Origin of the sequence: Caproiciproducens puteiluti, assembly GCF_052442865.1 — a bacterium.
Taxonomy (GTDB): Bacteria; Bacillota; Clostridia; order Oscillospirales; family Acutalibacteraceae; genus Caproiciproducens.
This window is the reverse complement of sequence record NZ_CP194790.1, coordinates 3,848,912-3,906,077: the sequence shown is the minus strand read 5'-3', so window position 1 is coordinate 3,906,077 and position 57,166 is coordinate 3,848,912. Positions and strand designations below refer to the sequence as shown.

At 52.7% G+C, this 57,166-nt stretch carries 60 protein-coding genes (2 of these 60 cut by a window edge); 48 read left to right on the top strand and 12 right to left on the bottom strand.

From position 1 onward, the window contains the following. Both rplM and rpsI read left to right on the top strand, forming a co-directional pair. Positions 1-269, top strand: the 3' portion of a protein-coding gene (rplM, locus tag ACRQU7_RS18910; RefSeq protein WP_141826708.1) for a 50S ribosomal protein L13. Its footprint begins 160 nt before the window's first position; the window shows 269 of its 429 coding nt (coding positions 161-429); its start codon lies off the left edge, out of view; its stop codon occupies positions 267-269. A 15-nt stretch (positions 270-284) separates the two neighbouring features. Continuing rightward, positions 285-686 (top strand): 30S ribosomal protein S9, encoded by a 402-nt coding sequence (rpsI, locus tag ACRQU7_RS18905; protein WP_038326224.1) that lies wholly within the window; start codon positions 285-287, stop codon positions 684-686. A 158-nt stretch (positions 687-844) separates the two neighbouring features. On the opposite strand, the gene ACRQU7_RS18900 is transcribed toward rpsI, so the two are convergent. Continuing rightward, positions 845-1,240, bottom strand: coding sequence for a pyridoxamine 5'-phosphate oxidase family protein (locus ACRQU7_RS18900; RefSeq protein ID WP_141826707.1), 396 nt, complete (start codon positions 1,238-1,240; stop codon positions 845-847). 94 nt (positions 1,241-1,334) lie between these two features. Here ACRQU7_RS18900 and ACRQU7_RS18895 point away from each other — a divergent pair, with 94 nt between their 5' ends. From ACRQU7_RS18895 to ACRQU7_RS18850, 10 genes are all read left to right on the top strand, one after another. Further along, entirely contained in the window at positions 1,335-1,703 is a 369-nt protein-coding gene (locus tag ACRQU7_RS18895) for a winged helix-turn-helix transcriptional regulator (protein ID WP_444642673.1), read from the top strand. 10 nt (positions 1,704-1,713) lie between these two features. Next, positions 1,714-2,361, top strand: a complete 648-nt coding sequence (locus ACRQU7_RS18890) for a pentapeptide repeat-containing protein (protein ID WP_444642671.1) — start codon at positions 1,714-1,716, stop codon at positions 2,359-2,361. A gap of 638 nt (positions 2,362-2,999) precedes the next feature. Beyond that, positions 3,000-4,220 carry a ubiquitin-like domain-containing protein gene (locus ACRQU7_RS18885; protein WP_444642669.1) on the top strand — a complete coding sequence of 407 codons (1,221 nt, stop codon included), beginning with the start codon at positions 3,000-3,002 and terminating at the stop codon, positions 4,218-4,220. A 156-nt stretch (positions 4,221-4,376) separates the two neighbouring features. After that, positions 4,377-4,682, top strand: a complete 306-nt coding sequence (locus tag ACRQU7_RS18880) for a hypothetical protein (protein WP_444642667.1) — start codon at positions 4,377-4,379, stop codon at positions 4,680-4,682. A 62-nt stretch (positions 4,683-4,744) separates the two neighbouring features. Beyond that, on the top strand, positions 4,745-5,038 hold the full coding sequence (locus ACRQU7_RS18875) for a hypothetical protein (RefSeq protein ID WP_444642665.1): 294 nt from the start codon (positions 4,745-4,747) through the stop codon (positions 5,036-5,038). Between the two features lie 220 nt (positions 5,039-5,258). Then, entirely contained in the window at positions 5,259-5,903 is a 645-nt protein-coding gene (gene rpe, locus ACRQU7_RS18870) for a ribulose-phosphate 3-epimerase (RefSeq protein WP_444642663.1), read from the top strand. Positions 5,904-5,919: 16 nt separating this feature from the next. Beyond that, complete coding sequence (locus ACRQU7_RS18865) at positions 5,920-6,948, top strand: 4Fe-4S dicluster domain-containing protein (protein WP_444642661.1); 1,029 nt, start codon at positions 5,920-5,922, stop codon at positions 6,946-6,948. Continuing rightward, positions 6,945-7,922 (top strand): RnfABCDGE type electron transport complex subunit D, encoded by a 978-nt coding sequence (locus ACRQU7_RS18860; RefSeq protein WP_444642659.1) that lies wholly within the window; start codon positions 6,945-6,947, stop codon positions 7,920-7,922. Before ACRQU7_RS18865 ends, ACRQU7_RS18860 begins: the two co-directional genes overlap by 4 nt. After that, positions 7,912-8,559: an Rnf-Nqr domain containing protein gene (locus ACRQU7_RS18855; RefSeq protein ID WP_185741192.1), complete on the top strand. Its 648-nt coding sequence runs from the start codon at positions 7,912-7,914 to the stop codon at positions 8,557-8,559. The genes ACRQU7_RS18860 and ACRQU7_RS18855 overlap by 11 nt, the downstream gene beginning before the upstream one ends. Next, positions 8,556-9,146, top strand: coding sequence for an Rnf-Nqr domain containing protein (locus ACRQU7_RS18850; protein ID WP_444642657.1), 591 nt, complete (start codon positions 8,556-8,558; stop codon positions 9,144-9,146). The genes ACRQU7_RS18855 and ACRQU7_RS18850 overlap by 4 nt, the downstream gene beginning before the upstream one ends. A gap of 82 nt (positions 9,147-9,228) precedes the next feature. Here the strand turns inward: ACRQU7_RS18850 and ACRQU7_RS18845 are convergent, their stop codons facing one another. Beyond that, positions 9,229-9,681, bottom strand: coding sequence for a hypothetical protein (locus ACRQU7_RS18845; protein ID WP_141826696.1), 453 nt, complete (start codon positions 9,679-9,681; stop codon positions 9,229-9,231). 289 nt (positions 9,682-9,970) lie between these two features. Here ACRQU7_RS18845 and ACRQU7_RS18840 point away from each other — a divergent pair, with 289 nt between their 5' ends. The 16 genes from ACRQU7_RS18840 (at position 9,971) to ACRQU7_RS18765 (ending at position 25,914) form a co-directional block, all read left to right on the top strand. Beyond that, positions 9,971-10,507 carry a stage V sporulation T C-terminal domain-containing protein gene (locus tag ACRQU7_RS18840; RefSeq protein ID WP_038326215.1) on the top strand — a complete coding sequence of 179 codons (537 nt, stop codon included), beginning with the start codon at positions 9,971-9,973 and terminating at the stop codon, positions 10,505-10,507. Between the two features lie 124 nt (positions 10,508-10,631). Further along, on the top strand, positions 10,632-11,132 hold the full coding sequence (rimP, locus tag ACRQU7_RS18835; protein ID WP_141826695.1) for a ribosome maturation factor RimP: 501 nt from the start codon (positions 10,632-10,634) through the stop codon (positions 11,130-11,132). After that, entirely contained in the window at positions 11,129-12,187 is a 1,059-nt protein-coding gene (gene nusA / locus ACRQU7_RS18830; protein ID WP_038326213.1) for a transcription termination factor NusA, read from the top strand. Before rimP ends, nusA begins: the two co-directional genes overlap by 4 nt. 27 nt (positions 12,188-12,214) lie before the next feature. After that, positions 12,215-12,484 (top strand): RNase P modulator RnpM, encoded by a 270-nt coding sequence (rnpM, locus tag ACRQU7_RS18825; protein ID WP_444642653.1) that lies wholly within the window; start codon positions 12,215-12,217, stop codon positions 12,482-12,484. Beyond that, positions 12,477-12,797: a L7Ae/L30e/S12e/Gadd45 family ribosomal protein gene (locus ACRQU7_RS18820; RefSeq protein ID WP_444642651.1), complete on the top strand. Its 321-nt coding sequence runs from the start codon at positions 12,477-12,479 to the stop codon at positions 12,795-12,797. Before rnpM ends, ACRQU7_RS18820 begins: the two co-directional genes overlap by 8 nt. An 18-nt stretch (positions 12,798-12,815) precedes the next feature. After that, the gene (gene infB, locus ACRQU7_RS18815; RefSeq protein ID WP_444642650.1) at positions 12,816-15,323 is read left to right on the top strand and encodes a translation initiation factor IF-2; all 2,508 of its coding nucleotides are present in this window, start codon (positions 12,816-12,818) and stop codon (positions 15,321-15,323) included. 30 nt (positions 15,324-15,353) lie between these two features. Beyond that, a complete protein-coding gene (gene rbfA / locus ACRQU7_RS18810) occupies positions 15,354-15,704 on the top strand; it encodes a 30S ribosome-binding factor RbfA (RefSeq protein ID WP_444642649.1) in 351 nt (116 codons plus the stop codon). After that, complete coding sequence (locus ACRQU7_RS18805) at positions 15,701-16,645, top strand: DHH family phosphoesterase (protein ID WP_038326206.1); 945 nt, start codon at positions 15,701-15,703, stop codon at positions 16,643-16,645. Before rbfA ends, ACRQU7_RS18805 begins: the two co-directional genes overlap by 4 nt. A gap of 20 nt (positions 16,646-16,665) precedes the next feature. Next, the gene (gene truB / locus ACRQU7_RS18800; RefSeq protein WP_444642647.1) at positions 16,666-17,580 is read left to right on the top strand and encodes a tRNA pseudouridine(55) synthase TruB; all 915 of its coding nucleotides are present in this window, start codon (positions 16,666-16,668) and stop codon (positions 17,578-17,580) included. 53 nt (positions 17,581-17,633) lie between these two features. Then, complete coding sequence (ribF, locus tag ACRQU7_RS18795) at positions 17,634-18,575, top strand: riboflavin biosynthesis protein RibF (RefSeq protein ID WP_444642645.1); 942 nt, start codon at positions 17,634-17,636, stop codon at positions 18,573-18,575. A gap of 141 nt (positions 18,576-18,716) precedes the next feature. Then, positions 18,717-18,980, top strand: a complete 264-nt coding sequence (rpsO, locus tag ACRQU7_RS18790) for a 30S ribosomal protein S15 (protein ID WP_444642643.1) — start codon at positions 18,717-18,719, stop codon at positions 18,978-18,980. A 176-nt stretch (positions 18,981-19,156) separates the two neighbouring features. After that, a complete protein-coding gene (locus tag ACRQU7_RS18785) occupies positions 19,157-21,415 on the top strand; it encodes a polyribonucleotide nucleotidyltransferase (protein ID WP_444642641.1) in 2,259 nt (752 codons plus the stop codon). Between the two features lie 600 nt (positions 21,416-22,015). Beyond that, positions 22,016-22,159 carry a hypothetical protein gene (locus ACRQU7_RS18780; protein WP_444642639.1) on the top strand — a complete coding sequence of 48 codons (144 nt, stop codon included), beginning with the start codon at positions 22,016-22,018 and terminating at the stop codon, positions 22,157-22,159. Positions 22,160-22,931: 772 nt separating this feature from the next. After that, positions 22,932-23,732 (top strand): glutamate 5-kinase, encoded by an 801-nt coding sequence (proB, locus tag ACRQU7_RS18775; RefSeq protein WP_444642637.1) that lies wholly within the window; start codon positions 22,932-22,934, stop codon positions 23,730-23,732. A 1-nt stretch (position 23,733) separates the two neighbouring features. Then, the gene (locus tag ACRQU7_RS18770) at positions 23,734-24,996 is read left to right on the top strand and encodes a glutamate-5-semialdehyde dehydrogenase (RefSeq protein WP_444645634.1); all 1,263 of its coding nucleotides are present in this window, start codon (positions 23,734-23,736) and stop codon (positions 24,994-24,996) included. 18 nt (positions 24,997-25,014) lie between these two features. After that, positions 25,015-25,914, top strand: coding sequence for a hypothetical protein (locus ACRQU7_RS18765; RefSeq protein ID WP_444642635.1), 900 nt, complete (start codon positions 25,015-25,017; stop codon positions 25,912-25,914). A gap of 3 nt (positions 25,915-25,917) precedes the next feature. On the opposite strand, the gene ACRQU7_RS18760 is transcribed toward ACRQU7_RS18765, so the two are convergent. From ACRQU7_RS18760 to ACRQU7_RS18750, 3 genes are read right to left on the bottom strand one after another with little or no spacing between them, the layout of a single operon-like run. Continuing rightward, positions 25,918-26,301 (bottom strand): hypothetical protein, encoded by a 384-nt coding sequence (locus tag ACRQU7_RS18760; RefSeq protein ID WP_444642633.1) that lies wholly within the window; start codon positions 26,299-26,301, stop codon positions 25,918-25,920. Between the two features lie 10 nt (positions 26,302-26,311). After that, positions 26,312-26,677 carry a hypothetical protein gene (locus tag ACRQU7_RS18755; RefSeq protein WP_444642631.1) on the bottom strand — a complete coding sequence of 122 codons (366 nt, stop codon included), beginning with the start codon at positions 26,675-26,677 and terminating at the stop codon, positions 26,312-26,314. Further along, positions 26,678-26,848, bottom strand: coding sequence for a hypothetical protein (locus ACRQU7_RS18750; RefSeq protein ID WP_185741191.1), 171 nt, complete (start codon positions 26,846-26,848; stop codon positions 26,678-26,680). A gap of 82 nt (positions 26,849-26,930) precedes the next feature. Between ACRQU7_RS18750 and ACRQU7_RS18745 the strand changes: the two genes are divergently transcribed. Further along, positions 26,931-27,395, top strand: a complete 465-nt coding sequence (locus ACRQU7_RS18745) for a metallophosphoesterase family protein (protein ID WP_038326200.1) — start codon at positions 26,931-26,933, stop codon at positions 27,393-27,395. 204 nt (positions 27,396-27,599) lie between these two features. Further along, a complete protein-coding gene (locus ACRQU7_RS18740; RefSeq protein WP_444642628.1) occupies positions 27,600-29,297 on the top strand; it encodes a phospho-sugar mutase in 1,698 nt (565 codons plus the stop codon). A 998-nt stretch (positions 29,298-30,295) separates the two neighbouring features. Here ACRQU7_RS18740 and ACRQU7_RS18735 read toward each other — a convergent pair. The 4 genes from ACRQU7_RS18735 to ACRQU7_RS18720 form a co-directional block, all read right to left on the bottom strand. Further along, the gene (locus ACRQU7_RS18735; protein WP_444642626.1) at positions 30,296-31,468 is read right to left on the bottom strand and encodes an NAD(P)-dependent malic enzyme; all 1,173 of its coding nucleotides are present in this window, start codon (positions 31,466-31,468) and stop codon (positions 30,296-30,298) included. Between the two features lie 19 nt (positions 31,469-31,487). Then, positions 31,488-32,441, bottom strand: a complete 954-nt coding sequence (locus tag ACRQU7_RS18730) for an L-lactate dehydrogenase (RefSeq protein WP_444642624.1) — start codon at positions 32,439-32,441, stop codon at positions 31,488-31,490. Positions 32,442-32,625: 184 nt separating this feature from the next. Next, entirely contained in the window at positions 32,626-33,330 is a 705-nt protein-coding gene (locus tag ACRQU7_RS18725) for a response regulator (RefSeq protein WP_141826684.1), read from the bottom strand. Next, complete coding sequence (locus ACRQU7_RS18720; RefSeq protein ID WP_444642622.1) at positions 33,323-34,843, bottom strand: sensor histidine kinase; 1,521 nt, start codon at positions 34,841-34,843, stop codon at positions 33,323-33,325. Before ACRQU7_RS18720 ends, ACRQU7_RS18725 begins: the two co-directional genes overlap by 8 nt. Before the next feature lie 265 nt (positions 34,844-35,108). Here ACRQU7_RS18720 and ACRQU7_RS18715 point away from each other — a divergent pair, with 265 nt between their 5' ends. Further along, positions 35,109-35,939, top strand: a complete 831-nt coding sequence (locus tag ACRQU7_RS18715) for a Cof-type HAD-IIB family hydrolase (RefSeq protein ID WP_038326191.1) — start codon at positions 35,109-35,111, stop codon at positions 35,937-35,939. 53 nt (positions 35,940-35,992) lie between these two features. On the opposite strand, the gene ACRQU7_RS18710 is transcribed toward ACRQU7_RS18715, so the two are convergent. The 3 genes from ACRQU7_RS18710 to ACRQU7_RS18700 all read right to left on the bottom strand — a co-directional run bounded on the left by ACRQU7_RS18710 (position 35,993) and on the right by ACRQU7_RS18700 (position 40,090). Further along, positions 35,993-36,751 carry an SDR family NAD(P)-dependent oxidoreductase gene (locus tag ACRQU7_RS18710; protein ID WP_444642619.1) on the bottom strand — a complete coding sequence of 253 codons (759 nt, stop codon included), beginning with the start codon at positions 36,749-36,751 and terminating at the stop codon, positions 35,993-35,995. Positions 36,752-37,076: 325 nt separating this feature from the next. Next, complete coding sequence (gene mutY, locus ACRQU7_RS18705; protein WP_444642617.1) at positions 37,077-38,132, bottom strand: A/G-specific adenine glycosylase; 1,056 nt, start codon at positions 38,130-38,132, stop codon at positions 37,077-37,079. Between the two features lie 26 nt (positions 38,133-38,158). Beyond that, complete coding sequence (locus tag ACRQU7_RS18700; RefSeq protein ID WP_444642615.1) at positions 38,159-40,090, bottom strand: fructose-1,6-bisphosphatase; 1,932 nt, start codon at positions 40,088-40,090, stop codon at positions 38,159-38,161. Positions 40,091-40,344: 254 nt separating this feature from the next. Between ACRQU7_RS18700 and ACRQU7_RS18695 the strand changes: the two genes are divergently transcribed. The 17 genes from ACRQU7_RS18695 to ACRQU7_RS18615 form a co-directional block, all read left to right on the top strand. Then, complete coding sequence (locus ACRQU7_RS18695) at positions 40,345-41,742, top strand: uracil-xanthine permease family protein (protein ID WP_444642613.1); 1,398 nt, start codon at positions 40,345-40,347, stop codon at positions 41,740-41,742. 582 nt (positions 41,743-42,324) lie between these two features. Continuing rightward, positions 42,325-42,855, top strand: a complete 531-nt coding sequence (locus tag ACRQU7_RS18690) for a hypothetical protein (RefSeq protein WP_444642611.1) — start codon at positions 42,325-42,327, stop codon at positions 42,853-42,855. Between the two features lie 1,174 nt (positions 42,856-44,029). Continuing rightward, positions 44,030-44,569: a hypothetical protein gene (locus ACRQU7_RS18685; RefSeq protein WP_444642609.1), complete on the top strand. Its 540-nt coding sequence runs from the start codon at positions 44,030-44,032 to the stop codon at positions 44,567-44,569. 162 nt (positions 44,570-44,731) lie between these two features. Beyond that, the gene (locus ACRQU7_RS18680; protein ID WP_444642607.1) at positions 44,732-45,892 is read left to right on the top strand and encodes an FtsW/RodA/SpoVE family cell cycle protein; all 1,161 of its coding nucleotides are present in this window, start codon (positions 44,732-44,734) and stop codon (positions 45,890-45,892) included. Positions 45,893-46,382: 490 nt separating this feature from the next. After that, positions 46,383-46,988: a hypothetical protein gene (locus ACRQU7_RS18675; protein WP_444642605.1), complete on the top strand. Its 606-nt coding sequence runs from the start codon at positions 46,383-46,385 to the stop codon at positions 46,986-46,988. A gap of 100 nt (positions 46,989-47,088) precedes the next feature. Continuing rightward, the gene (locus tag ACRQU7_RS18670; RefSeq protein WP_444642603.1) at positions 47,089-47,589 is read left to right on the top strand and encodes a hypothetical protein; all 501 of its coding nucleotides are present in this window, start codon (positions 47,089-47,091) and stop codon (positions 47,587-47,589) included. A gap of 72 nt (positions 47,590-47,661) precedes the next feature. After that, positions 47,662-48,105 carry a hypothetical protein gene (locus ACRQU7_RS18665; RefSeq protein WP_444642601.1) on the top strand — a complete coding sequence of 148 codons (444 nt, stop codon included), beginning with the start codon at positions 47,662-47,664 and terminating at the stop codon, positions 48,103-48,105. Positions 48,106-48,109: 4 nt separating this feature from the next. Continuing rightward, positions 48,110-48,328, top strand: a complete 219-nt coding sequence (locus tag ACRQU7_RS18660; protein WP_444642599.1) for a hypothetical protein — start codon at positions 48,110-48,112, stop codon at positions 48,326-48,328. A gap of 188 nt (positions 48,329-48,516) precedes the next feature. Next, positions 48,517-49,074 carry an RNA polymerase sigma factor gene (locus ACRQU7_RS18655; RefSeq protein ID WP_243122533.1) on the top strand — a complete coding sequence of 186 codons (558 nt, stop codon included), beginning with the start codon at positions 48,517-48,519 and terminating at the stop codon, positions 49,072-49,074. After that, complete coding sequence (locus ACRQU7_RS18650) at positions 49,067-49,801, top strand: DUF4367 domain-containing protein (protein ID WP_444642597.1); 735 nt, start codon at positions 49,067-49,069, stop codon at positions 49,799-49,801. The genes ACRQU7_RS18655 and ACRQU7_RS18650 overlap by 8 nt, the downstream gene beginning before the upstream one ends. Before the next feature lie 24 nt (positions 49,802-49,825). After that, positions 49,826-50,269 carry a DUF3888 domain-containing protein gene (locus tag ACRQU7_RS18645; RefSeq protein ID WP_444642595.1) on the top strand — a complete coding sequence of 148 codons (444 nt, stop codon included), beginning with the start codon at positions 49,826-49,828 and terminating at the stop codon, positions 50,267-50,269. Between the two features lie 353 nt (positions 50,270-50,622). Continuing rightward, the gene (locus ACRQU7_RS18640) at positions 50,623-51,252 is read left to right on the top strand and encodes a hypothetical protein (protein ID WP_444642593.1); all 630 of its coding nucleotides are present in this window, start codon (positions 50,623-50,625) and stop codon (positions 51,250-51,252) included. A gap of 391 nt (positions 51,253-51,643) precedes the next feature. Continuing rightward, positions 51,644-52,057 (top strand): hypothetical protein, encoded by a 414-nt coding sequence (locus ACRQU7_RS18635; protein ID WP_444642591.1) that lies wholly within the window; start codon positions 51,644-51,646, stop codon positions 52,055-52,057. A gap of 87 nt (positions 52,058-52,144) precedes the next feature. Beyond that, positions 52,145-52,342 (top strand): hypothetical protein, encoded by a 198-nt coding sequence (locus ACRQU7_RS18630; protein ID WP_141826665.1) that lies wholly within the window; start codon positions 52,145-52,147, stop codon positions 52,340-52,342. 223 nt (positions 52,343-52,565) lie between these two features. After that, positions 52,566-52,991, top strand: a complete 426-nt coding sequence (locus ACRQU7_RS18625; RefSeq protein WP_444642588.1) for a hypothetical protein — start codon at positions 52,566-52,568, stop codon at positions 52,989-52,991. Positions 52,992-53,402: 411 nt separating this feature from the next. Further along, complete coding sequence (locus ACRQU7_RS18620; protein ID WP_444642586.1) at positions 53,403-55,463, top strand: diguanylate cyclase; 2,061 nt, start codon at positions 53,403-53,405, stop codon at positions 55,461-55,463. Positions 55,464-55,710: 247 nt separating this feature from the next. Beyond that, on the top strand, positions 55,711-57,166 hold the 5' portion of the coding sequence (locus tag ACRQU7_RS18615; RefSeq protein WP_444642584.1) for a methyl-accepting chemotaxis protein. It continues 638 nt past the right edge of the window; only the first 1,456 of its 2,094 coding nucleotides appear in the window; its start codon is at positions 55,711-55,713; its stop codon lies beyond the right edge, outside the window.

Here is a 57,166-nt window from a genome sequence, read left to right as displayed (position 1 = left end):
TGATCATCATCAACTGCAAAGACGCCGTGCTGACCGGAAAGAAACTGGAAAAGAAATTCTACTATCACCACACCGGTTACATCGGACATTTAAAGGCTGTCAGATACGACACCCTTATGAGTGAAAAGCCCTGCAAGGCGATGGAGCTTGCCGTAAAAGGCATGATCCCCAGCACCACGATCGGCCGTGCCGCCATGACCAGACTTCGTCTGTTTGAAGGCGCGGAACACGTTCACGCCGCTCAAAAGCCGCAGGCTTGGGAACTGTAAGGGAGGAGGATTAATATGTACGAGAAAGCACCATATTTCTATGGAACCGGCAGAAGAAAAAGCTCCGTTGCCCGCGTAAGAGTTTACCAGGGCACCGGTAAAGTGACCATCAACGACAGAAGCATCGACGATTATTTCGGACTTGACACCCTCAAGCTGATCGTCCGTCAGCCGTTGGTTCTTACCAATACAAATGAGAAATTCGACGTTGTTTGCCGCGTAGCCGGCGGCGGCGTAACCGGCCAGGCCGGCGCAATCCGCCACGGCATTGCCAGAGCGCTGCTCCAGTATGATTCCGAGAATCTGCGTTCTGCTCTGAAGAAGGCCGGGTTCCTGACCCGTGACCCGAGAATGAAGGAGCGCAAGAAGTACGGCTTGAAAGCAGCCCGTCGCGCACCCCAGTTCTCCAAGAGATAATTTCTTCAATTTTACCCGCACGGTGCTTGTATCCGTGCGGGTTTTCTCTGTTTCAAGGCGTTTCGGTTCCGTCACATCAAAAGGTCTCCGCAGCTTGTCTGCGGGGACCTTCCTAATCATTACTGCATTTCGGCTTTAATAGGCCTGTCGGGGTACTGTTAAAAGCGAACGGTTCTGGATTCGCCCTTCATATTGCTGAAAGTGGCTTCCGCTTCGTCAATGGAAAAAACCTCAAAAATACCGTCGTCTACCCGGTACATACTGGAAAGGTAGGGAGCTGCCGCCAGCGCGGCCTGCTTGCTTTCTTTGCTGGTGCAGAAAACTGCTTTTCCCTTCAGGCGCAGCCATTCGCTGGTCTTGCTGGTCGTACAGATCTCAATATTGGGGTTTTCCTTCATCTGCTTATACACATTTTTTCCGTTGTTGGTGCAGAAGCAGAGTTTTCCGTCGTATTTCATGATGAACCCAAAAGGACGGACTTTGGGAACGTTGCCTTCCACCGTGGCGAGGTAAAAGGTGGGATTTTCGGTTAAAAATTGAAGAACTTCGTCCATAATCATTGCTCCTTCGTATTTGTTTATGATATTATTATAAAATAAGGAATGAAAAATACAAGTATGCAGATTTTTATGACTAAGGAAGGATTTTATGAGTATAGGGGAAAATACAGCGGAACGGGAAGAAGAAATCGGGAAATGTCCGGTCACGTATGCCCTGAGGCTGATCGGCGGAAAATGGAAGCTTCCGATTCTGTGGGCGCTTAGCTGCAAGGGCGTTTTAAGGTACAATGAACTGAAACGGTGCGTCTGCGGAATCACCAACATGATGCTGTCGCAGTCCCTGAAGGAGCTGGAAGAAAACGGGCTGGTACGACGGGTCCAGTACATGGAAATACCGCCGCACGTGGAATATTCCCTGAGCCGGTCGGGAGAGAGCCTGATGCCGGCGCTGAACGAGCTGGCCGCCTGGGGAACGGAGCAAATGAATATTGCCGGGACAAAAAATTCACAGGAGTGATGGAAACGAAATGATAAAAATGGAAGAACCAAAGCTCTCTGAGCAGTTAACGGAAATGGAAACCCTGGAAGAAGCCCTTCGGCAGGCACAGGAGGAAGAACGGGACGTGAAAGGTTACCGCTTTCGGAACGCGGTGCAAAACGGCATGGAGGCCTGCGGCACCGACATTCGGGAATGTTTTTTCGAGAACTGCCGCCTGGCGGAAAGCAGGTTTGGAAGCCTGTATTTTGCGGATGCCGTTTTCAGCGGCTGCGATCTTTCCAATGCCGATTTCTCCAAATGCCTGCTGCGCAGGGTGCGGTTTGAAAACTGCAAGATGCTGGGCGTCAATTTTTCAGAGTCTTCTTTTGAAAGCGTCACCATAGAAAAATGCATCTGCACCTATGGGAATTTATCCTCGGTGAAAATGAAGGGCTGCCGCTTTGCAGAAAGCGACTTTTCAAACGCGAGTTTTCAGCTGTGTGCCTTCAAGTCAGCCGGGTTTCAGAAATGCGATCTGACCCGGTCGGAATTTCTTCACGCACCGCTCAAAGGGATGGATTTTACAACCTGTGAAATCGCGGGAATCCTGCTTTCCGGACCGGAGCTGCAGGGGGCGGTCGTCACTGCGGTACAGGCTTGCGACCTGTCGAGATACTTAGGATTGATTGTACGGTAAAAGGGACTCCGGATGACCGGAGTCCCTTTTCATTATATATAGCATTTTTCCGGCAGAGTTCGCGCTCTTTTTGGACGGCCTTCATATACTATATATAGTGTGGTTGCGTTGTGCCTTTCGGCGCCGGATTCAGGCAGCGAAAATGAACGAAAACCGGTTTTTCAGGAGCGTACCGCCCTTCGGCGGAAAGGCGGAATTGTATCAAAAACGACAGGTTTTGAAACACTGTTCATAATGGCCAAAAACTCAGGCGCAGAGCCGCTGATTTTAACCGATCGTTCAGAAAAACGGTGGAAAAGCGGCCGAAAAACCCAATTCTTTACAGTGTAAACAATGCTGTAATATTTGTAACAAGTTTGTAACTTTGATTTTCTTGCATTTTGCACAGAAAAGGCTTTCTTTGAAAGCGCAAGAAAAGGAGTATTTGTGCCGACACGGAAAATTAAGGCGGAAATTCCGAATATTTGCTGGAAAGGCTTTGTGCAATATCTACAAATTTGCGACCGATGCTAATTTGACAATTATGCATTAGGTGAATATAATTACGCCATTGGATAGATGCTCTAAAAACTGACGCTCGGCAAGGTGGTGGGCAAGGCCCATATTTACCCCGCCGAAGCAGGGAAAAGGGTGAACAAATGCAATTTTTTACACGAAATACGGCCTGTCTGCAAAACTCGATGAAAAGAGTGCTTGCTCTGGCTATGATGATTGTGATTACAGTCAGTTCCGTCATCACGGTGGCGGCAGTAACGCGTAACGCAGTGGTCGATTATAACGGAGAAAAGAGATCCGTACAGCTGTTCAATGATGGGACGGATGAAATTCTTGTCGCGGCAAATGTTAAGCACGGCGAAAACGATATTGTTGAGCGCAGCCCCGAACTGACCCCGGACGGGAAAATCCTTATCACTGTGAGAACTGCATTTCAGGCGGATATCAGCGCGGACGGCGATGTAAAAACCGTTACGCTGCACCACGGCGATACGGTGGCGCAGGCGCTGTCTGCGGCGGCGGTAACGCTGAAAGCAAACGATGTGGTTACTCCGAAGCCGGCTGAAAAGGTTACACAGGAAACGGACATCCAGGTAAAAAGAAAATTTACCGTCAGCATTACGGCGGACGGGCAGACGAAATCCGTGGTCGCCGGCGAAGGCACAGTCGCCCAGGCGCTTGAGGAAGCCGGGACTTCCCTCGGCGCGGAGGACCTTGTCAGTGTGGAGAAGAACGCCCCTGTCAGCGAGGGAATGCAAATTTCCGTCTCAAGGGTGACCTATAAGGAAGTGACCAGCATTCAGCCGGTCGCGTTCAAAAATAAAAACGAGAACAGCGCCAGCCTTTATAAAGGGCAGATCAAGGTCAAGACTTCCGGCAAAGCCGGCAGCCAGTCCGTGGTTACCCGCCAGAAGCTGGTGGAAGGAAAGGTTGCCGCCAGCGAGGTCGTCAGCACCACCGTGGTGGAGCAGCCGGTCGATCAGGTGACCGTGGTCGGAACAAAGAAAAAAGCGGCGGGCGCCGCCGTGATCAACGGTGACGGAACGATTACCGACCAAAACGGAAAGACCATTTCCTATAAAAAATACGTTACCGGAAAGTGCACCGGCTACACCGGCGGGGGAAGAACCTCAACCGGGCGGGCGGCGGCGTTCGGACTGGTCGCGGTCAATCCGAAGATCATCCCCTACGGCAGCAGGCTTTATATCTGCTCCCCGGACGGCAAGGTCGTTTACGGTTACGCCATTGCGGCGGATACCGGCGGCGGGGTAATGGACGGGCGCATTGTCGCCGACCTGTATTTCAACACGGTCGGGCAGTGCCGGCAGTTCGGAAACCGTAAAATGAATATTTATGTTCTGTAATACAGGGAGCGGGGGAAACCCCGCTCTTTTTTGCTGTCCCGTGGATGTCCCCGCGAAATTTTTTTGAAAAAGAAGGCTTGCATTCAATAGAACATATGTGTTATTATAAGGACAACAAATAGAACATATGAACGGTTTTGGGGCCGGGGGGATAAAATGATGAATCTTTTTACGGGAACGATCATGCTGCTGGCGGCGGGCATCATGGCCAAAAAATTCAGGCCGCGGACGGAGTCCGGCCGCGCGCTGCTGGGGATGACCGCGGCGATGGGGGTGCTCTCTCTTCTCTCCGGCGAGGGGAACTGGCTGTTCCAGACCGTCCAGTTTGTTCTGCAGGCCGTCGTGGCCTTCTGCTGCTTTTTACAGCTCAGGCGGGAAGTCGTCGTGCGCCGCCGCCGGATGCACAGGCATCCCCAGCGTGCACAGGGCAGGCTGCGCAGAGTCGAGAAAACCTGCGCGTAGCGATTGACAGAAATCCCGATTCATATTATGATAAAATATCATAACAGCGGGGAGCGGTTGATTTGCCTTACGTATATGCGGCGATGTGGGTTGCCGTCGGTTTGATCCTGATTTTCCGGATGAGCCGGGAAAACCGTGTTTTTTACGCGCTGGGCGCGTTCTTTATCCTTCTGGGCGGATGGTGGTTTGCGGATGCCGCCCTCGCGGTCAACCCGTTTGCCGGGGCCTGGGGCTGGGTGCTGCGCGGGCTTACCGCGGCGGCGCTGGTGCTTGCCTGTGTGGTCTATTACAGGGAAAGCAGGAAAAGCAAGGGAGACGCCCCCGGGGACGATCTCTCCGGCCACGATGAGAAATAGCGGAAAAAGCTTCGCGGATGCGGAGCTTTTTTACTGCCAAAATGGGAATTCATGCATACAATAGAGTGCGGGGCAAATATTTAAACCGCTTCATTATAGATCGTCTGCCGGGAATCCGTTCCCGGCAGCCACTATAAAGTTTGAGGGAACCGGTTCTGAAAAAGTTGAAAAAACAATCTATTTAGGGTAGAATAAAGGAAAAAGCAATGGAGGAATCAATATGCTAATAGCACCTTCGGTGCTTTCCTCGGATTTTTCACAGCTTGGAAATGAAGTAAGAAGAATGGACCTTTGTGGCGCAGACTGGATCCATCTGGATGTAATGGATGGGCATTTTGTGCCGAACCTGACTTTCGGTGCGCCGGTGATCAGGGCCGTGCGCGGATTTACGGAAAAACCTTTTGACGTGCATCTGATGATCGAGGAACCGCTCCGGTATGTCCCTGATTTTATAGACGCCGGAGCGGATATTATTACTTTTCATATAGAATCGAAGTCCGACACGGAAAAAACGCTGGAAGCCATCCGTGCTGGCGGCGTAAAGCCGGCGCTGTCCGTGAAGCCGGGCACTCCCGCGGAAGTGCTGTTCCCGTATCTGGACAAGCTGTATATGGTGCTTGTCATGACGGTGGAGCCGGGGTTCGGCGGCCAGAGCTTTATGGAGGACATGATGGAAAAGATCCGTGTCCTGAAAGCCCGCAGGCCCGAGCTGCTGATTCAGGTGGACGGAGGGATCAATCCCTCCACGATCCGGACGGCCGCCCAGGCGGGCACGGATGTGTGCGTGGCGGGGACAAGCGTATTCAAGGCGGAGGATGCCGCACAGGCGATCAGGGATCTGAAAGCGGCGGCCGGGCAAAAATAGAAACGGGGGTGGCGGCGTGATACTGCAGCGCGGCGTAAAGCTGGAGCAGCAAAAATCAGCTTCGCTGAGACATAAAATAAAGAATCTTCCCGTTCCGGAGGACATTGAGGAGCCGAATCCGCTTCCGCCCCGGAAGGGGAAGCTTGACGCCGGCGGGATCATCGCCGCTGCCGAGGCCGCCGGGATCGTCGACGAGTTCGACGGTACGGCGCTCGACAAGAAGTTGAGGCGGCTGCGTCGGCTGAAACCGGATATGCTCGTGGCCTGCTGCTTTGACGAGGACCCCTGTACGACGAGCGCCATGGCGACGCTGCGGGAAAATACGCACGCGATGATCGCCGGGCTGGTGCTCGCCGCGCGGGCGTGCGGCGCGGCGGAGAACAAAATCGCCGTGGCGACTTCCCGGGAAGCGCGCGTGATTCAGAAAATCAACCCGCAGGCGGATCTGATCCTTGCGGGCGAACGGTATCCGGCGCGGGTGCTCTTGAAACGGAAGCTGTACGCTTCCGGAAAAAACGCCGCGTACGTCGGCGCGCAGGCACTTCTGGCGCTGACCGCCGCCGTGGACGAAAACGAACCCCAGAGCTTTACCGTGGTGACGGTGGCGGGCGACGGGGTCGAGCACTGGCGGAATCTGCGGGTGCGTATCGGCACGCCGCTGAAATTTCTGCTGGACGCCTGCGAAGCGAGCGAAAAGACGAAGGTGGTCATCACCGGTTCTTCCGTTACGGGAAAAGCCGTCACCGACCTGTCCGAGCCGGTCACGGCGGCAACGCGCTGTGTGATCGCACTGCGAAAGCCCCCCAGAAACAAGACCTATCCCTGCATCGGCTGTGAAAAATGCGAGCGGGCGTGCCCGCGCGGCATTGTGCCGTGGAAGGTTCTGAGAGAGATACAAAGCGCCAGCCCGGACCCTGTCAGGATGCTGAACGTGCAGAAATGCATCGGCTGTTCGGCCTGCGCCGTCGCCTGCCCTTCCGGAATCGATCTGCGCGCCGCCATTTCGAAGGCGGCCGCATATAAGAAAAGCGGTGACTTCGATTGACGTTAAATGAAGCGAGAGCTCCTTTTGTAAAAAGCGAAGCCTCCGTAGCCTCCATGATGCGCGACGTGCTGTTCGCGCTTGCCATGCTGCTCGTTCTGCCCGCGGTGCACTACGGGCCGCGCCCGCTCGTGATGGCGGGCGTGACCATGCTGGCCTGTGCGGTCTGCGAGATTGCGTTCAGCCTGATCCAGACAAAGAGCATCAGCCTTTCCGATGGGTCCTCCCTTGTCACGGGAATGATGATCACCATGCTGATGCCGCTCAACGCCCCCCTGTGGCTGCCCTGTGCGGCGGCCGCCTTTGCGATTCTGGTCGCGAAGATGCCGTTCGGCTCCATCGGGCATACGCCGTTTAATCCGGCGGCGTCCGGCGTCGCCTTTGCCGTGCTCTGCTGGCCGAAGGAGATGTTTTCTTATTTCGATCCGGCGACCGCTCAGACGATTCCTCCGTATCAGGATTTTACCGCGGTGCTGGCCCGTTCGCCCGCCGCTGTTTTAAAAAGCGGTTTGAAGCCGGGCATTCTGCCGCTCGACATGCTTTGGGGCGTGTTTCCCGGCCCGCTGGGTACGACCGGAATCCTGGTGATCTGCGCCTGCGGGCTTTTCCTGTTCCTGAAGCGCACGGCCAGGTGGGAAATCACGGTTTCCTTTTTGGCCGTCGCCGTGCTGATTGCGGCGTTTTTTCCCAGAATTGCGTGCGACCCGCTGACCTCTGTGAAGTACGAGCTGATGTCGGGGTCCCTGCTTTTCTGTTCCGTGTTCATGGTCACCGATCCAGTGACCGCCCCGCACAGGATACCGGGACGCATTTTTTACGGCGCCTTTGCCGGCTTTCTGGTGATGATGTTCCGCCGCTTCGGCGCGTTTGAGCAGGGGGCCGTCTTCGCCGTCATCATTGCCAACGCCGCAGCCCCGCAGATTGATTCTCTGCTGCTGGGGGCGCTGAGACTGGGGGATGAACCGTATGACGAATAAGAAAACCCTGCTGCGCGAAACGGGCACGATCTTTTTTAACGGGGCGTTTTTCAAAAACCCTGTTTTGATCGGTGCTCTCGGGCTTTACCCCATCGTTGCGGGCGGCTACAATCTGAGGAACGCCGTTGAGCTGTCCCTTCTCTTCCTGTTCCTGACCCTGCCGCTGACCCTTTTGCTCTGTCTGGTGGGGGAAATGATCCCCCTGTGGATCCGTCCGGGGCTGGTCCTGACGGCTTCCGCAGTTCTGTATCTTCCCGCCGCGTGGCTGACGGAAAAGCTGCTTCCCGGGTCGGTGACTGCTCTGGGCATGTTCGCCGCCCTGATGATCTGCAACTCCATGATCCTTTCCCGCGCGAACGATTACGCGCCCACCCATATCGGCTGGGCGGTGGCCGCGGACGCTCTGGGATGCTCCGTCGGCTTTGCCGCGGTCATCTGCCTGAGCGCCGCCATTCGGGAGTTCTGGCTCAAGGGCAGCCTGTGGCACACCAACATGGGGGTGTACGGCACCGCCGACGCGGGCGTTTCCCTGCCGTTTTTCGGCTTCCTCCTGCTTGGATTTTTCGCCGCGTTCGTCCAGTGGGTAAATGAAAAGCGCAGTAAAAAAGCCGGTAGAAGGAGGGTGCCCCGCATATGAACACCTTTGTACAGATGCTTTTGATCGCGCTTCTGGCGGTCAGCACGGAAAATATCCTGTTTGCCGGGGGAATCGGGTTCAGCCGCGTGCTCCGCGCGGGGCGCAGGCCGAAAATGCTCGGAATGTACTCCGCTTTTGTAACGGTCTTTACGCTGATTTCCATGGCTGCGGCTTATTTTCTCAGCCCGCTGCTTGCGGGCAGTCAAATGCTGATTGTCCTGCGGCCGGCCCTGCTGGCTTTTTGCAGCGCGGCTGCCTATCTGATCGCGGCGTTTGTCCTGAAAACCTTTTCCGCACAGTTTTACAGAAAATACGGGCAGATTCTGGCTCCGGCGGCGATGAATACGGTCGTGCTCTCCATGCCGTATGTGCTGAAAAGCCTGAAACTCGCTTTGCCGGACGCCCTCGGCTTTGCCCTCGGCACGGGCGCGGCGTTCTTTCTGGCCGCCCTCGTTTTTTCCCATACGCCGGAAATCTGCAGGAACTCGGATATGCCCAAAGCGTTCAGCGGGCTGCCCGCCGTGCTGATCTACGTCGGGATTCTGTCCATGGCCTTCGCGGGCTTTACCGGCGGAAAGCTTTTTTAGATTGATGATATTTACACATCAAAAAAGGCTCCCCTGACAAACGCTGCGTTCGCGTCTGTCAGGGGAGCCTTATGAAACAGGTTCAGTATTTAATCGCGCTGAAAAAGTCGTCGATCTGGTTTTTATAGGTTGTGGTCGCCTTGCCGTACACAATGGTTTTATTCATCCGCACCAGAATGTGGTTCAGCTCGCCGTTTACAAGGGTGTATTTATTATAGGAGGAGGAGTCGACGTTCTTCGCGTCGCCGTCCGTGCCGGAGGTGATGCTCGACTTGAGGTTTGTGTACATCTCCGTAGCGGCGCTTTCCGAGGAGAAGGAAAGGAACGCAAGCTCCGTGCCGGTCTCGCTTTTGATTGCGCTCAGGTATTTTTCCGCGTTTGCACTGGCGGAGGAATCCGTTACCGTAAACCCGGCCGCTTCCGCCTGCTTTTTAAACTCGTCCGCCGTAACCGGCGTGCGCGCCGAACAGCCCGTAAACGCGAACAGGGCTGCCGCCGCAAGAACCGCGGCGCATAATTTTATCAGTTTTTTCAATGTAAAACCTCCATTTATTCGGGAAAGCTTATTATGATTTATTATAGTACGGCTTCCTTCCGTTTACAAGTATTACCGTATTTTCCCGAAAGATAAACACAGGCCCGTCAATAAAAGAAGGATTTGTTTGACGCAGCCGTGGAAGAAAAGTCGGATTTCCAGCGGGCAGTGCAGCCCGTGGGAGCAAAAAGAAAAAATTTTCCCAAAATCATCCTTGTCAAATCCTGTATAGCAAAGAAATTCCTGCGGATAATAAGCAAAGACAACACCGCACAGGAGGTAATAAAAATTGAAAGCCACAGGAATAGTCAGAAGAATTGATGATTTAGGCCGCGTTGTCATCCCAAAGGAGATACGCCGCACGCTTCGCATACGCGAGGGCGACGCGCTTGAAATTTTTACCGATACGCAGGGAGGGGTCATTTTTAAGAAATACTCGCCTGTGGGCGAGCTCTCCACCTTCGCCGGGCAGTACGCGGATGTGCTGAGCAAAGCGATCAACGCGCCTGCCATTATCTGTGACCGCGACCATGTCGTCGCGGCGGCCGGCGTTTCGCGCAAGGAATTTCTGGAGCGCCGCGTAACCCCCGAGCTTGAGGAATGCATGCAGAGCCGCACGAACTTTATCAGCAAGGGCAAATCCGCGTTCCGGCCCGTGGAGGGTGTGGACAGGACGGCGGAAGTCGTTTATCCCATTATCGCTTCCAGCGACGTGACCGGAGCGGTGATCCTGCTCGGAAACGACGGCGACGAGGTTCCCACGGAAAGTGAAACCAAGCTCGCGCAGGTCGCGGCATCCTTCTTGGGGAAACAGATGGAGGAATAAGCGTATTATTCACTTTTCCCCCTTGCATTCGCAGTTTTGTTGTGATATTATAAATAAGTAATATTATGAAGGATGAAAGAGTGGGGCGACCCGCTCTTTTGTTTGTATTATGAGGTGAACAGGGTTGGCTTATAAGAAAAAGAACGGAAATACCGTTGAAACGGTATGGAAGCTTGCCGCGCCGATTGCGGCCGGGCTGGGGCTTTCCGTCTGGGACGTCCGCTTCCTGAAAGAGGGAGCCGACTGGTTTCTGAGGATTTTTATTGACAAAGAGGGCGGCGTGGGCATTGAGGACTGTGAAAACATGAGCCGCGCGATCAACGGCCCGCTTGATGAACTTGACCCGATCGACCAGTCGTACTGTCTGGAGGTCTCCTCCCCGGGCATTGACCGGGAGCTTGTGCGCGAGGAACATTTTCGGGCGTTTCTGGGTTCCGTGGTGCATGTGAAGCTGATTCGCCCCCTGGAGGACGGGCGGCGCGAGCTGGCCGCCGTACTGGAAGATTATCGGGAGAATACCATGGTCCTTCAAACGGAGGAAGGAGTAACGATTTCACTCGCCGCCAGGGATGCCTCGTCGGTGCGGCTGGTGGATGATGATATTGTTGGAGGTATTGAGGAATGAACAGCGAAGTTTTCGAGGCCCTTGCTCTGTTGGAAAAAGAAAGGGGCATTCCGGTCGACTTTATGCTCGACAGGATCAAAAAGGCGATTGTCACGGCCTGCAAAAACAGCTACGGCAACGAGGACTGTGTGATAAACATGGATCCGGCAAAAGGGACGTTCGAAGTTTATCTGCGCAAGACCGTCGTTGAGGACATAAGCGACCAGGGGAAAGAAATTCTGTTGGAGGACGCACGCGAAATCGACCCGAAAACGGACATCGGCGAAGTGGTCGGCGTTCAGCTGAACACCAAGGAATTCGGGCGCATCGCGGCGCAGACCGCCCGCAACATCATCCGGCAGGGCATCCGCGACGGCGAGCGCGGCCAGATGATGCAGGAGTTCCAGAGCAAGCATCAGGAGCTGGTCAGCGCTTTGGTGGAGCGGGTCGACCCCCGCACGGGCGCGGCGACCCTGATGATCGGCAAGGCCGAGGCCATTCTGCCCAAGAGCGAACAGGTCGGCGACGAAAAGCTGACGGAGGGCGACCACATCAAGGTGTACGTGGTCGATGTCAAAGAAACCGAGAAGGGCCCGCGCGCTATGATCAGCCGCGTCCACCCCGATCTGGTCAAAAGATTGTTTGAAACCGAGGTGCCGGAGATTTACGACGGCACGGTGGAGATAAAGGCGGTTTCCCGCGAAGCGGGGTCCCGCACAAAAATAGCGGTTGTGAGCCATAACCCGGACGTCGACGCCGTCGGCGCCTGCATCGGCTCCCGCGGCGCGCGCGTTTCCAATATCGTAAACGAGCTGGGCGGCGAAAAGATCGACATTGTGGAGTACAGCGAGGACCCGGCGCAGTTTATCGCCTCCGCGCTGTCGCCCGCGGACGTCCTTTCCGTCACTCCGGCGCAGGACGGCTCCCACGCCTGCCGCGTGACCGTGCCGGACAGCCAGCTTTCCCTCGCGATCGGCAACAAGGGGCAGAACGCCCGCCTTGCCGCCAAGCTGACCGGCTGGAAGATAGACATCAAGCCGGAAAGCGGCTTCTTCGGCGAGGAAGAGCAGAAGTAAATTCTTTTGGAACAGGCGGTGTATGAAATGCACGAAAGAAAAGTACCGATGCGGATGTGCTCGGGGTGCGGAGAGATGAAACCGAAAAAAGAGCTTGTGCGGGTGGTAAAATCGCCCGGGCAGGAAATATCTCTTGATTTGACAGGACGCAAGCCGGGGCGCGGCGCATATGTGTGCAGGAGCATAGACTGCCTGAAAGCGGCGCGAAAGGCGAGAAGATTTGAAAAAGCCTTCTCCTGCAAAATCCCCGACGAGGTATTTGACCGTATGGAGGAGGAAATCAGCCGGAATGAATGAAAAAATCTTACATCTTCTCGGCATTGCCCGTCGGGCCGGAAGGCTTTCGCTCGGCAATGACGCGGCGATCGAATCGCTGAGGAGGGGAAGCGCCGCGTTGATACTGCTGGCGGCGGACCTTTCCCCCCGAACCGCCGGAGGCGTCCGGCAGGCGGCTGGGGAAGAAGGAACCGCGGTGGTGACCTGCGGGGCGGTAATGGACGAAATCAGCATGGCTCTAGGAAAGCGAACCGGAGTTGTAGCGGTGAATGACGCAGGGTTCGCTAAAAAGCTGCTTGAGCTTTCCCGGGCACAGGCGGCTGGTACAGAGTAATGAGGAGGAATTTGATATATGATGATGAAATACAGGGTCCATGAGGTGGCAAAGGATTTGAACATTCCGAATAAGGATGTCATTGATACTTTGGAAAAGTATGCCGGTGAAACCAAAAAACATATGACGGCTCTCAACGAAAACGAACTCGATCTTGTTTTTGAAACGTTTACCCAGAAGAACAGCAGCGAAAACCTTGACACGTATTTCGCTCAGGCAAACCGGAACGAGACCGTCGTGGAGCCGGAAAAGCCGGATGTCATCATCCAGCCGCAGAAGCCCGCGCCCCGTCCGCCCGTACAGCAGCAGGCCAGAGCTCCGCGTCCGGTGCAGGGCGCGCAGCAGCAGCGGCCCGCAGCCCCGGCGCATCCCGCTCAGGGCGCCCCGGCTTCTGTTCCGCCTGTGCGCAAGGCCGTAAAGCCGGGCAAGATTACGCCGGTCGGCCCCAAGCCCCCGCAGCAGCACAAGGCTCCCGTGGCGCCCAGACCGCAGCAGAGCACCATGCAGAGAAGTCCGCAGCCGTCCGGCGGCGACTCCGGCAACGCGATCAAACGCACCGAGGGCAGGATTGTCGATACGAGAGCGTCCCATGTGGAGCTTGACAAATACAACGAAAAATACGACCGTCTCGCTTCCGAAAAAATCAACACGGCCAATACCGTGCAGAAGCAGAAGCTGACCCAGCGCAGCTCCCAGTACCGCGGCAGGCCAAGGAATTCCCGCAAGGAGACGGAGGCCGAGCGTCTGCGCCGTATCGCGTTGGAACGCAAGGCGAAACCGATCACCATCCAGATTCCGGAGGAAATTACGGTCGGCGAGCTGGCGCTCCGCCTGAAGGCCACCGCCGCCGAGGTCATCAAGAAGCTGATGGCTCTGGGCGTGTTTGCCGCCGTCAACGACACCGTCGACTTCGACACCGCCACTCTCGCCGCCATGGAATTTCACGCGAAGGTGGAAAAGGAAGTCGTCGTCACCATTGAGGAACAGATCATCGACGACAGCGAGGACAAGGACGACAACCTTGTGCCGCGCGCGCCGGTTGTGGTCGTCATGGGCCACGTCGACCACGGCAAGACGTCCCTTCTGGACGCCATCCGCCACGCGAATGTCACCGCCTCCGAGGCCGGCGGCATTACCCAGCACATCGGCGCGTACCAGGTAAAGCTGGGCGAGCGCGACGTCACTTTCCTGGACACCCCGGGCCACGCCGCGTTTACCACCATGCGTGCCAGAGGCGCACAGGTAACGGATATCGCCGTTCTGGTGGTCGCCGCGGACGACGGCATCATGCCGCAGACCGTGGAAGCGATCCACCACGCCAAGGCCGCGGAGGTTTCCATTATTGTCGCGATCAATAAGATGGATAAGCCGGGCGCGAACCCGCAGCATGTCATGGAACAGCTGACGGAGTACGACCTTGTTCCGGAGGAGTGGGGCGGCGACACGCCGTGTATCCCTGTTTCCGCCGTGAAGAAGACCGGCATCAAGGATCTTCTGGAAATGATTATCCTGACGGCGGATATGAAGGAACTGAAGGCCAATCCGGACCGTGCCGCAAAGGGTACCGTGATTGAGGCAAGGCTTGACAAAGGCCGCGGCCCGATTGCGACCATGCTGGTCCAGAACGGTACGCTCCGCACCGGCGATATCATTGTTGCCGGCACCACCGTTGGCCGCGTGCGCGCCATGACGGACGCGGACGGGCAGAAGATCGAGCAGGCGGGACCGAGCGTTCCGGTGGAGATCACCGGTCTTGACGACGTGCCGACCGGCGGCGATATCTTCAACGCCGTGTCCGACGAGCGCCTTGCAAGGGAGCTGGTGGAGCAGCGCCGCACCGAGCTGAAGGAAGAGCGGTTCAACTCCCGCACCAAGGTCACCCTTGACAATCTGTTCGACCAGATGAAGCAGGGCGACATGAAGGAGCTGCAGATCATTGTAAAGGCCGATGTGCAGGGCTCTGTAGAAGCGGTCCGCCAGTCGCTGGAGAAGCTGAGCAACGAGGAAGTCCGCGTAAACGTCATTCACGGCGGCGTGGGCGCGATCAGCGAATCCGACGTCATGCTCGCTTCCGCTTCCAACGCCATTATCGTCGGCTTTAACGTACGGCCCGACCCGGTCGCCGAGGAAAACGCCAAGCGCGACGGCGTGGATCTGCGTTTGTACCGCATCATCTACGACTGTATCGACGAAATCGAGTCCGCCATGAAGGGCATGCTTGCGCCGAAATTCCGCGAACTGCCCCTGGGCAAGGCCGAGTGCCGCGAGGTTTATAAAATCACCAATGTGGGTACCATTGCGGGCGCCCACGTTACGACGGGCAAAATCACCCGCGTCGCACAGATTCGCGTTGTGCGCGACGGGATTGTCATTACGGAGGATAAGATCGCTTCCCTGCGCCGTTTCAAGGACGACGTGAAAGAGGTCGCCGAGGGCTACGACTGCGGCATCGGTCTGGAGCGCTTCAACGACATCAAGGAAGGGGACGTTCTGGAAGCCTTTGTGATGGAGGAATACAGGGACTGATCCCGAGAGTGTAATATACGGAGGTAGAAAATGGCCAGCCACAGAATGGGACGGACGACCGAGGATATCAAAAGGGAGCTGACGGCAATTTTCCGCGAGCTGAAAGACCCGCGGGTACAGGGCCTGATCAGTATTGTCCGGGTGGACGTCACAAGCGATTTATCTTACTGCACGGTTTTTGTCAGCGCGATGGAGGGAATGGAACAGGCGAAACAGGCCGTTGCCGGCCTGAAATCGGCGTCCGGCTTTATCCGTCACGAGCTTGGCGCGCGGCTTGAGCTCAGGCATGTGCCGGAGCTTACCTTCAAAGCGACCGACTCCATCGAATACAGTGCGAATATTTCGCGGATGCTCAACGATTTAAGGGGTGATAAAAAATGATAACCCGAAGCGAGGCGGCCGATTTTCTGCGGGAAGCCGACCAAATCCTGATTTTAAGCCACCAGTATCCGGACGGCGACACCCTGGGCTCCGCCACGGCGCTTTGCCGGGGCCTGCAGAAAATGGGCAAACACGCCATGATCCGCTGCTCCGACGCGATCGTGCCGAAATACCGGTACCTTTTCAGCGGCGTGGAAGAGGAGACGTTTTCCCCCGAAACGGTCGTCGCGGTGGATATCGCCGACCTGCAGCTGATCGGGGAACCGAATCAGAGCCTTTACGGGGACAGGGTCGACCTCTGTATCGACCATCACCCTTCCAATTCCGATTACGCGAAGCGCACCTGTCTGGACGCGAAAGCGGCCGCCACCTGCGAAATCATTTTCGACCTGCTCAATCTGCTGGGCGTGGAAATTGATTCCGTGATCGCGGATTCCCTTTATACGGGCATTACGACGGATACCGGCTGCTTCAAATACATCAACGTGACCCCGACCACGTACCGTATTGCCGCGGACCTTGTTGAAAAAGGCGCCGACGGGCACCGGATCAACCGCGTGATGTTCGACACGAAAAGCCGCGCGCGCATCGATATGGAGCGCTGCGTCATGGATACCATCCGCTATTTTTACGACAACCGCGTCGCGGTCATTAAAATTACCAATGAGATGATCGCAAGCACCGGCGCGACGGAGGGCGATATTGAGGGACTGGCCTCCATTCCCCGCGCGATCGAGGGCGTGGTCATCGGCGTGACCATCCGCGAAAAGGCGGGCGGCGGGTATAAGATTTCCCTGCGGGCACAGCCGCCGCAGAACGCTTCCGAAATCTGCGCCGTTTTCGGCGGCGGCGGACACGCGGGAGCGGCGGGGTGTACCTTTAACACCACCCTGGAGGAAGCCGAGAAGCAGATGCTTGCGGAGATTGGCAAGCATCTTTAAAATACAGCGGGAGGGAAGCCATGAACGGGGTCATCGTGATAGACAAGCCGCAGGACTTCACCTCGTTTGACGTGGTGGCGGTGATGCGCCGCCTTTGCGGACAGAAGAAAATCGGCCACACCGGCACCCTTGACCCGATGGCTACCGGGGTGCTGCCCCTGCTTTTGGGAAAGGCGACGCGGGCGGCTTCGCTTCTGGACGATACGGACAAGGAGTACCGTGCCGGTTTTCAGCTTGGGTACCGTACCGACACACAGGATATTACCGGCAAAAAGCTGCAGGAATGCGGCGAAAGGGTTCAAAAGGCCCAAATAGAAGCCGTACTGCCTTATTTCCGCGGAAATATTTGGCAGATTCCGCCGATGTACTCTGCGGTGCAGAAGAACGGACAGCGGCTTTATACCCTTGCGCGGCAGGGGATCGAGGTGGAGCGCGACAAGCGCCCGGTTACGATTTATGAGCTGATTCTGAATGAATTTGACGAAAACACGCAGAGCGGCGCGCTGACCGTGCGCTGCTCCGCGGGAACCTATATACGGACACTCTGCGCGGACATCGGCGAAAGGCTGGGGACGTTCGGCGTGATGTCCTCGCTGAGAAGGACGCGGGCCGCCGGATTTTCGCTGGAGGACGCGGTTTCGCTGGACGAGGCGAAGCAGCTTTCCGGACTGGGGACGCTGGAGCAAAAGGTCCGACCGACCGAAAGCCTGTTTTCCGGCCGCCCCGCGCTGCGGGTGACGGGCGCTCAGGCGCGGCGGTTCTGCAACGGCGGCGCGCTCAGTCTGGAACGTCTTTCGGGGCTGCCGGGGGACGAAACGGACGGCGCTTTTCTGCGCGTGCTCTCCCCCGAAGGAAGCTTTCTGGGGCTGGGGGCCGTCGACAGGGAAAAAGCGGAGCTTTCCGTGTTGCGGCTTTTCTTTGAGGAAGGGAACTGATTTTGGCAAAAGGGACCGCGGATTTTGCAAGTCTTGATACTGGAGAAGAATGCATGATGAACGTTTACTACGATTTGACGCCCTCTGCCGGCGATTCCGCCGTTGCGCTGGGCAGCTTTGACGGTTTGCATATCGGACACAAAAAGGTGATTTCCACAGCGGTGGAGGCGAAGAAAAGGGGTCTTGTCCCAACGGTGCTCACCTTCGCGCACAACCCGCTCACCGATCTGGGCGGAAGCGCGGGCGGGGAGATCATTACGCAGGAGCAGAAAATCCGCCTGCTGGAAGAATTCGGCGTGGAACAGCTTTACATCCTGGATTTTTCGGCGGTAAAGGATTTGTCCGCCGAGGAATTCGTCGGTCAGATTCTGCAAAAGGTCTGCCGCGCGAAAAAAGTCTGCTGCGGGTTCAACTTCACGTTCGGGCGCGGCGGAAAAGGGGACAGCAATATGCTTTCCCGCCTTTGCGGGGAGCGCGGAATGGAAACCGCCGTGACCCACGCCGTCCTGCTGGACGGCGAGCCGGTCAGCTCCACGCGCATCCGCTCCACGATCGCGAACGGCGACGTGGACGAGGCGGCAAGGCTTCTGGGGCGGCCCTACGGGTACATCCTGCCGGTCCTGCACGGGCGGCGGCTCGGGCGGGAGCTGGGGACCCCCACGCTGAACCAGGCGGTGCCGAAGGATTTTGTCCTTCCGCGTTTCGGCGTTTATATTTCCAGAGTGTTTTTCGGCGGGGAGCGGTACTGCGGCGTTACCAATGTGGGAATCAAGCCGACGGTGGGGTCGCCCGCCGTTCTGGCGGAAACGTGGCTGACCGATTACCACGGGCCCGACATCTACGGCGAGACCGTGCGGGTGGACCTGATTCAGTTCCTCCGGCCGGAGCGCAAATTCGCCGGATTGGACGAGCTGAAAGCGGAAATACTGAAAAATGGGGAGCAGGCCAGAGAATATTTTCAGAAAAACGGCTGTTTTTCCTCAGACGCATCATAAAATGATTTACAAACCAAAATCGGCATGATATAATAATACAGCATTATGCCCCTTTCCCGGATTCAGGAGTAAGCCCCTTTTGGGGAGTTCACCAGCCTTTTTCTGTGACTGAGGGTTAATTGATGAAAGGGTGGAAACACTATGTTAAAAGAAGAAAAGACAGCAATTATTAAAGAGTATGCCACGCATGAGGGCGACACGGGCTCCGCGGAGGTTCAGATTGCGGTTCTCACCAAGAGAATCAACGACCTGACCGAGCATCTGAAGAGCCATCAGAAGGATCACCACTCACGCCGCGGTCTGCTGAAAATGGTTGGCTCAAGAAGGAACCTGCTCAACTATTTGCAGAAAGTTGATATTGAGCGCTATCGTTCGATTATTGCCAAGCTTGGTATCCGCAAGTAATTACAGTTTGTTTGGGCAGGCGGTGCAAACCGCCTGCCTTTAGGCTTTTTGCGAACAACCGTAAATTTTATGGGAAGACGCGGGACTTAGCAGTGAAACGAACAGCCGGGGTCCGGATGCTGGTTTTATTGCTAAACCTGTTGCCTCCCGTATCAAAATAAAAATGGAGGAACAATATGTTTGAAAATTTTAAGGTTTATGAGACAGACTTTGCCGGACGCCCCCTGGTAATCGAGACCGGAAAAATGGGGCAGCTTGCGAACGGCGAATGCCTGGTCCGCTACGGCGAAACCGTCGTCCACGTTGCGGCGACCGCATCCTCCAAGCCCCGCGAGGGCGTGGATTTCTTTCCTCTTTCCGTTGACTTTGAGGAAAAGCTCTATTCCGTCGGCCGGATTCCGGGCTCCTACATTAAGCGCGAGGGCCGTCCGAGCGACAGGGCGATTCTGACCTCCCGCGTGATCGACCGCCCGATCCGTCCGCTGTTCCCGAAGGACATGCGCAACGACGTTTCCATCGTCGCCACCGTGATGTCGGTCGACCACGACTGCGCGCCGGAAATCGCCGCCATGGTGGGTACCTCCATTGCGCTCAGCATTTCCGATATTCCGTGGAAAGGCCCGATCTCCGGCGTTTCCGTCGGCTATGTGGACGGGCAGTACGTGATCAACCCGACCTCGGAGCAGCGCAAGGTTTCCAAAATGGCCGTCACCGTCGCCTCCACCGATTCCCTTATCGCCATGATCGAGGCGGGCGCGGATATCGTCAGCGACGAAGTGATGTACAACGGCATTATGGCCGGACACGAGGCCAACCAGAAGATCATTACGTTTATCAAGGGCATTCAGGCCGAAATCGGCAAAGAGAAGTTTTCCTATCCCAGCAACGAGCCGGACGAGGAAATGCTCAGCGCCGTCAAAGCGTTTGCTATGGAAGAGGTCAAAATCGCTCTGGACACCGACGACAAGACCGTGCGCGACGCAAGGCTGAAGCCGGTTTATGAAAAGGTACATGAGAAATTCGACGAGATTTACCCCGATCAGGCGGCCAAGATCGACGAGTGCATGTACAAAACGCAGAAATATGTTGTCCGCCGCTGGCTGCTCGACGAGAAAAAGCGCGTGGACGGCAGAGGAATGGACGACATGCGCCCGCTCGCCGCAGAGGTTGACCTTCTGCCGCGCGTACACGGTTCCGGCATGTTTACCAGAGGGCAGACGCAGGTTCTGACCGTCGCCACCCTCGGCCCCGTCAGCGACTGCCAGATGCTGGACGGCATTGACGAGGAAACAAGCAAACGCTATATTCACCAGTATAATTTCCCGTCCTACTCCGTAGGCGAGACCAAACCGAGCCGCGGCCCGGGCCGCCGCGAAATCGGCCACGGCGCGCTTGCCGAAAGGGCGCTGGTTCCGGTGATTCCGTCCGTTGAAGAGTTCCCGTACGCCTACCGCCTCGTTTCCGAGGTGCTGTCCTCCAACGGCTCCACCTCCCAGGCTTCCATCTGCGGCTCCACACTGGCCCTGATGGCCGCCGGCGTGCCGATCAAGGCGGCCGTCGCCGGTATTTCCTGCGGCCTTATCACCGAGGGCGACCGCTGGATGACCATGGTCGACATTCAGGGACTTGAGGACTTCTTCGGCGACATGGACTTTAAGGTTGCCGGTACTCACGAAGGCATTACCGCGATCCAGATGGACCTGAAGATCGACGGCCTTACCCCCGAAATGGTCAAGGAAGCGCTGGAGAAAACCCACCGCGCAAGGGATTATATCCTTGACGAGGTCATGCTCAAGGCGATTCCGGAGCCGCGCAAGGAGCTTTCCAAGTACGCCCCGAAAATGCTGTCCACCCTGATTCCGGTTGAAAAGATCCGCGAAGTGATCGGCTCCGGCGGCAAGGTGATCCAGAAAATCTGCGCCGAGTGCGACGTGAAGGTCGATGTGGAAGAGGACGGACACGTGTTCGTTTCCGGTATCGACGCCGAAAACTGCCAGCGCGCAATGACTATTATCGATACGATCGTGAACGACCCCGAGCCGGGCGCGATTTACAACGGCAAGGTGACCCGTCTGATGGACTTCGGCGCGTTTGTGGAAATTGCGCCGGGCAAAGAGGGCCTTGTGCATATTTCCCGTCTGGACGTCAAGCGCACCGAGAAGGTGACCGACGTCGTCAATGTCGGCGACGAAATCATGGTCAAGGTGCTGGAAATAGACGACAAGGGCAGGCTGAACCTTTCCCGCCGCGATGCTCTGATCGAGGTGGATGGCCTTACCCCGGAAAATGAAATTTCCGATTCTCCCCGCCGTCCCGCGCCGCGCCGCGACGACCGCCGCCGCGATGACCGCCGTGACGATCGCCGTGACGACCGTCCCCGCGCAAGCAACGGCTTTATCGCAAACACCAACAAGCCGCGCGAACCGAAGGACTAAGCGGAATCAACTTCATTTTATAAAGAGAACTCCCGGAGAATAATTCCGGGAGTTTTTTATTTGCAGGCCGAAATTTTTCCTGCTTGGCTCCGGGGGGAGGGACGGCCTCCGCCCGGCCAAGCATATGTTAAACTCCTCCACCAAGTGGCGGCCCCTTCAAAAATGGGGGCCGAGTTGTAATCTTTCAGTCAGGTTTCTATTAGGTGAACTCCCTCAGTCAGGCTGCGCCTGCCAGCTCCCTCAAAGAGGGAGCCTAATCCCCCGCCTCCCTCCGTGAGGGAGGTGTCGCGCCCGGCGCGACGGAGGGAGTCTCGGAGCAATCCGCTCCCGATTTAACGTAAGCCAATTGGAAGCATCGCCGTAGGCGCTTCCCGACCGGCAGGTCCGAATCACCGCAAGTAGGAGTTGATCGTCAGCTCTGCCCTCAGGCCGGGCGGGCCCCTACTTTCGCGTTTGTCCGAAAGTAGGCAAAGGACGCGCAGGGGGATTTTGAATTCCCGGCGGGAGTGCTCCATAAAATCCCCCTGCACCCCCAGGTATCCCCAAAGGATCTTTAGGGATACAATACTCCTTGGTTTTCATTGACGGGGGATACGGAAAATGGGCTTGGACTCCCTCAGTCAGGCTTCGCCTGCCAGCTCCCTCAAAGAGGGAGCCAAATCCCCTGCCTCCCTCCGTGAGGGAGGTGTCGCGCTCGGCGCGACGGAAGGAGTTTCAGAGCAATCCGCTCCCGATTTAACGTAAGCTCATTGGAAGCGCCGCCGTGGGCGCGTGCCGACCGCATGGTCCGCTTCCCGGACCGGCAGGTCCGCGCCCTGCGCCCCCAGGTATCCCCAAAGGGTCTTTAGGGATACAATACTGCTGTGGTTTTCATTGACGGAGGGATACGGAAACTGAGGAAAATGAAGGGGGTCCCGGGGGGAAGAGGGAAATCCCCCCGGGCAAACGTATATAAACTCCCCACCCACCATGTGGCGGCCCTAACGGGGCCGAAAAAGGAAATTTTCAAGGAATTAAGAATTTAACACAAAAAGAACCGGCGGAAAAGCCATAAAGGGGGACTCTCGCCGCCGGTCTCCCTGCGGCAAGGCACAAAAAAACGCCGTACACGGATATTCTTATCCATATACAACGTCGTCAGGTGCCCGCGGATACAAAATCCCCTCTGTACAAAACTGCAAAGAGGCGGTATAATAATATCCGCAGCGTGCCGATTTTTCGGTTGTGTATGGAGCTCGCACTCCGTATGCAGGGGGCGGGGTGGTGGTACACCCCGTTCCTGCGTTGCACTTTTTATTTGTGCCTTACAAAACCGATTATAGCGCGTTTTTTCTAATTGTGCAATAGATAATGGAAAATTAGGGAAAAATATGGGGATTGATGGGCGCGCGCCGCTTCTGCCCGAAAAAAACCCCGGATTTTTGCGGAATTTACCGTTCGTTCAAAAGATATTCCTTCAAAACCCCGGCGGATTATGATATAATTTAGGGTATAAAAATTTTAGGAGAATGGGAACATGTCGGCTGTAACACAGGCAAAAAGAATCGTCGTTAAGGTGGGTACCTCCACCCTTACTTACGAAAACGGGAAACTGAACCTGCGCAGGATGGAAACGCTGTGCAAGGTGCTGACCGATCTTCAGAACGCGGGCAGGGAAATCGTCCTTGTCACCTCCGGGGCGATCGGCGTCGGCGTCGGAAAGCTCGGGCTGCCGGAACGACCGCAGGAAACGGAGAAAAAACAGGCGATCGCCGCGGTGGGCCAGTGTGAGCTGATGTTCATGTACGACAAGCTGTTCGGCGAGTACAACCAGACGGTCGCTCAGGTGCTTTTGACCGGGGACGTGGTCGCGAACGAGCACAACAAGCAAAATACCCAGAATACCTTTACCGAGCTGATTAAAATGGGAATTATCCCGGTCGTCAACGAAAACGACTCCGTCGCCATCGACGAGCTGGTCGGCAACAATTTCGGCGACAACGACACCCTTTCCGCAACGGTCGCCGTGCTGACGGACGCGGACCTGCTGGTCATCCTGACGGACATCGACGGCCTGTACGACGCGAACCCCCGCGTGGACCCCGAAGCAAAACGCATCCCCTATGTGGCGCAGGTAACGGACGAGGTCCGCGCGCTGGCGGGGGGGACCGGTTCCAACCGCGGGACGGGCGGAATGAGCACCAAGGTGAGCGCGGCCGCGATCGCGAACGAGGCGGGAATCCCCTGCTGTGTAATGAGCGGCGCGGACCCGAAAGCACTGTACCAGCTTTTCGACGGTGTACAAATAGGGACACTTTTCGGCACAAGAAAGCAGTAAGATAAGAAGGGGTGATACCATGACCGTGATAGAACAAATGGGAAAAAACGCGAAGGAAGCCGCCCGCGTCCTCGCCTCGGCGGGAGCGAAGAAAAACGCCGCGCTTTCTGCGATGGCGGCGGCGATTGAAAACGGGGAAAAGGAAATCCTTTCCGCCAACGGACTGGATTTGAAGGCCGCCCGGGAAAGCGGCATGAGCGAATCCCTGCTGGACCGGCTGACGCTGGACCCCGCCAGAATCAAGGGGATGGCGGAGGGAATCCGCGGCGTTGCGGCGCAGACCGACCCGATCGGGACGGTTGTGGGCGGCGGCGTGCGGCCCAACGGCCTGAAAATCGAGCAGGTGCGCGTACCGCTCGGCGTCATCGGCATTATTTACGAGGCAAGGCCCAATGTCACGGCGGACGCCGCGGCGCTCTGCCTGAAGGCGGGGAACGCGGTCATTCTGCGCGGCGGCAAGGAGGCTATCCGCTCCAACACCTGCATTGCCGAAATCATGCGCGCCGCTGCGGAGGAAGCCGGGCTGCCGAAAAACAGCATCCAGCTGGTACAGGACACCAGCCGCGCGTCCTCTGTGGAAATGATGCAGCTTACCGGAGCGATCGACGTGCTGATCCCGCGCGGGGGCCGGGGGCTGATTCAGTCCGTGGTTCAGAATTCCCGCGTGCCGGTGATCGAGACCGGCTCGGGCAACTGCCACGTCTATGTGGACGATTCCGCCGACATCGATATGGCGGCGAATATTATTTATAACGCAAAGACCTCGCGCCCGTCCGTCTGCAATGCGATCGAAACCGTGCTTGTCCACCGGGATATCGCCGAAAAGGCGCTGCCGGTCATCAAGGCGCGGCTCGACGAAAAAAACGTGGAGATCCGCGGCTGCGAACGGACAAGGGAGATCCTCGGCCCCGGCGTGATTGCCGCGGTGGAAGAGGACTGGGCGACCGAATATCTGGATTATATCCTCGCGGTCAAGGTGGTCGGAGATATCGGGGAAGCGATTGAGCATATCGCGCGGTATTCCAGCGGCCACAGCGAGGCGATCGTGACAAAAAGCTATGAAAACGCGCAGAAATTCACGGAGCAGGTGGATTCCGCGGCGGTGTACGTCAACGCTTCCACCCGTTTTACCGACGGGGGCGAATTCGGGCTGGGCGCGGAAATCGGCATTTCCACCCAGAAGCTGCACGCGCGCGGACCGATGGGCGCGAATGAACTGACGTCTACGAAGTTTATTATCAGCGGCAGCGGCCAAATAAGATAGAAAACGGAGTATTTTCAGATGAGTAAAAGACAGAGAAGGAAGATAGAGGGGTTCTCGGCCGACTATCGCGGCGTGTACGGCGACAAGCCGGAGGAACAGCCGGAGACCGCTGAGCCGCCGCAGGATATTGAAATCGACGATTTCCTGCCGGAGGAGCAGCAGGACAAGGGCGAGGAGCTCTTAACAAAATGGGACGACGGGCTGGAACCGGAGCCGGAGCCGGAAGAACCGGAGGTGCCGGAAAGACCCGTCAGAACGGTACGGCGCAGACGCCGCCGCTACGGAGTGGCGGTCGGCGCGCTGGTGCTTATCCTCGCGCTGGTCGGCGTCGGATTCATTGCCGCCACCATCGGGAAAAGCATCTATTTCGCGGCGACTGACGACAGCAAGCTGCGCGCCTACGATTCCTTCCTCACCACCGTCGTGATGCAGGACCCGAAGCCCTTTGCGTCCCCCGACAAGGCCGACGAGGAGTTTGTCCTGAACGCTTCCCTGTGGAAAACCATCACGGAAAACAACGGGACCAATTACAACAGCTACGACGACACGGGCAGAATCCTGGTCCCGCTCGGCGACGTGGTGGACTCCTGCCGCGCGCTGTTCGGCCCGGACTGTCAGCTTCAGCCGAAAACGCCCGCTCAGGAAACCTTCTTTGAATACAATTCGGAGGAAAACCAGTTCCACGTGGCGCTGTACTCTTCGGACAGCAGCTTTCTGCCTTATACGGAGAGCGCAAAAAAACAGGGCGACAGCACCGTTCTGCATGTCGGCTACGTTTCGCCCAGCGATACGTGGCGCACGCAGACGACCAGCGCCGTCGCCGCTCCTACCCCCACCAAATATATGGATTATGTGCTGAAAACCGATTCCTCTACCGGTCAGGAATATGTTTACGCCATACAGGCCCCCGAAGGCTGACGGTCACAGAACCAGATACATCAGCGCGAAAATCAGCCCGATGTCCGCCTTTTCCTCCGTCAGCAGGAGAATCAGCACCAGAAGCAGCGTGCGTTCGCTGTCGCTCATCAGGCTGTCGAAAATATCCTTGACGGGGGAAAGCGGGCCGAAGGACGGCTCATGCCCATGCTGCTGCCCGGCTTCCGGCGCGGGAACATGCTGCGGAGCCGGGGCGCTGTGCTGCTGCGGCGGGGCCGGGGAAGGCTGCGCCGCGGGTGCGGCCGGCGGTCCGGGCGCGCCCTGGTTCAGCGGCGGGTCGGGTACCCGGGCTCTCGCCTGCATTTCCCGCGCTCTGCGGATCGCGTCCTGCTGCAGGCGCTGAAAATCATAAGTATAATTATCAGCCATGATTTACACCTCAGAATATTCCGCTGCTTTTGAAAAGAGGAAGGAGACGCATCAACTGCAAAAGCTTGGTGGCTTCATCAAGCTTTTTTTGACGCTCCTCGCCGAGAAGAGGCCGCAGGGCGTGCAGAAACCTTGTGCTGTCGTCTTCCTGCCGGAAGCTGGAAAGCAGCGGCGCGATTTTTGTCATCATTTGCAGAGCATCGGCGTCGATCCCGAGCGGAGAACCGCCGTCGGGCGGCTCCGGTGGGGGAGCGTCGCCGCCTGCCGCCGGCTCCGCCGCCGCACCGCCCAACAGGCCGCTGGCAAGCCCTTTGAGCTTATCCATGGCGCCCGGGCTTTTTAACAGCTCACCGAGCATAGCGGCAAGATCGTCCATTTATTTTCCTCCCGAAAATTTCTTTAAAAGTTCCTGAGCCTGTGGTGTGCTGAGTATTTTTTCCGTAGCGGTCTTGTCGGAAAGGACATCCTGCAGCTTCTTGCGGTCCGTCGGATTCAGCTGGCTGATCAGGCTTTCCAACAGTTGTTTTTGCGAATCATTGTTTGGCATACAATCACCCCGCTATCATTGTATGATGCGGGACTTTCATATATGACGGCGGAAAGCCGCCGCCATTCGGAGGTTTTTTAAAATGCGGATTTTAGTGGTTTCAGACACGCACAGGGATGCTTACGCCCTGCGCGAGGCAATTTTAAAACAGCCCACCGCCGAGGTGGTCATCCACCTGGGGGATGGGGCGGAGGAAGCGCAGGAAATCCAGAGCAGCTTCCCCGAAAAAATGTTCCTTCTGGTGCGCGGGAACTGCGACTGGGGTTCCACGCTGCCGGTGGACGGGGAAATTACCCTTTCCGGCAAGCGCATTTTCTATACTCACGGTTATACCTATAACGTTAAATACGGATTGTATACAGCGATCGAGGCGGCGCGCGGCAGCAAGGCGGATATTCTTTTGTTCGGCCATACCCACTACGCGATGACGGATTACGAGGACGGGCTGTATATCATGAATCCCGGCAGCCTGAACGGGAGCCGGGGCACTTACGGAATCCTCGATATTACGGAGAACGGCGTTGTCACAAATATCGTGAAAATCTGATTGACACTTTTCGGAACAAATGGTAATCTTAATGAGAATTATGAAATGCTGAAAGCCCTGCTTCGGTCTGCCGGGAGCAACTCCCTTCGGCACGCCGGGCGCGCTGCTTCTCTCACGGAGGACGGCGGGGATCAGCCGCTTCCCCGAGGGGGCTGCCGCAAAGGCAAGCGGTGGAGTTTCTATATTTGGAAAGGAATGTTTTTCATGACGGAATATGAAAGATGGCTCAATACGAAGCTGGACGACCCGGACTTAACCGAAGAACTGAAAAAAATTCAGAATCAGCCCGAAGAGATCAACGACCGTTTCTACCGTAATCTGGAATTCGGCACCGGTGGCCTGCGCGGCGTGATCGGCGCGGGCACCAACCGGATGAATGTTTATACCGTCCGCAAGGCGACGCAGGGCCTTGCCAATTATCTGAACAAGCACGGAAAGTTGCCGTCCGTGGCGATCGCGTACGACAGCCGCATCAAATCGGATGTTTTCGCGCGCGAAAGCGCGGCGGTGCTGGCCGCGAACGGGATTCAGGCGCATATTTATCCGTGGCTTTCCCCAACCCCGACGCTTTCTTACGCGGTGCGTTATCTGCACTGCGACGCGGGCATCTGCATTACCGCCAGCCACAACCCCGCCAAGTACAACGGATACAAGGCTTACGGCAGCGACGGCTGCCAGATCGCCCTTGAAATGGCGGACGAGGTTTTAAGTGAGATCAACAGCCTTGATATTTTCGACGACGTGAAGCGCGTAAATTTTGACGATGCCGTAAAAGCGGGAACCGTCAGCTATATTTCGGACGAAGTGATTGATTCCTTTCTGGAAGAAGTGATGAAACAGCGGGTCTTTACGGAAAAATGCGAGGGGCTGAAGGTGGTCTACACCCCGCTGAACGGGACGGGGCGCGTCTGCGTTACCCGGATTCTGGACAAAATCGGCGTGAAGGACGTTGCCGTCGTACCGGAGCAGGAATTCCCGGACGGGACCTTTGCCACCTGCCCGTTCCCGAACCCGGAAATCAAAGAGGCGCTGCAAAAGGGGCTTGACCTTTGCGAGAAGGTACAGCCGGACCTGCTGCTTGCCACCGACCCGGACTGCGACCGCTGCGGAATCGCCGTCAACCAGCACGGCAAGTTTATCCTGATGAGCGGCAATGAGGTGGGCGTGCTTCTGCTCGACTTTATCGCCCGCGGCCGCCTGCAGAACGGTACTATGCCCAAAAATCCCGTGGCGGTGACCACCATAGTCAGTACCGACATGACGGCGGCTGTCGCAAAGGACTACGGAATCGAGCTGCGGCACGTGCTGACCGGATTCAAATACATCGGCGACCAGATTGCCCTGCTGGAAGAGGGCGGGGAAGCCGACCGCTATATCTTCGGTTTTGAGGAGAGCTACGGCTATCTTTCCGGCGGGTATGTCCGCGACAAGGACGCTGTGGACGCCAGCATGCTGATCTGCCAGATGGCTTACGATTACCGTAAAAAGGGCATGACCCTTGTGGACGCGATGGACGCGCTTTATCAAAAATACGGCTACTACGAAAACAGCCAGGTCAGCTTCGGCTTTGAGGGCGAGGACGGGATGATCCAGATGGACCGCATCATGGAGAACCTGCGCGCAAACGCGCCGAAGGAGGTCGCCGGATGCAGCGTCGCCGGCTGGAGCGACTACAAAACCTCAAAGCGGTGTGACGGCGGCACCATGAGCGATATTTTGCTGCCGAAATCCAACGTGCTGGAGTACCGGCTGGAAAACGGGAGCAAGCTGACGGTACGTCCCAGCGGGACGGAACCGAAAATCAAAATCTATATCTCGGCTATGGGCGCGGATAAAGAGAAATCGACGGCGCTGGTGGAGAAACTGAAGGACACGGCTCCCGGCGCTTTGGGAATCGGTTAAAAAATAAATTTGAAATAAACACGAAAAAGGGTTGACAAAATCAAATATTCGGGATATACTAAATAATAGTTATACAGTACGAACAATCGTGGTTCGCGCGATATATTGGAATTAGCGCCATGCATCTTGCATACTGTCCATGTGGGCGGTAAGGTCTGTATATGTTGAGAGGTTAAGGATTTTTTCCTTAACCTCTTTTTTGGCGCAAAAACGCCGTGTTGCCTCCCTCCGGACCATGCGGTCAGCATGCGCCTAGGGCGACGCTTCCAATTGACTTACGTTAAATCGGGAGTGGAGTGCTCCGAAACTCCCTCCGTCGCGCTGGGCGCGCCACCTCCCTCAAAGAGGGAGGCAGAGGATTCGGCCCCTTCCCCGAAGGGGTTTAATCCCAGTTTCCGTACCCCCGTCAATGAAAACCACAGCGGTATCCTATCTCCTAAAGACACCTTGGGGATACCTGGGGGGTGCAGGGGGATTTTATGGAACCCTCCCGCCGTTACTTAGAACGACGGAATTAGCGACCCATTCATCTTTTTGCTTGCAGTCGAGTCCGCCGTAGGCGCATCCCGGACCGGCAGGTCCAAAATCCCCCTGCGCGTACTTTGCCTACTTTCGGACAAGAACCGAAAGTAGGGGCCCGCCCGGCCTAAGGGCAGAGCTGACGATCAACTCCTACTTGCGGCGATGCGTCAAAGCAGGCGGAGACTCCTTCCTCCGCGGACCATGCGGTCGGGAAGCGAACCTGCCGGTCGGCACGCGCCTACGGCGACGCTTCCAATTGACTTACGTTAAATCGGGAGTGGAGTGCTCCGAGACTCCTTCCGTTGCGTCGGGCGCGACACCTCCCTCAAAGAGGGAGGCAGGGGATTCGACCCCTTCCCCGAGGGCGCTGGCAGGCGCAGCCTGACTGAGGGAGTCAGCCGGACGAGCAAATCTTCGGCCTAAACCTCAAAAAAGCCCTTTCTCTAAAAAGAGAAAGGGCTTTGGGCGAACAGATATCAGATTCTTGCCACGCCGGTTTTACGTGCGGCTTCCGCAACGGCCTTCGCAACAGCGGTGGCCACGCTGCGGTCGAGCGCGCTCGGAATAATGTAGTCCGCAGAAAGCTTGTCGTCGGTGACGAAGCCCGCGATCGCGTAAGCCGCGGCAATCTTCATATCATCGTTGATATCGCTTGCGCGGACATCCAGCGCTCCGCGGAAAATGCCGGGGAAAGCCAGAACGTTATTGATCTGGTTCGGGAAATCGCTGCGGCCGGTACCGACCACCGCGGCGCCTGCTGCGAGAGCCAGGTCGGGCATGATTTCCGGAGTCGGGTTTGCCATCGGGAACAGGATGGGGTCTTTGTTCATGCTCTTGACCATTTCTTGGGTCACACAGCCCGGAGCGGAAACGCCGATGAAAACATCCGCGCCCTTGAGCACGTCCGCAAGGCTGCCGCTGCGCTTGCTGTGGTTGGTGATCGCGGCCATTTCCTTCTTTTCGGCGTTGAGGCCATCGCGGCCCTCATAAATGGCGCCGCTGCGGTCGCACATGATGACGTCTTTCAGGCCGAGCGCGATCAGCAGCTTGATGATGGCGATTCCCGCCGCGCCTGCGCCGCTGGTGACGACCCTGATTTCGTCAAGCTTCTTTCCGGTGAGCTTCAGCGCGTTAAGCATGGCGGCAAGGGTAACAACCGCGGTGCCGTGCTGGTCGTCGTGGAAAATCGGAATATCGCAGCACTCTTTTAATTTTCTTTCGATTTCAAAACAGCGGGGAGCGGAGATATCCTCCAGGTTGACGCCGCCGAAGCTGCCCGCGAGCAGGCGGACGGTGTTGACGATGTCATCCACTTCCTTGGAACGGACGCAGAGCGGAATCGCGTCCACGTCGCCGAAAGCCTTAAACAGGGCGCATTTGCCTTCCATAACCGGCATGCCTGCTTCCGGGCCGATGTCGCCGAGTCCGAGCACCGCGGTGCCGTCGGTGACAACCGCCACAAGGTTGGAGCGGCGGGTCAGTTCATAACTTTGGTCGACATCCTTTTGAATTTCAAGGCAGGGCTGGGCAACGCCGGGGGTGTAAGCGAGCGACAGATCGTCGCGTGTGTTCAGCGGCGCGCGGCAGACGACCTCAATCTTGCCTTTCCATTCGCGGTGAAGTCTGAGCGATTCCTTTGCGTAATCCATTTATATACATCCTTTCAAATTAAATATCGAGAGAAGCGATAGTACTCTTCAGAACATTAGCGCTGGCAAGCAGTTTTTCCTGCTCCCCGGCGGTCAGTTCGGGTGCCTTCATGCTGCTGATGCCGTGGCAGTCAAGGACGAACGGAAGGCTGAGACAGACGTCGTCGATGCCGTAGGCGCCGTGGATCATGCCGGAAAGAGTGGTGACGGTGTTCGTATCGCGGAGAATGCACTCGCAGATACGGCGCGCGGACAGCGCGATCGCGTAGTAGGTCGCGCCCTTCAGGCTGATGACCTGTGCGCCGGAGGTGTGGACTTCGGTTTCGATCGCCGCAAGGTCCAGCTCTTTGAAACCGGGGTTCCTGTCACTCATGCTGTTGAGGTAGGTTCTCAGCGGGATGCCGCCGACGCTGGTGAGGGACCACGGCACCATGGAAGAATCGCCGTGCTCGCCGAACATATAGGCATGGATATTTTTCGGGCTGATTTCGAGCGTACGCGCAAGGCTCTCGCGCAGACGGCTGGAATCAAGCAGCGTACCGGAGCCGAAAACGTGTGATTCCGGCAGGCCCGTTGTTTTCAGAATTGTGTAGGTGATGATGTCCACCGGGTTGCTGACAACGACATAAATCGCGTCCGGCGCATAACGCACGGCCTGGGGCATGACGCTCTTGATGATGTTGACGTTGCCCTGTGCAAGGTCGATTCTGGACTGCCCGGGTTTGCGCGCGCCACCCAATGTCACGATGACGATGTCGGAATCCTTGATATCCGGGTAATCGCCGGCGTAGATGTTTACCGGCGGGCACAGCGCGGTTCCCTGGATAATGTCCATGGCCTCGCCCTTCGCTTTGTTCTGGTTGATGTCCACCAGGACGATTTCGGACGCCATTCCGTCCAGAGTGAGCGTATATGCGATTGTTGCGCCTACGTTTCCGGCGCCGAGGATGCTGATCTTATTACCTTTTTTCATGACAATCCCTCCAGATATAATATTAGAATTTACAAAATGGGGCGTTTATACTCACGACTTCAAACAGGCTGAAAATTATTGCTAATTTCTCTTAGAGACGAAAATTCGAGCCAAGTGTTAAAAAAATAACGATAAAATTTATAAAACCCCCTGGGGAAAAGGGAAAGAACCATTTTTGGCCGTGCTACGGCTCGTCGCTCATGCGGTAGCCGACGCCGACCTCCGTCAATATGTACTTGGGCTCGGCGGGATTCTGTTCGATTTTGCGGCGGATGTTTGCCATATTTACGCGCAGAATCTGCCGGTCGCTTTGCGCGAAATGCCCCCACACCTGGTTGATGATGAGAGCATAGGTCAGCACGCTGCCCGCATGCTTGGCCAGCAGAGCGACGATCCTGAACTCAATCTGGGTCAGGTGGACATCCGTCCCGTCCACGGTGACCATATGTTTGTCAAAGTCAATGGTCAGGCCGCCTTTCGTGAACAGGCCGCCGGGGAAATCTTCGCCGGTTTCCATTTTGATGCTGTGGCGGATAGCGGTGCGGATGCGGGCCAGCAGCTCGGATGTGCCAAAGGGTTTGGTAATATAGTCGTCCGCGCCCAGGTCAAGCGCTTCGACCTTTTCCGTTTCGTTTCCGCGGGCGGAGACAATGATGATCGGGATACCCGACCAGTTTCTGACCGCTTTCAAAACCTCAAGACCGTCTATGTCCGGCAGCCCCAGATCCAGAAGGACTACGTCGGGGCAGTGGGAAGAGATCATGGAAATGGCGCAGGCGCCGGTTTCCGCTTTCAGAGTACGGTAATCGTTTGCGGTCAGGATCGTGGAGATAAAATTGCAGATTGGCGCTTCATCCTCCACAATCAGGACGGTGGCTTTGTTAATCATCGGGTTCAGCTCCCCCCAGCGGCAGCACAAAGGTAAAAGCCGCGCCGCCGTCTTTCCGGTTTTTTGCGGTCATTTTTCCTCCATGCGCTTTCACAATGGACATGCATATCGTCAGACCGATGCCGTTTCCCCTGGAGGAATCGCTGCTTTTATTCTTTGCGGGGGAAGTTCCCGTAAACAGGCAGGAAAGCTCCTCCTCAGGGATTCCCTTTCCCTTGTCGCTGACACGGAAGACAGCCTGGTCCCCTTCAACGAACACTTCCAGCCCGATGGGAACCGCTTTTCCCGCGTGCCCGATGGAATTTTCAAGCAGGTTGATGATGACCTGTTCAATCAGGGTGGCATCCATGGGAACCATCAAAAATTCTGAGGGGACGGAAACATGGATTTCCGCCCGGGGGTACCGGCGCCGGATGCGCCCTACGGCTTCGGCTACGATTTCCTCTGCGGCCTCCGGGTATTTCTTGAGTGCTGCCGGCTTCTGACTGATGCGCGTGACGGTCAGCAGATTTTCCACAATCCGGATCAGCCATTCGGCCTCCTCGTGAATGTCGGAAATCAGCTTGTCATGGGCGGCAGGATCGATGAGGTCCCTGTTTTCGGCAATGGCCGCGCTGGCGCCGAGGATGCTGGTGAGCGGCGTTCTTAAATCGTGCGATACCGCGCGTAAAAGGTTGGTGCGCATGGTTTCTTTTTCCGCTTCCATCATAATGCGCTGCTGCTTTTCTGCCAGCTGCCGGTGCTCCAGCGCCAGCGCGGCCTGAGAAAGCAGAAGGTCGAAAAAGGTAAGCATACCGGGTTCCGGTTTTTCTTCGTTTTCATAAACAAGGCCGGCCACTCCCAGAATTTTTTCCTGAGAGGACAGGGGCAGATACAGGCAGTCCTTCGTGGACGTTTTTACATTGGTTGTAAAAGCCTGATGTGCCGCGGACTTTTCTTCCTTGGAATCCAGCAGAATCCGGTGGTGGTCGCAGGTGCTTTTTACGGTCCCCTGCGAGGAAAGCGGGTCCGTCAGGTAGAAAATCACGCTTTGACGGGTATATCTGCAGAGATATTCCAGCGTGAGGGCCACGACCTGGTCGGAATCGCCTGCCGCAACCAGCTTTTTGCTGAATTCATAAAGATTTTCCGTCCGCTTTTCCCGCTGTTCGGAAAGCCGCGCCTGTTCCTTGATCCGGGCCGTCATCGCACTGGTGACAATCGACACGGCAAGCATACTGATAAAGGTGACAGGATAGCCGGAAATGGTAAAGTTAAATGCGTGGTAAGGATAGGTAAAGTAGTAGTTTGTGCCGATCACACCGGTGATTGCCGCAAGGATTCCCCACAGATAGCCCGCGGTGAATCTTGAAACCAGCACAACCGCAAGAACATACACAACTGCCAAATGGTCGTAACTGCCGGATAATTTTACAATCAGAAAAGAAACAGAAGTGGCGGCACCCAGAACGAAGATGCTTTTTAAAGCGTCCCTCAAAAAGCTGATGGAGGAAACTGGGGATGAACGGACCAAACTCCTACTCTTATTTCTAATTATAAATCACTTCCCGATTTTAATAAATTTATTAAAAAATTACGGTATACGAGTACATTATAACATACACCTTGACGAAAATAAAAGACCAAATAGATAAAATTTTTTTGAATAAAACCTATTTTAATTGGTGGATTAACACAAAAATCGGACTTTTCAGGAATAAAATGGCGAGACGCTCACCCGGAGCGGCTAAGCATGTTATAATAGAAGCAAAGACAAAAACCTGAGGAGGAAATCAATTTTGGACATCAAACTGATCGCACTCGACATGGACGGAACCGTTCTGAAAACAGATAAAACCGTGTCGCCAAAAACCGTTCGGATACTGAGGGCCGCCGCCGCGCGGGGAATTGAGCTTGTGCCGGCTACGGGCCGCATGCGTAATATGATTCCGAAGGAAATGCTTGATGTCGGTTCCATCCGGTACGCCATTACGTCCAACGGCGCCTCCGCCGTGGATCTGGAAAAGGACAAAGTGATTTACACGAACCAGATGACGGCTGAGGAAAGCGACTGGATCATTGATTTTCTGATGCCCTATCACGTGATGGTGGAAGCTTACGCGGGGGGGCATTCCTATATCGATAAACAGCACTACAGTTTGCTTTCCACCTTTCGCGACTATCCGCCGGTCCTGCGGGATATGATTCTGAAATATCAGACTTTTGTGGAAGACCTTCCCGGGTTTTTAAAGAAAAACGGGTTGTGCCTTGAAAAGATCAATATCCCCTTTATGGGAGAGGACGTTCGCCGGGAGCTGGTGGAAAAGCTGACGAAAAAAATGGAATACACCCTTACGGCTTCCTTCGGGAACAATCTGGAAATCAACGCCGCCGCCACCAGCAAGGGTGACGCGCTGAGCCACCTGAGCGCAATGCTGGGAATTTCCCCGGAGCAGGTCATGGCTTTCGGCGACGAGCGCAACGACCTGCAGATGCTGAAATTCGCCGGCTGCGGCGTGGCGATGGGCAACGGGCACGAATCCGTCCGCCAAATCGCCGATTATATAACGCTGACCAACGAAGAGGACGGAGTGGCACACGCGATCGAAAAGCTGCTGGATATCCACTGAACATAAAAAGCCCCCGGCGGCTCCGTTTTGTACGAAGGCGCCGGGGGTGCCGTTTATTTTTCGCCGGTTTTCCGCTTCTGCATATGGTAGGCGATTCTGAGCATCGGTTTTTCGGGAAGGAATTTGCCGAAGAAACGGGTGCATTTCATCAGCGTGCCGGGGACGATCACGAGCTTTCCCGCAAACATTTTCCGGAGGGCGCATTCCGCAACATACCGGCTTTCCAGCCCTTTTACGCTGAATTTTACATCGGCGACCGAATCGAATTCCGTACGGACCGGCCCGGGGCAGAGCGCGCAAATATGCACACGGCTGCCGCTGCGGCGCAGTTCCTCGTAAACGGCTTCCGTCAGGCGCAGGACATATGCCTTGGAGGCGTAATAGGAGGAGAGCAGCGGGCCCGGCTGAAACGCGGCGGAAGAGGCGACGTTCATGATGTAGCCCGCGTTCCTCGCCTTGAAATCCCTGAGAAAAAGCTTGGTCAGGATATGCACCGCGCGGATATTGGTGTCGATCATCCGCAGCTCCTTTTCCAGGTCGGTCGTGTCGAACGCGCCGAAAACGCCCAGCCCCGCGTTGTTGATCAGGATATCGATGTTTTCGCTCCTGACCTGTTCGTAAAGTGCTGTGCACTCCGACTCCACGGAAAGGTCCGCGCAGATAATCCGCGTATGGGTTTTCAGCGAGGATGCAAGCTGTTCCAGCCGGTCCCTCCGGCGGGCGACCAGAATCAGGTCGCAGCCCCTGTCGCTCAGAATTTTTGCCATATCCCGGCCCATGCCGGAACTGGCCCCGGTGATCAAAGCTTTCATCTTATTCTCCTTTTCTAACACCAAATACGATTACGGCATTTCCAGTTGATTCTGCAACAGGGTTGCGTTTTGTTTCGCAAATTGAAAGGGAGTTGCTGGAAAGCCTTTCCGGTTCAGTATCTCGCAATTCTGAGTAAAATTGCTGTAATTTGCAAAATACGAAGAAAAAGTCGAAATGTTCACAATTTATTCATTGTTAATTCAAAAAAATTATGCTATACTACAACCGTTATCGGATATTTTTTACGCAGTACAACTTACGAATAGGAAGACCGTCAGACCGGAGCCATCCGGATTGACGGCCTTTTCCGTTTTCCGGGGGTTTTCAGCTTCGGGAAAGAAACTGCCGCAGGCAGCCCTGAAAGGCGGTCGGCAGCGTATAGGTTTGGGCCAGCTCCTCACGGTCCGCCCAGACAAGGCCGCCGTCCGGTGAGGTGTCCTCTACTGTAACGAGGTAATTCGTCATGTGCCACTCCCTGTGCGTGAAAATATGCTTCGACGCGGGAAGGCGCTCTATTTTTACGGGAGAAACGCCCAAAGTTTTCAACCAGTCCGCCGCCTGCTGTGGAGAAAGTCTGCCGGGGGTGTTGGGGAATTCCCAGAGCCCGGCCAACAGGCCCTTTTCCGGCCGCTTGCGCAGCGCGGCTTTCTCACCGCAGAGAATCAGAAAGACGGTTTTTTCTTCAATGGTCCGCTTCTTTTTTTCCGCCTTCACCGGCAGCTCCGGCTCGATGCCCTGCGCGTGTGCCGCGCAGAGGGCGGACAGGGGGCATTCTTCGCATTTCGGCGCTGCGTTCGGCACGCAGACGATCGCGCCCAGCTCCATCAGTGACTGGGTAAAAGCGCCGGCGCGCCCGGCGGGATAAATTTCCCGAAGCCGGTCGGCGAAACCGCGCTTGACCGAAAGGTCGCCGATGGGTTCCCGGCTGGCGGTCACGCGCGACAGAACGCGCAGGACGTTGCCGTCCACCGCCGGTGCCGGTTTGCCGTAGGCAATGGATGCGACGGCGCCCGCGGTGTACTCCCCGATTCCGGGCAGGAGCAAAAGCTCTTCCGGATGTTCGGGCAAAACGCCGCCGTACTGCTCCACAACGGCGCGCGCCGCCTTTTGCAGGTTGCGGGCACGGCTGTAGTAACCCAGGCCCTCCCATAGCTTCATAAGCTGCTCTTCGGGCGCGGCGGCAAGCGCGGCGACGGTGGGAAGCTCCGAAGTAAAGCGTTCAAAGTAAGGCTTTACCGCTTCCACCCGCGTCTGCTGGAGCATGATTTCCGAAACCCAGACCCGGTAGGGCGTGGGGTTGTCGCGCCACGGAAGAACACGCGCGTTCGCGTCGTACCACGAGAGCAGCGGCTTTACGATTTTCTGCAGTTGATGATCCATGAATCGTTTTCAATTTCCTTATCGTTTTATTTTTCCTTGATGGTGCCGCTGCGGTAAGCCTGCAGCAGCGCGGTCAGTTCTTCGATCTGGCGGCTGAGCTCGGCGCCGTTGTCGGTGTCCTCCACGGTGACGCGCTGCTTGATTGCTTCCACCACCATGACCTTCGGGGAAGTCTCACACACGCTGCAGCCGGATTTCAGCGGCTTGTGCTCCGCCAGCGCCAGATAGCGGGAATTCGCAATGAAGGTGTAGCCCCCGATCCCGGTCTGGGACTGGTAGGACTTGGAGATGCCGCCGTCGATCATAAACAGAAGGCCTTCGCCTTTGACCGGCACCTCTCCCGCTTTTACGGGGACGTGGCCGTTGATGATGTGCGACGAGGACGGGTCAAGGCCGAACTCCCTTAACAGCATTTCGCAGGTGGAGCGGTGCTCAATATGCGTATAGTAGGGATTCATTTTCTCCCGGTGCGTTTCGGGCGCGTCTATAAAATAGCGCTCGAACGTGGACATCTTCGCTTTTCCGAACAGGGGCGATCTCGCCCCGCTCCACAGGTACCACATCAGGTCGCGCGCGTTTTCGCGCTCCGGGGAACCGGACGGCGCGAAATAGGCGGTGCGCACCATGCCGTCCAGGAATTCCAGATATTCGCGTCCGGAATGGTCGCGGCCGTAAAAATGGACGGAGTCGAGGCTGCCGTCCTCCCGGAGCGGGATGCACCCGTGGTACAGCAGGTTGGAATTGATGCGCAGGTACATGCTGCCGTGGGAATACAGGAAACGGATGTGCTTTTCCAGCCGTTCGCTGTGGCTGAACGAGGACGCGACGGTTCTCATCAGCTCGGTTTCCGCGTGGGTCAGCTCCAATGGATTTTTGGGGTCGACCGTGGGGAAAAGCCTGTCGCGCAGGGGGTATTCTTTGCCGCCGAGCGTGACCGTCCCCTTCTCGAAGTTGATTTTATCCAGAAGGATCCGGTCGTCCATGTGATATTCCGGATGCTTTTTAATGAGCTGGGCCTCTACCTTGAACTGGATGACCGCCATGGCCTTGTGCATTTTCGCCGCCAGCGGGAGATCCACGGGGTCGTACTGATTTTCGTCCAGAATATGGGGGATGAAGAACTCGCACGGGTCGTCGTGATAGGTCTGTTCCGCAAAGATGGACAGCGCGCGCAGGTTGATGCCGTAGCCGTCCTCCAGCAGGTCGAAATTGTTGTAGCTGATGCCCAGCCGGACCACATTGGCAATACACGCCCAGTTCCCGGCGGCGGCGCCCATCCAGGAGATATCGTGGTTGCCCCACTGGATGTCTACGTCGTGGCAGTTGATCAGCGCGTCCATAATCGCGTCGGCGCGCGGGCCGCGGTCGAAAATATCGCCGATGATATGTAGTTTGTCGATCAAAAGCTGCTGGATCAGGTTGCACAGCGCGGTAATAAACTCCTCGCTCATGTGGGTCGACACGATGGAGCGGATGATTTCGCTGTGGTAATGCGGCTTGTTGCTGCCGCCGTCCGCGTGCAGGAGCTCGTCGATGATGTAGGCGAAGCTTTCAGGCAGCTTTTTGCGGACCTTGGAACGGGTGTATTTGGAGGACGCCTCTTTACAGACCTCTACCAGACGGTAAATGGTGATGCGGCACCAGTCGTCAAACGCCGGTTCCCGCTGTTTTGCGGCGCAGTACTCGGTTTCCGGGTAATAAATCAGTCGGGCGAGCGCTGTGCGCTCCCCTTCGGACAGGGACTGCTCAAACAGCTCGTCGACCTTTTTTCGGACGACGCCGGACGCGCTTTTTAACTGGTACAGAAAAGCTTCGTGCTCTCCGTGAAGATCGCTGAAAAAATATTCGGTGCCTTTCGGCAGGCTTAGAATCGCTCTGAGGTTGATAATTTCGGATGCGGCGGCCTGTGCGTTCGGATAATCCTTGGCCAGAAGCTTTAGATAGCGCTCGTCAATCATGAAATCTGCCTCCTCATTCTTATTCGTTGGCCCATGCGCAGCGCATTGAATTGTGATTATAGCATATATCAGATGAATATTCTTGTTGATTTTGACGCTTACTTTTATAGGATAGTATAATTTCAACAAAAAATCAATCGTAACGGCGTAAAATAATAAAGAACAAAAATTAAATTTTATGTTGTATTGTGGATAATTATACGGTATAATAATCGGAAAGCCAAAAACCAATTGAATAAACGGAGGGATCGTCTTTGTCAACCAAACAACCCGCAGCGGGCTATTTGCCTGATGAAAAGCCACCTTTTTTGAAACTGCTGCTGTTCGCGTTCCAGCAGATCATCGTGATGTTTCCGGCTACGGTGCTGGTCGCACTGCTCACCGGATTCCATGTTTCCACCACGATCTTTGCAAGCGGACTTGCAACCATCGGATTTATCCTGATTACAGGAAGAAGAATCCCGCTTTTCTACGGATCAAGTTTTTCGTACATCACGGCGATCTGCTCCATCACGGGCGCACAGGCGTTTGCCGGCCCGGTGGCCGATGACAAAATCGCCGCCGCGCAGTTCGGCATCGTCCTTTCCGGACTGGTTTCCATTGCGGCCGGTATTATCATTAAGCAGTTCGGGCAGGAGGCAATCGAAAAAGTCCTTCCTCCCACTATTACGGGCAGCATTGCCATGGTAATCGGTCTTTCCCTCGCGGGCACGGCCCTGAGCAATCCCACGAACCTGCCGAACGGCGTGACCGACGCGACAAAGGCGCTTGCGCTGAACCTGTCGTGGACCATCTGCCTTGTGACCCTGCTCGTGACCGTCCTGTTCTCCGTTTACTTGAAAGGCACCTGGGGCCAGATCCCAATTCTGCTCGGCCTTCTGACCGGATATGTTCTGGCGTTGGTTCTTGGCGGCATCTACGGAATCGCCTTCTGCGACTTCAATAAAATTCCGGAAACAAGCACCCTGTTTTCCATTCCGGCAATCGGCTTCGCGCTCCCGCACTTCACTTTGCCGCAGGCAAGCTGGGCGGCGGTCGGGGCGATTATGCCGATCGCGATTGCCACTATCCCGGAATCCACGGCCCATCTTTATCAGCTCGATATCTATGTAAACAATCTTGCCAAACAAAAGGGCTCCGATAAGCGGTACAATATTTCGGACAAGCTGGGGCTGAACCTGATCGGCGACGGCCTTGGCGACATGATCTCCGGTGTGGTCGGCGGACCGGCCGGCACCAATTACGGCGAGAACCTGAGCACCATGGCGATTACTAAGAACTTTTCCACGCCGATGCTGATTGCGGCGGCCATCATCACCATGGTTATTTCCTGCTTTACCCCGCTGACCGCGGCGGTCTATTCGATTCCCAACGCGGTGATAGGCGGCATTTCCATTTATCTGTTCGGTGTCATCGCGTCACAGGGCGTAACCATTATGATCAGCAAAAAGGTTGATATGTTCGACTCGCGCAACCTCGCGATTATCGCCACCGTCCTGACCATCGGCATCGGCGGCAGCTTCGCGTTTTCCGACGGCATGATCCCCATGTTCGGCGTGAAATTCCCGGCAATTGCCACCGCGGCGATTTTCGGAATCCTGCTGAACCTGGTTCTGAATATCGGAAAGGAAAAACCGGCGGCGGAGGAATAATCCCTCGTTAGATAGAAATAAAAGATACCGCACAGCGGCCATGAGTACACTTTGTACTCATGGCCGTTTTTTTAGGCGCGGTTCTGTTTACCAGTTTCTCGCATCGCTGACAGCTTAAAAAACCGACTTAAAAGAATATTAAAAAATCTGAAAAAAGTGTAACAAAATAAGGGGGTCAGTCGTTAATGTTATAGAAGGAAAAACAGAATCTTATCTTTAGTGCGGCAGCCGGTGCATCTATCAGCTTTAGTCAAAGTACATCTACAACGTTTTCAGCAAGCTTTCCAGTATCTTCAGGAATGTATGGAAGAGTATGCTTTAACCTTAAAAGATATAAAGTAACTGGAAATGTTGAAAAGTGGACATATAATGATTATCAACAACCGGTTTATGTATCTACAATACAAACAAATGTTAAGCAGCTTATCCGACTACTGTGAATGGATTTGCTGATGGAGTTTATTATTTAGTGAAAAAAAGTTACGCATGGTAATATTTTAAGAATTTCTTTTTAGGTGATATCTGGTTGATTTCTCAAAGGTGTAGCGCAAGCTACGCCTTTGAGAAGAATTATTATATGAAATGGAACTTATTATGAAAAGATTCTATTTAGTTGGATCGTTATTTGTCGTATTATTCATTTTTGGTTTTATTTATTTTCAAAGTAACAGATTAATTCCAGATGATAATCTTTATTATCACAGCAAGCCCCAGGATGCTCTTTCTGCTTATTTCGACAAGGGCAATGGGTTCGATTCGTACTTGATCATTAATCAGGAGCAAGTAAACGGTAATGAATTGCTGTTTATTGAAGCTGTTGCAAAGGCGTCTGGGATGAATACAAACTCGGAATCAAAAATAAAAGTTTTTACTGCGGCTATTCTTCATCGCGACACAAATGGGTTTTATATTACTAGAAGCATACCTTGTTATCGCTTGGATAATAATCCATTTACTAAAACCAGTGGGAATTTCACATTTGAAAATAAAAAAGTTCGCTATCAGGTTGGGCGAATCAATGATTTATCACAAGATTTCACCGAAGAATTCAAGGAAATGAAAGAGTATAATGACCATGTTTTCTTGTCCTATCAGGTGGATGATTTGACCTAGTATTTGGGGGTTGGTCATAGAATCACTTTCTTCACTATTGTCATTTCAAAACCATTAATAAATATAAAGAAAAAATTATGATAAAAGGCATCTAAAAGGAATATTTGTCTTGCGTATGTTCAGCGCGAAGGGAAAAACCGGCGGCGGAATAAAGACGGAACTCCTTTTCGAAAATTGGAATATATGAAAACAGCTATGGGCGCTTTGTGCGCTCATAGCTGTTTTTGTGTTCGTACCACTACGACCTCTTTTTTTGACGAACTTTATTTTTTATCCTGTTCAGTATACACAAAATGGAGTAAAATACAAATTCACTGATCAATATTAAAATAAATTGCAGGATGTCGGAATTGATCTTAAAAAAATAGTAGTTTAATGCTATTTCCATAATCAAACAAAATCCAAATATCAGCATGGAGAGGATTCCCAGCAGCAAAAGCCCCCGAAGCCGGGTTATCCTGTTCAGACAGTATATGTAAAGGGTTACCAGGTGAAGCCATATTACATATAACTGAATAAACATGCCCGCAAGGTAATGATACTGAGAGAACGCTTTATTGTAGATAGGATTTTTAAGGATTAAAAGCTCATGAGCCTTGTTTGAATAAATAATAAAGAATATATAAAGGATCACAGCGATTGAACCGGCACATGCGAGAATCACTTTACTGTATTTTTGGTTATTTTCTAACAATCGTCAATCTCCTATCTTTCAGCTTTTTAAATTCTGGCTGACAATTTTTTAAAAAATTTCTTTATTTCTACATGTGAACAGGGATTGCCGAAAATCCACAAGAGGTATGAAATGTGAAATTTATCTTTCTGTTAATATAACGATTGAAAGGAACTTTTGTAACACTTTTTTGAAATTTTTTTTGGCTTGCCATGATCTGCTCCGATAGAACTATCACCATGTCCGCTACCTGCAGATATCAGGAGAGCTGATAATAATATTAAAAAAGTTTTGGAAAAAAGTGTAACAAAACAAGGGTGTCAGTCGTTAATGTTGTAGAAGGAAAAATAAAAGCCGTTAAATGCATGGCGCGCGACACGCATTTAGAATAAATTAGCTGAAGAAAGAGATGATTCCGATGGGCAAGGTTTGGGGTGAAAAATTCCTCCATTCATTTCCGCTCAATACAAACAAACGATAAAATAAAGGAGAATGAAAACAATGAAACATAGCATGAAAAAAATAATCAGTTTAGTTCTTGTATTGGCAATGTCGCTCGCTATTTCTGTGCCGGGGTTTGCGGCTACTTCTCCGAAAGCAGAGAAAATAGACATTGATACGAAAATCTTAAATTCGGACATCCGAGAAACTTCTAAAAATAACATTATACCAATGGGAGCAAGTAAACCTACGCAAACCTGGAATTGGTCATCTGGAACATATTATGGAAGCGCGGACTTTAATACGGCCGTTTACAGCAATTATAATTTCCAGCCAAGTTCAAATGGTGAATTGTACGTAGATTTTTCTGGTTATTATACGAAAACAATTCCTTCAACAGACACAGGGCTGACAATTGAATGCATAAGCAGTAGCAATGGCAGTTATGTTTCTTGGCAAACAACTATTCCAAGTTCAAGTGGAAAAGTCACTGGCGGAGTGCGTTTTTATAACTTAAATACGAGTGATAAATATTTCTTCCGCATTTCTAAGCCATATCCAGACTATCCATTTCATTTAGATTTTAAAGTTTACAGATAGAGGAAAAAGCACAAATAAAAGCCAGTAATTGTTCTGTCTTCTGACTGGGATTACTGAATTTGGTAATCCCAGTCATTTCTAAATATTCATTTTATTGTGGTTAGTTTACTTTAAGACTCAAAGAGTGTTCATTATAGACATATAAAATCGGAGGAGTAAAATTTGGGGATATGGAAGAACGTCTATCGTTACTTTTTATCGACAGATAAATTATATTGGCTTTTAATGTTGCTTATCTCGGCATATGGACTTTTAATATTGAAAACAATACCGACACCGCCAGATAATTCCCGTAGCTATTTTACAACTCAATTTATTGCAATGGTGATTGGATATTCCGGAGCCATATTCATTACATTTTTAGACTATAAGGAAATAAGTAATTATTGGTATGTGGTGGCGGGCTTTTGCTTCTTCTTACTTATCTTTACTTTAAAATTCGGTAAACCAGTTACAGGGGCTGATGGAGTTAATGCGAGGGCATGGATAAGCGTACCGGTTATAGGTACCTTTCAGCCCAGCGAATTGACAAAGATTGGTTTTTTGATCTCTTTTTCAAAGCATTTAAATGAATTAAAGATACGCGGAAAGCTTTCGTCTTTTTTACACGTAATTCTTTTGGCGCTGCATGCCCTTATTCCGATTGCTCTCGTCCATTTACAAGGGGATGATGGAGCAGCTATCATATTTTTCTGTATGTTTCTGTTTATGGCGTTTGGAGCAGGGATTCCATTGAGATATTTCTTTGGGCTGGCATTATCATTATTCATTCTGGTACCGGTAGCTTGGAAATACATTATGTCGGATTATCAAAAAAGCCGTATATTAATTACCTACAATTTAGATTCGGATCCTCTTCATTACGGCTATCAGCAAATTCAGGCGAGGACATCCATTGGCAGCGGTGGACTTTGGGGACGTGGTCTGTTCCAAAGTCCGCGGGTAAACAATTGCTTAGTATCCGTACAGCAGAGTGATTTTATATTTTCTGCAATTGGAGAACAATTAGGCTTAATAGGTTGTTTAAGCGCGGTGCTTTTGCTTTTTTTATTTCTGTTACATACGCTGCGCATTGCGAAAAACACCAAAGATTTATTGGGCAGTTCAATCTGTATAGGATTTTTTGGAATGATTACTTCACAAATGCTTTTTAATTTAGGGATGTGTTTGGATTTGCTTCCTGTAATGGGAATTACTTTACCGTTCTTCAGCGCAGGAGGATCTTCTGCTGCCTGCTTATATTTTGGATTTGGATTGGTGCTCAGTGTTTACATGCATCACGATAGGTTTGATTATGGAGGCTTGGCCCTGAATACCAAATAATTTCAAAAAGTGATCACACCGATTCTGATAACAAAATTATAATAGGTCATATAGCCAAAAGGAGTATCAGAAGCATAATGGTAGATAAATATCTAAATATCATTTTTATGATTATTTGGGTTATCGTATTGGTTTTAACGAATATTATCGGCAGTTACTTTGAGAAAAAAGGAAATCATAAAATGGCCTCTATTACGAAAATCATCTACTGGATCATTTCTGCTGTATATATTTTATCATTAATAATAATATACAATCGAAAATAACAATAAAAGAGCCCAAGGAAGGTCTTTAAAAGTGGGAATAAAACAGTCAGATCACAAAACGGCACCATGAGTACAAAGTGTACTTAGGGCCGATTTTTATTTGTCCTCCTGTGGAATTATTTATAAAAAATTTTGGAAAAAAGTGTAACAAAACAAGGGTGTCAGTCGTTAATGTTGTAGGGAGAAAAAGAAAGGTGCCGTCATCCCGTAAAAGGAAGTGTTGTATGAAGAACACACGAAAGCGATCAACTGTAATAGAAATCCTTGGAATCGTTATCCTGGCCTTAGTCGTTTGCTTCCTTATAAAAAGTTCGCAGGGAAGAGTAACTACCTCCAGTTCCATACAAGTATATCCGGAGAATTCAAGAGCATCTGTTAGTTTACAGATGCATGAGATAGAACCTGTGGTCATTAAAAATGTTGTGGAAATCAACGGCAGGAAAAACAGGCTGCTCTGTACCTTTCAGGACCGGGAAAAAGCAATGCTGTCTGTGAAGAAGCGGGATAATGAATTATTGCAGCTGATGATGAAAAAATGGAAGCTGGACGAATTGAATTCATCCAACTGGAAGACTTATAAACATAATTTGATTCCATACACCGCCGGTCGCTTACCTGACGATTTGGGAGGAGATCAATATGAGAACCAGCGTCAGGAGATAGAGGGGTTCTTGGCCATCTATGAAGACGACGAAATCAACCAGAAAACGATAAAATATATTGGCCTAACTAATTTTCTGTTAGAAACGAGGCTCGTTCCGCAGGTATCTTTAGACCCTATCATTGCCAATTTTCCTTTTGATGCACCGATCGTGGAAGAAGCTCACTGATTTTTCTGAATTCGTGGCCCTGATCCTCCGCGCTGTCGGTGACTGGAAATACTGCCCGAAAAGGTCAGAGGAATAAACGGAAGGAGGGAATGAGTAAATCATGAAATTTACGAAACATTTTACCAGGCGGGAAGCAATACCGGGGGGCGTGATACTTTGCTGCCTTGTGCTCATGGCTGCCGTTTTCTTTTTCCCCGGCGACCCTCCGGAACAGGAAAACGCGCGGTACAGCGGAAAGAACGGCAGTGTTTGCGTACAGTTCACGCGTTACCGGGATTATGACGTCTTTTTGGAGAAGAAATCTCCCTATATCTGGATTTATAATTCAAGAGAGGAACTGAAGGATGTAAAAGGGTTTATTGTGGGAGAGGTATCCCTTGACGGCCACTGGGAAGATGTGTCGCGCTGCGATATTCAGCTTGTCAGGGGAAACGGGGAGTCTGCCGACACGATTGCGTTTGTTGATATACCTGATCGAAAAGTAAATCTGAATTTTCCTTTTACGATATACGACTATTACGATCCCGGGAGAAATCTTTACAAAACCGCAATTGTCCGGTTGGAAGAGAAAAATATTGAGATTCCTGTAAATCTTGAGTAAAAGGAAAGCCACTTGCGCCCGTCTACGCGGATATCACAAGATCAGTCTGGGGGAATGTGGGAATTGAAACGCATGGAAAAAATAATCGATCATCCGGCACTTCCGTTTATCGCTTCCGCGGCCGGCGCTTTTTGGATTTTGGCACCGTTTGACTGGTACGCTCTTAAGGTGGCCGCCATGGTCATATATTTTATGATACTGTCCCGGGACAGTATTGGAAAGCTGGTGCTCAGGATTACCGGAAAAAGCGACGGGGAGACGGAAAGCAGCTTTCAGCTGATCTGTCGGGCACTCTGGGGAGTTCCTCTTATTCTGGGCTTTCTTTTCAGACGGTATTATCTGTTCTTCGCAATCACGTCGTTTGTCGTCCTTTTCATCCCGGACGGCATTGAAATCGCCCGGGAAAGCAAAGCGCAGAATAAATTGATTATCCGGAAGGAACAGGGGATCAGCCTGCTGGTCATCGCCGCCTGTATTGCTTTCCTGGCCACCCTTATTCCCTTTAGCGGAGAATAGAGATATGAAGTATTTCGGAGGAATGCAGAAGTTGAAAAATGCAAAAGGGTATATCATTACTGGCGTTGGCTGTGTTATTTTTATCATTACGGCGTATTTGCCAAATGACAGATATGTTTTGAAGATCATAGGCCTGATCATCCTGAATCTGATCATATGGAGAGACAATATCGGAAGATTCCTGTCCAAGCATATCCCAAAAGATAATAAGTCGGAGAAATAATATTCCGCATGTTTTTCCGGGAAAATATTCCTCTCTTAATGTAAGGCCACGGATACCATAGGGCATCCGTGGCCTTGCTCTTACAATTTCCAGTTTTTGAATTAATTTCCTTTCCTATTTGTAAAATTGCGACCAAATTGTTATAATGACAATAACTTAATTCTTGTGAATAAGAAAGGGAATGAAAAGTGCTGATTATTATACAGGAAATTCAAAACGAGGCGGACCGAAGCCTCGTAGAGGAGCTTTACCGGAAGCACGGCAGCACCATGCTGTACATAGCACAGAGCATTTTGAAGGATCAGGCCCGCGCGGAAGACGCTGTTTCACAGGCTTTTATTAAAATTATTGACAATTTGCAAAAATTTCACTTTGAAAACTGTAACAAAACCAGGGGGTTAGTCGTTATCATAGTGAGACATATTTCTTACGATATGCTGAAAAGCGAAAAGCGCAGGCACAGTGTTCCGCTGGAGGAGCTGGAAACAGAAGTCCCCACGGCGGAGGACGACGCCCCGCTGGAATCGATCGTTTCCGCGGAGAGCTATCATTTTGTTATGGATTGCCTTTCCTGCCTGAACGAACGTTACAGGGATGTGTTAAGACTGAAGCTGATTTATGAGTATGAGGATGAAGAAATCGCAGAAATGCTGGCAATTTCTCAGGAAAATGTCCGCGTTCGGTTTCAGCGTGCCAGAAAGGCGCTTATGCAAGAGATGAGCAGGAGGGAGAAAGGCAATGAATGAATCGGAACTGAACGTCCGGCTGTTCGACACGCTTCTGAAAGCGGCGGCAGCGGAGGATTTTCGGCGTGAACTGGACGCTCTTCCGTCCGGGCAGGAGCTGAGCGGGGAGTACGCGCTCCCGGAACGGCTCACAAAAAGGATACGGGACCTTATTAAGGAAGGCGACCGCCGGAGCAGGCGGAAGAATTTTTTGCGGCTTGCGAAACGGGCGGCGGTCATTGCCGCCATCATTATCCCGATTTCCCTGGGAAGCCTGCTGAGCGTGGAAGCGAGCAGGAACGCCATTTTCAATTCCGTACTGGAGTGGAAAGCGGAGCATGTGGATATCTATTTTGAGGAAACGACGAGCGGCGCTCCCTCCGAAGAATCCCCTGCCGGGGAACAGCCGGAAGTCTGGGAGCCGCAGTATCTTCCGGAAGGATTTTTTATGGCGGAGGAAAAGAATGTCGGGCCCGTCCACATGACCACTTATGAAAACGGGAAGGGCGCTTCCGTGACCTTTACGCAGACGCCTTTGGATAAAGCGGGGAAAATGTCGATCGACTCCGAGCATACCACTTATCGTGAAATTACCATAAAAGGGGAAAAAGCGGTCCTGTTCGAGGCAAAAGGGGATCAGGACAGGTCCTATGTCCTTTGGCAGAGCAAAAAGACCAGCCTCGTGCTCAGCTCCACGATTTCAAAGGACGAACTGATCCGGATTGCCGAAAGTGCGGAGCAGCAATAAAATATTATAATATGGGGCGATAAAATGAAAAAGCTATTAAGTGCTGCACTGGTGTTGGTAATTGTTGCAACCGGTGTTACTGTGTATGCTTTAGGATACACAGGTAAAAGCCCTGTAAGCTCGGACGATTCAGAAAGATTAGATAAAATCGTAATGACACTTTTAATTCCTAAAATTCAAAAATCTGTTGATGATTTTTACGAACCGTATATATCTATTGAGCCGACAGTCGCTGCCTATTTGGGAGACTCTAAAATCACAAGTATTGTCGGAGATGTAGGCAGTTCAATTTATACCGTAACAGTCGAATTAGAGCCTTATGTTGGTCCACATATTTCTATCGGACGAGATAAAATGACATTTGAGATATCAGCAGATAGGACTGTCAACATGAAAAAATATGAGCATTTGAAAAGTTATGATTTACCTCAAAATCTTCAATCATTAATCAAAAAACCATTGCCATAAGTTGGAAGGAGAGGGCCGGAACTCTCTCCTTTACCAATTTTATCAGAACGCGCAGACAGACCCTAATTGCAAAGAGCGATTACGTAATGGTAGCAGCCGCCGGGAAAACGGCGGCTGCAGTCGGTTAACAGGGAACAAACAAAAATAAATTTAAAAAAATTTGAAAAAAGTGTAACAAAACACGGGGGGACGTCGTTAATGTTATAGAAGAAAAAATAAAAGATTTCAAATGCGCGCATTGAAAATAAATATTTAAGAAAAGAAGTGGTTCCGGTGGACCGGTAACGGGGTGAAAAATTCCTCCATTCATTTCCGCTCAAATTGAAACTATTGACAAAATGAAGGAGAATAAAATGATGAAACATAACATGAAAAAAATAATCAGCTTGGTTCTTGTTTTGGCAATGTCGTTCGCTATTTCTGTACCGGGGTTTGCGGCGGAGAAGGAGAGCACATCTCAGTTGAAAAACGAGGTCGTTCTTCAACGAAAGACCGGAACTGAGACAATTAAGCTGCCGACCGGAATTTCCGTGGCAGAACTTACCGAAATGAAGAACAATATTCAGAAGTACGGCAATCAGACGCTTTCTCAGGAAGAGATTGCCCACATCAACGCAAAAGCCGCCGCCAGCGGAGGCCTTGTATATGGGCCTTGGTTTGGTGGATATGATAGCTATTATGCAATGTCTCCTACAGAAACAATGCAATTTGCATTAGTTCTTAATACTATCATTAGTCCAATCCTAACTTGTTCTTATGGCGCTGCGTATACGGCTGCCTCTTACATTGCAGATTTAATTGGATATACACTTCCCGTACAACCTGGACAATGGATTGAAGCTGACAGACGAAAAAGTTATAGAGAAGTAAAATATTCCGATGGAACATTTGCATATTATCAAACAAAAATAGGCACTTCGTGTACATTGGACGATTCATATCTTGGTTATGGGGAAGCGATCATTTCCGGGGGTATGTGGTGACAAATGAAGATAACAACAGTTTTTTATTTAAATGCATTGCTTCTATAATTTTTATTGTTATATTATATTTGCCTTATGATATGTATATTGTAAGGTTTATTGGTATGATCATATTTACTGTTTTATATTGGAAAGATCAATTAAAAAAATTATTATTTAGGCATACAAAAAAAGATGATACACCAAAAGAGTAAAGTAACTTTATTCACGTAAAAAGGTGAATCAACGCAAAATCAACAACAGATAGGAAAGCACAAAGCTACGGGTACACATTCGTAGCTTTGTGCTTATGTTCCCCTTCAAAAATAAGGTTTCAGACTTAAGAAATTACTCATTATTAGAAAAAAGAATTTTAAATGTGTATAAAAACTGAGGAGAGGGGATGGTTTCTATGGGCTTTCTCGAAAAATTCCGCAATAAGCTGGTGCGCTTTTCATTCCCAATCATTGAGAGGTTTTACCTGTTTATAGCTTTGGCGTTGCTTGTGGCCGCGTGGTCAATTCCCAGAACCTACTGGCAAATCAGGGTGGTTTTATTTTGGCTCTGGTTTGTAACCAGTGAAGTCAATTCGGCAGGCATCATGGAACAAGACCATCTTCCCATGCAGCTTGGAAGCAGCCCTTTTTATCATCTTTACCGGTGTATCGATCGTTTTTTCTTCCTGTTCCTGCTTGTTCTTCTGGTGATTCTGCTGCTTCCGGAATTTCTGTGGCTGAAAGAAGGGATTCTCGGGGTGTTCATCGTGGCCGTGATCCTTCGTGCAATCGGAGACCGAAAATACCGCCCGAAAAAGCCGGATGAATAATTTCTTGTTTATTACAAAGCAGCCGCCGGGAAACCGGCGGCCGTAGGTTGTCATTTTGTTTGCAGCGAGGGCAGAAGGGGGGATCCCATGAAAGAAAAATTAAAATCAATTGATTGGAAAAAGTTCTTTCTAAATTGGTTTGTCTTTTTTCTTGTACTTGTTTTTGCATCAGATCCTGCCCTTTTTTCTACCGCTTTTTTTATAAGAGAGATGATTGGAAGTTGTATCATTTCTTTGGTAATCGTTTTCTTTCATTATAAGTCTATTGAAAAGGATCATTTATGAACTGGCCTATATCAATAAAAAGTTCTCATATAATAATAGCCTTTTAAAGTTAATTTGGTAACACTTAGCCCCGCGATTTTAAAGGACGAACGGATCCGGACTGCCAAAATTTCAGAGCAGCAAAAATAAATTTAAAAAAGTTTGAAAAAAAGTGTAACAAAACAGGGGGGTCCGTCGTTAATGTAGTAGAAGGAAAAATAAATGGAAAAGGAAGGTAATCTTTATGAAAACAAAACTGATGGCCCTTGTCACTGCCCTTGTTCTGCTGATTACGGTGAATGTCCCCGCGTTTGCTGCGGTAAAACCCGCTTCCTCTGATTCCGATATGCATATTATGTACACCAATACCGACAGCGCGTCGGCCTACCTCGACTTTTCCGGCACGCGGGCGGACTGTTCCGCAATCGTGGAGGGGAAAAGCGGCACGACCCAAATCACCGCGACCGTTTATCTGAAACGGGTGGTCGGGTCGACCAAAACAACCGTCAAGGCCTGGACGGGGCTAAGTACCAGCGGTGAGACTTTCTATTTCGACAATTCCTATTATGTTTCCAGCGGATATACCTATGAAGTCGAAATAAAAGCGAAAGTTTACCGCAACGGCACAGCCGAAAGCATCAGCGTTTCCTGTCAGGATTACTGTGGATAATCTTTTTCAATGCAGTCTTTCTCCTGTAGCATCCATCCCTACGGAAGGCATTCATAAGAAATGCCGCAATGATAACGCTTTCATTACCACACTTTCAATAGACCTTCCCATCAGGCGCCGTTTTTTGGGGGAAACGGCGCCTTTCGTTATGCTCTTTTCCGCCCGCGGCCGGAAGAGAAAGCCCGCTCAATAAAAAACCGAATCCGTTTCGGTAAACAGCGGATTATGTCTGATTTTGTTGCTTTTTTAGTTGGTCACAAAAAAATTGTTAAATTTAAATAAAAATAAATTGAAAAGATTTATGTGATTATTTGCATGTACCAAATTATTCTATTGAATTAAAAGGATTTTCTGTTATAATAAATTTACAGAATTTTACATTTGAAATCCACAATGAAAGAAGGCAGCCGGTTGAGAATCAGGAAGTACCTTACTGTTTTGCTGGCTGTCTTTTCCATATTGCCGATGGTTCTGGTGATGGTGTTCAGCATCCTCTTTTTTCAGAGCAACACTTCGCAGCTTTTACAGGCAAACGTGAAATCCACCGCTATGCAGACGGCCAACAACCTGGACCAGTTTTTCAGCCAGCGGAAAATGGCGCTGGAAGTAGCTTCCGACCTGCCGGGGGTGAAGGAGCTCCTGATTTCGTCCAACGCGGGGGAGTCGGACAGGGATCTGGAGCAGTACCGGACGATTACGGTGAACACCTTCAAAACGATGACCGACAAACAGACCATCAACGGGCAGGGCGACTCCAAGGGGAATTTTGTCAGGCGCTCCAGCCTGATTAACCGGAAAGGCGTCATCATCGCGTCCGACGACAGCCGGCTGATCGGAAAGCCGGCCTTTCTCAAGGTGGACATGCGGACCGTTCCGGCGTACGGGCTATATATTTCCGATATGATGCACGAACCGGATTTTATTGACGGCCAGAACTATTTTGTGATTGCCGTACCGATTTATAAGGACGGTGTCTACGAAGGCTCCATCCAGTCCTCCATCGACATGATTTACCTAGACCTTATCACCCGCCAGACCTTTATGGAAACAGGCCGGACCGTCATTCTGGATTCCGTGGGAAGCGTTGTCAGCGGAAACATACTGGGCGTTGGCCAGCGGATGGACAGCGCGGACCAGATCAAGCTGGAAGGGGATCTCAGCGGGAAAAGGCTCGAAAATATCGACCTGGACCAGAACCCCAACGGCGTTATCCGCTTTTGGGCGGGCGAAATGGAAAAATTCGGCTACTATTCCCGTGTTGCGGGGAAAAGCTGGATTATTTTGAGCGCGGTCGAGGCGAATGAGCTGGCGAGTCCGTTTCAGAGCATGTTAAAGGTTTATTTTGCGGCGCTTTTGGTGCTGGCGGCAGCGCTGATCAGCTGCGCCTACATGGCCGCCAACCGCTTTCTTAACCCGCTCAGGGATATGTCCGCGGAATTTGTCAGGGTGGAAAAAGGGGATTACCAGACCCGGCTGCCCGCCTGTTACAAAGGCGAGTTTGCCGAAATGGCATCCGCTTTTAACCATCTGATCGAAAAAATAAAGGAGGACACCGACGTGCTCAAGGTCAGCGAGGCGCGGTATGCGCTGATTATGGAAGAAACCAATCAGGTCGTTTTTGAATGGGACATCCGTCAGAACCACATTTATCATACCGTTTACTGGACAAATAAATTTGGTTTTTCCACCGCAGCACAGGTGCCCGGCTCTGATATCCCGAATTTTGAACAGGTCCACCCCGCCGACCAGGAGATCATGTCGCAGCTTTTCCGCAGGATCAGGGCCGGGGGCCAGCCCGGGCCGACCGACGTGCGGATGAAAAACGTCGACGGCAAATACATCTGGTGCACGGTAAACATCAAGATTCTGTACGACGAAAATAAAGAGCCTTACCGCGCGATCGGCTTGATCGTGGACACCGACCACCAGAAAAAAATGATCCAGAAGCTGGAAAGCAGGTCCAGAATGGATTTGCTGACGCAGCTTTACAACAAGGTGACCACCGAGTCCATGATTGAGGAGTGCCTGAAAAAATCGGAGAAAAGTACCCTTCACGGCCTGATTATCGTGGATATTGACAATTTTAAGGATATCAACGACACGCTGGGGCATATTTTCGGCGACGCGGTCCTGAAAAAGGTTTCTACAGACATCAAGCGGCTGTTCCGCGCGTCGGATATTGTGGGCCGCACCGGGGGCGACGAATTTATTATTTTTATCAGGGACATTGATTCGGCGGGCCTGCTCCGGGATAAGATGAACGATATCTGTGAAATTTTCCACTGCGCCTATACGGGTGCGGACGAGATGTATAAAATTTCGGCAAGCGTGGGCGGGGCGTTCTACCCGTACGGCGGCACAAGCTTTGAAGAGCTTTACCGCCACGCGGACGAGGCGCTGTACTGTTCCAAGAAAAGCGGAAAAGACAAGTGCAGCCTGTACGAAACAAGCGGCCTTCAGGCCGCGCTGTAGGCAGCGCATAGAAAGACAGAAGATACCGCCATGCTTTCCGGCAAGGCGGTATTTTGTATATTATCCATAGTTTAAATGTTGTTATAATAACAAATTTAGATAAACAACCAAAAAACAGAGTGAAACATTGTGGATTATAATTGCGATAAAAAATTAAAAAATAATGGTGCCTGCCGATAATTATAATGAGGAAGATACTGCGGCGAATGTCCGGCTCAGACCTGAATTTATTTGAGGAGTGAGTTTTTTGAAAAGCAGAGGGAAAATTCGGAAAAACAGTTTGGGTACTCTCTTGTCCGTGTTTTTTATCGGGACGCTGGCGATCGCTCTGGCCGTTGTCGTATCCATCAATTCCCTGTTTACGGGCTGGATTTTTGAGGATACCTATGAGGAGCAGAATCAAACCGCCATGCAGGGGCTGGACAATATCCTGTCCAATTATGAGGCAAACCTGAGGCAGGCGGGACAGGAGCTGTCCCAGGACGCCGATTTTCTGAACGCGGTGGCCGGCGGCAACCAGTACAGTATTGTGGAATCCATGAAAAACCGGGTGAAGGCCTACAACATCAGCTATGCCTTTCTGACGGACGCGCGGGGAAACCTGCTGTACTCCACAACCACCGATTTTGACCTTCCCGACTTTTCAAAGCTCAACCATGTGCAGGAAGCCATGAAAGGGAAGAGCGTGGTCGTAAACGAGGCGGTTTCCGGCAAGACGCTCAGCATCTGCTGCGGCACGCCGGTGCAGCGGTACGGGAACCTGATCGGCATGATTTCCACCGTACAGTCGCTGGAGGACCACAACGTCATTGACCAGCTCAAGCAGTACACGGGCTGTGACTTCGCGGTATTTTACGGGGACGAGCGGATCAACACCACCTTGATGAAGGACCAGAAGCGCCAGACTGGTACCAAAATGGACGCGGCCGTCGCGCAGAAGGTTCTGACCGGAAAGCAGAATTATACCGGAAAAATGGACGTGATGGGTACGTCCATGATGGTGAATTATGTCCCGATTCTGGGATTTGACGGAAAGGCGATCGGCGCGATGTTTACCGGAAAGAGCATTGCGGCGACGGAACAACGCTCCATGCAGACCGTAGCCGTTTCGATCGGAGCGGCGCTGGTGGTCATGGTGATCGCCACCGTGATTTTGGGCAGGATCGTCCGCAAGCGGGTCAAAAAGCCGCTCGGTCAGGTCGTGACGCTGGCCAACAACATGGAGCACGGGGAAATCGGCATCAGCAACAAGGACGCCGTAAAACTGACGGTCGACACAAAGGACGAGGTCGGTCAGGTGGCCGGGGCGCTTGAAAACACGCTCGGCAGTCTGCAGATGTATATCGGGGAAATTTCCGAGGTGCTGAACGCGGTTTCCAAAGGGGATCTGACGGTAAAGACCCAAATGCAGTATCTGGGCGACTTCTCCGAGATCAAGAGCGCGCTTGACCAGATCGTCGATTCGCTGAATGGGGTGTTTTCCGACATTGACCACGCGGCGGAATCCGTTTCCCTCCGTTCGGAGCAGATTTCGAGCGGGGCGGCGGCGCTTTCTCAGGGCGCTTCGGAACAGGCGGGCGCGACGGAACAGCTTTCCGCCACCATTTCCGAAATTTCCGGCCAGATACAGAAAACCGCGAAAAACGCGGCGGTCGCCAGCTCCATTGCGAAGGAATCCACCACGGCGGTGGAAAAGGGCAACC

Bases quoted from the DNA above. Each gene is read 5' to 3' on its own strand.
- ACRQU7_RS18665 (WP_444642601.1), top strand. From the start codon at position 47,662: ATGGAAAAAATAATCGATCATCCGGCACTTCCGTTTATCGCTTCCGCG.
- ribF (WP_444642645.1), top strand. From the start codon at position 17,634: ATGATGAACGTTTACTACGATTTGACGCCCTCTGCCGGCGATTCCGCC.
- mutY (WP_444642617.1), bottom strand. From the start codon at position 38,132: ATGGATCATCAACTGCAGAAAATCGTAAAGCCGCTGCTCTCGTGGTAC.
- ACRQU7_RS18730 (WP_444642624.1), bottom strand. From the start codon at position 32,441: ATGAAAAAAGGTAATAAGATCAGCATCCTCGGCGCCGGAAACGTAGGC.
- ACRQU7_RS18640 (WP_444642593.1), top strand. From the start codon at position 50,623: ATGATGAAACATAACATGAAAAAAATAATCAGCTTGGTTCTTGTTTTG.
- ACRQU7_RS18745 (WP_038326200.1), top strand. From the start codon at position 26,931: ATGCGGATTTTAGTGGTTTCAGACACGCACAGGGATGCTTACGCCCTG.
- ACRQU7_RS18900 (WP_141826707.1), bottom strand. From the start codon at position 1,240: ATGGACGAAGTTCTTCAATTTTTAACCGAAAATCCCACCTTTTACCTC.
- ACRQU7_RS18755 (WP_444642631.1), bottom strand. From the start codon at position 26,677: ATGGACGATCTTGCCGCTATGCTCGGTGAGCTGTTAAAAAGCCCGGGC.
- truB (WP_444642647.1), top strand. From the start codon at position 16,666: ATGAACGGGGTCATCGTGATAGACAAGCCGCAGGACTTCACCTCGTTT.
- infB (WP_444642650.1), top strand. From the start codon at position 12,816: ATGATGATGAAATACAGGGTCCATGAGGTGGCAAAGGATTTGAACATT.
- ACRQU7_RS18625 (WP_444642588.1), top strand. From the start codon at position 52,566: ATGAAAACAAAACTGATGGCCCTTGTCACTGCCCTTGTTCTGCTGATT.
- ACRQU7_RS18885 (WP_444642669.1), top strand. From the start codon at position 3,000: ATGCAATTTTTTACACGAAATACGGCCTGTCTGCAAAACTCGATGAAA.
- ACRQU7_RS18785 (WP_444642641.1), top strand. From the start codon at position 19,157: ATGTTTGAAAATTTTAAGGTTTATGAGACAGACTTTGCCGGACGCCCC.
- ACRQU7_RS18710 (WP_444642619.1), bottom strand. From the start codon at position 36,751: ATGAAAGCTTTGATCACCGGGGCCAGTTCCGGCATGGGCCGGGATATG.
- ACRQU7_RS18670 (WP_444642603.1), top strand. From the start codon at position 47,089: ATGAAATTTACGAAACATTTTACCAGGCGGGAAGCAATACCGGGGGGC.
- ACRQU7_RS18850 (WP_444642657.1), top strand. From the start codon at position 8,556: ATGAACACCTTTGTACAGATGCTTTTGATCGCGCTTCTGGCGGTCAGC.
- proB (WP_444642637.1), top strand. From the start codon at position 22,932: ATGTCGGCTGTAACACAGGCAAAAAGAATCGTCGTTAAGGTGGGTACC.
- rpsO (WP_444642643.1), top strand. From the start codon at position 18,717: ATGTTAAAAGAAGAAAAGACAGCAATTATTAAAGAGTATGCCACGCAT.
- rnpM (WP_444642653.1), top strand. From the start codon at position 12,215: ATGCACGAAAGAAAAGTACCGATGCGGATGTGCTCGGGGTGCGGAGAG.
- ACRQU7_RS18760 (WP_444642633.1), bottom strand. From the start codon at position 26,301: ATGGCTGATAATTATACTTATGATTTTCAGCGCCTGCAGCAGGACGCG.
- ACRQU7_RS18805 (WP_038326206.1), top strand. From the start codon at position 15,701: ATGATAACCCGAAGCGAGGCGGCCGATTTTCTGCGGGAAGCCGACCAA.
- ACRQU7_RS18820 (WP_444642651.1), top strand. From the start codon at position 12,477: ATGAATGAAAAAATCTTACATCTTCTCGGCATTGCCCGTCGGGCCGGA.
- ACRQU7_RS18765 (WP_444642635.1), top strand. From the start codon at position 25,015: ATGAGTAAAAGACAGAGAAGGAAGATAGAGGGGTTCTCGGCCGACTAT.
- rpe (WP_444642663.1), top strand. From the start codon at position 5,259: ATGCTAATAGCACCTTCGGTGCTTTCCTCGGATTTTTCACAGCTTGGA.
- ACRQU7_RS18740 (WP_444642628.1), top strand. From the start codon at position 27,600: ATGACGGAATATGAAAGATGGCTCAATACGAAGCTGGACGACCCGGAC.
- rpsI (WP_038326224.1), top strand. From the start codon at position 285: ATGTACGAGAAAGCACCATATTTCTATGGAACCGGCAGAAGAAAAAGC.
- ACRQU7_RS18660 (WP_444642599.1), top strand. From the start codon at position 48,110: ATGAAGTATTTCGGAGGAATGCAGAAGTTGAAAAATGCAAAAGGGTAT.
- ACRQU7_RS18890 (WP_444642671.1), top strand. From the start codon at position 1,714: ATGATAAAAATGGAAGAACCAAAGCTCTCTGAGCAGTTAACGGAAATG.
- ACRQU7_RS18735 (WP_444642626.1), bottom strand. From the start codon at position 31,468: ATGGATTACGCAAAGGAATCGCTCAGACTTCACCGCGAATGGAAAGGC.
- ACRQU7_RS18780 (WP_444642639.1), top strand. From the start codon at position 22,016: ATGGGCTTGGACTCCCTCAGTCAGGCTTCGCCTGCCAGCTCCCTCAAA.
- ACRQU7_RS18635 (WP_444642591.1), top strand. From the start codon at position 51,644: ATGGGCTTTCTCGAAAAATTCCGCAATAAGCTGGTGCGCTTTTCATTC.
- ACRQU7_RS18700 (WP_444642615.1), bottom strand. From the start codon at position 40,090: ATGATTGACGAGCGCTATCTAAAGCTTCTGGCCAAGGATTATCCGAAC.
- ACRQU7_RS18750 (WP_185741191.1), bottom strand. From the start codon at position 26,848: ATGCCAAACAATGATTCGCAAAAACAACTGTTGGAAAGCCTGATCAGC.
- ACRQU7_RS18630 (WP_141826665.1), top strand. From the start codon at position 52,145: ATGAAAGAAAAATTAAAATCAATTGATTGGAAAAAGTTCTTTCTAAAT.
- ACRQU7_RS18895 (WP_444642673.1), top strand. From the start codon at position 1,335: ATGAGTATAGGGGAAAATACAGCGGAACGGGAAGAAGAAATCGGGAAA.
- ACRQU7_RS18650 (WP_444642597.1), top strand. From the start codon at position 49,067: ATGAATGAATCGGAACTGAACGTCCGGCTGTTCGACACGCTTCTGAAA.
- ACRQU7_RS18725 (WP_141826684.1), bottom strand. From the start codon at position 33,330: ATGATTAACAAAGCCACCGTCCTGATTGTGGAGGATGAAGCGCCAATC.
- ACRQU7_RS18880 (WP_444642667.1), top strand. From the start codon at position 4,377: ATGATGAATCTTTTTACGGGAACGATCATGCTGCTGGCGGCGGGCATC.
- ACRQU7_RS18685 (WP_444642609.1), top strand. From the start codon at position 44,030: ATGAAACATAGCATGAAAAAAATAATCAGTTTAGTTCTTGTATTGGCA.
- ACRQU7_RS18645 (WP_444642595.1), top strand. From the start codon at position 49,826: ATGAAAAAGCTATTAAGTGCTGCACTGGTGTTGGTAATTGTTGCAACC.
- ACRQU7_RS18855 (WP_185741192.1), top strand. From the start codon at position 7,912: ATGACGAATAAGAAAACCCTGCTGCGCGAAACGGGCACGATCTTTTTT.
- ACRQU7_RS18690 (WP_444642611.1), top strand. From the start codon at position 42,325: ATGGAACTTATTATGAAAAGATTCTATTTAGTTGGATCGTTATTTGTC.
- rbfA (WP_444642649.1), top strand. From the start codon at position 15,354: ATGGCCAGCCACAGAATGGGACGGACGACCGAGGATATCAAAAGGGAG.
- ACRQU7_RS18675 (WP_444642605.1), top strand. From the start codon at position 46,383: ATGAAGAACACACGAAAGCGATCAACTGTAATAGAAATCCTTGGAATC.
- nusA (WP_038326213.1), top strand. From the start codon at position 11,129: ATGAACAGCGAAGTTTTCGAGGCCCTTGCTCTGTTGGAAAAAGAAAGG.